We start from the raw sequence: 56,810 nt of genomic DNA, 5'->3' as shown, positions 1-56,810 counted from the left end.
GAGCGCCTTGGTATGCAGCATGCGCGGGCCGTACTCGAAGATCCGCACCCCGGCCTCCAGCAGCTCGTCGAAATACGAGCGTGCGGCCCAGGTCACCAGCCGCGAATCGCTCATGGTGGGCACCAGCAGCCGGGTGTCGAGGCCCCCCAGCGCGGCCGAGGTCAGCGCCATGCGCGCGGCCTCGCCCGGGACGAAGTACGGCGTCACCAGCCACACCCGCTCTCGGGCCTCGTGGATGGCGCCCACGTGCAGGCGGTGGATCGTCTCCCAGGAAGAATCCGGGCCGGAGACCAGCACCTGCGCCTCGATGTGGCCATCGGCCCGCCCGGGCGTATCGCGCGGCCACAGCTCCTGCCCCTCGAATGCCGGCCGTCCCTGCCCCGTCGCGTAGATCCAGTCCTCGATGAAGACCAGCTGCAGGTTGCGCACCACGTGGCCTTCCACCCGCATGTGCAGGTCGCGGTAGGCGTCGGAGCGGATGCGCTCGTCTTCCTCGTCGGTGATGTTGATGCCGCCCGTGAAGGCCAGCCGGCCGTCGACGACGACCAGCTTGCGGTGCGTGCGCATGTTCACCCACGGCCGCTTGAACGGCTTGAGCAGCTGGGTGGGGTGGAACCAGGCGGTCTCGCCCCCCGCGTCGCGCAGGGGCCGCAGGAAGCTTTGGCGCACGTGCGAGGAGCCCACCGCATCGAGCAGCAGGCGCACCTTCACCCCGGCCCGCGCGCGCTCGATCAGGGCGTCGCGCAGCGCGGTGCCGACCTGGTCGGGATTGAAGATGTAGTACTCCAGGTGGATATGGTCGCGCGCGCCGGCCACCGCGGCGAGGATGGCCTCGTAGGTCGCGCCGCCGTCGATCAGCCATTCCACCGCGGTCGCCGAGGAGGGCGGGATGCCGCAGGTCGCCTGCGCCACCTTGGCCAGCTCGGTGCAGTCCGCGTCCGGCGGGCACACGGTGCTGTAGTGCTCCATGCCCGATCGCGAGCGCCCGCGGCGCAACCGCTGCCGCTTCACCTTCTGCGGGCCGAGCAGGTAATAGATCAACAGACCCAGATAGGGCAACGCCGCCAGCGAGAGCACCCAGCTCAGGGTCGCCGCCGGCTCGCGTTTCTGCAGCACGATCCACGCCACGATCCACAGCAGGTAGGCGAAGTAGGCGGCGGTAAGGTAGGCCTTGAGGTGGGGAATGCCATGAATCCATTCCCAGGCCGAGTTCAGGGTGGCGAGCATGCCGCGATCATAAGGGAGCACCTGAACCAGCAGGTATCGTCAACGCGCGGTCGCCGGCGATGAGATCGACGCGGCGTAAGCTCGCGCCCCATGACGCAAGCGATCAAGGGCCGCGGCTCGCGGACCCACCTGGCCGGCCGGTTCGAGATCACCACCGCCGAGGCGGTGGACGACGGCTGGCACCCGGACGAGGCCGAGGAGTTCGCCGTACCCTCGCTGCGTACCACCGTCACCGAGGAGACCGCGCGCAGCATCATCAGCCGCAACCAGTCCCCGGACATCTCGTTCTCGCAATCGGCCAATCCCTACCGTGGGTGCGAACACGGTTGCAGCTACTGCTTCGCCCGCCCGAGCCACGCCTACCTCAACCTCTCGCCCGGGCTGGATTTCGAAACCCGCCTGTTCGCCAAGACCAATGCACCCGAGCTGTTGCGGCGCGAGCTCTCCCGGCCCGGCTACGTGCCCAGCCCGATCGCCCTGGGCATCAACACCGATGCCTACCAGCCCATCGAACGCCGGCTGGAAGTGACCCGGCGGATGATCGAGGTGCTGTGGGAGGCCCGGCATCCGTTCACCCTCATCACCAAGAACGCGCTGGTCACCCGCGATATCGACCTGCTTGCCCCGCTCGCCGCCGAACGGCTGGTCAACGTCTATTTCTCGATCACCACGCTGGATTCCCACCTGTCGGCGAAGCTGGAACCGCGCGCCGCTGCTCCGCACGCCCGGCTGCGCGCGATGGCCAAGCTGCACGAGGCCGGCGTACCGGTCGGGGTGATGGCCGCGCCGGTGATTCCCTGGATCAACGACCACGAGCTGGAAGCCATCCTCGAAGCGGCGGCGGGCGCCGGTGCCCGCGCAGCCGGCTACACCTTGCTGCGCCTGCCACACGAAGTGGCGCCCCTGTTCCGCGATTGGCTGCAGGCCCACTACCCCGACCGCGCCGCGCATGTCATGAGCACGATCCAGCAACTGCGCGGCGGCAAGGATTACGACAGCCGCTTCGGCCAACGCTTCAGCGGCCAGGGCGTGTATGCCGACCTGTTGGCGCGCCGTTTCCAGCTGGCCTTGCGCCGTGCCGGCTTCGACCCACGCGGTGGCGACCCGCCGTTGGACATCACCCGCTTCCGCAGGCCCGCGCCGCCGGCTCCCCCGAAGAAGACCTCGCCACAAGGCGAGCTGTTCTGAGGCCCGGCCTCAGGCGCCGTACAACGCCTGCGCCGACTGGAACAGGATCCAGCTCGTCGCGATGAACTTGTCCCCGCCCTGGGGCCGGTTACCGCGATGCGTATGCGTGAACGCGGTAGGGGCGATCAGCAGGCTGCCCGTGCGTGGCTTCACCTTGCGCTGCTGGAACAGGAATTCGGTTTCGCCTTCCTCGAAGCCCTCGTTGAGGTACAGCGTCCATAGCACGTGGCGATGCAGCGTTTCGGCGCCCGCATCGCGCGGATAAAGCTCGCAGTGCCAGTAGGGATAGCCGCCCTCGCCGGCCGCGTACCACTGCAGGTTGATCGCTCCCGGCCGCAGGCAGGTGCGCGCCAGTTCGGTCAAGGCCGCATCGCCCATGCCCTGCAGGTCTTCGGGTTGCAGCCGCCGCAACGTGCCGTCGGTGTCGGGAATCTGCAGCATCAGCGGCGCCACCAACGCTTGCGGGTAGCGTCGCAGGTAACGCAGCAGGCCGCCCAGCACCGCGTGCTGGATCTTCGCCTCCAGCTCCGCCCAATCGGGCAGGCCGCTGATACGCAGGTCCTGGCTGCGCTTGAGTTCCGGATACAGGCCGCCGCCTATCCGCCCCGCGCTCAGCCGGTCGCTGTCGCGCAGGCGCTGCACGATGGCCGCGCAGGTCGGCGCATCCAGCGCGTCGTCATAGACCTCGATGAAATCCACGGGTGCGTCCATGTGCCACACCATAGCAATCCCGCCTCACGCGCGCAGCCGGACGCGCGACAATGCACCGTGCCCGCCGCCCTTGCCCCACGATGATCCGCACGCTCTACCTTGCCGGCCCCGATGTGTTCCGTCCCGATGCGCGGGCGCGCGGCGCCGCACTCAAGCAGGATTGCGCCGCGTTTGGCTTCGAAGGCCTGTTTCCGCTGGACCAGAACGTGCCGCCGGATATCCGCGAGCCGGCCGCGCAGGCCACGTGGATCTACCACGCCAACATCGCCCTGATCGAACGCGCGGAAGCGCTGCTCGCCAACCTGGATTTCTTCCGCGGCCCCGAGCCGGATAGTGGCACCTGCTTCGAGGTGGGCTATGCCGTGGCCAAGGGCAAGCCGGTATACGGCTATCTTCCCGAACACGGCAGTTTCGCCGAGCGCATCCGCCTGCGGCACCCCGAAGCGATCGGTCCGGAGGGCGTGCTCGATGCGCGCGGATGGAGCTTGGAGGAATTCGGCCTGCCGTTGAACCTGATGTTGTCGGTGCCCGCGCCCCTGGTGGTCGGCGATGCCCTCGCCGCCCTCGCACGCTTGCGGCGCGAGCAGGACGCCGTCGTTGGCTGACGCGCAAAAAACAAAGCCCCGCGGGAGCGGGGCTTTGCCTGTCACGATGCAGCTTCGATCAGAACTTGAAGTTCGCCGAAGCGGCCAGCACGTCGCCCGACACCTCGTAGGTACCGGTGATCACGCTGTTGGTCTGCGAGGTCGAACGGATGTTCGGGTCGCTGGTGAACAGGTGGGTGTAACCGAAGCTGTACTCGGCGTTGGCCGACGGCGCCCAGGTCAGGCCCAGCGAAACCCACTTGCGGGAGGTATCCGGCACGCGGACGTCGCGGTGCGCGTCCGTGGTCGGGGTCTGGTCGTAGGCCAGGCCGCCGCGCAGGGTCAGGGTGTCGCTCACGCGGTAGTCCGCACCGATCGAGGCGAAGGTGGTGTCGCGGTAGTAGAACGGCAGCACGCTGTCGGCCTGGTTCGACGCGTAGTCGACCGTCACCTTGTCGAACTTGCTCCATGCCGTGCGGGTCACGTCCGCCATCACCGACCACTGGTCGTTGAACTTGTGGGTGAAGCTGGCGGTGGCGCTGGCCGGCAGGGTGATCGTGGCGCGGCCCTTGGTGTCGACATACTGGCCCGGCGCGGCGACGCCCAGCACGGCGGCGGCGTTGCCCGGCACGGTGAAGTCGGCGGTGCCGTTGGTGATCTTGTGCTCGACCTCGGAGCGGTAGCTGAAGCCGATATGGGTGTTCTCATCGATCGAGAACAGGCCACCCAGCGTGAAGCCGACCGCGGTGTTGTCGCCCTTGATGCGCAGCGAACCATCGGCGCTGCCCGGCGCGAAGCCCGGCACGCGCTGCGCGTACAGCGCGGTGCCGAAGTCGATGGCATTGCTCAGGTCCACGTCCAGGCGCTCGCCGAACACCGACGCGCCGAAGGACACGTACGGATTGACGTCGTAGGAGAAGGCCAGGTTCAGGTCGATCGCCTGCAGCTCGGTCTTCAGGCCGTTGTAGCGGCCAACCCAGTCGCGGTCGTATTCGGTCTTGAAGCCGAACGGCACGGTGACCGAGGCACCGAAGTGCATGTTGTCGTTCTCGCCGAACGGCAGGTGGTAGTACATCGCCGGAACCGGGGCGATCATGCCGGCGTCGCCGCCGTCACCGCCGTTGACCGGGGTACCGGTGCCCGGGCCGGTCGGGCCCACGTAGCGCGCGCTGCCGTCGAACTCGGCCGAGAAGCTGATCGCGCTGACGTCGGCCTGGAACTGCTGGCCGTCCAGCTGGCGCATGCCGGCCGGGTTGACGGCGATGATGGAAGCATCGCCCTCGGCGCTGCCGGAACCGGCAAACGCGCGGCCCAGGCCCTTGGCGCTGTTTTCCTTCAGCTGGAAGGCGGCACCCTGTGCCTGGCCGAACGCGAGCACGCCGGCGATACCGACGGCGAGCGCGGTGACGCGGCTGATGTTGGAAACGTTGGTCATACTTGTATCTCTCCGGAAAGACTTTGTAATTGTCTGTAAAGCGCCTGCATCCGCGCAGCCTGCATGGGGCTTGCGGATGCGCCGGAGACCCCTCCCGGACATACGACGCCGTATGCAGTATACCCATCAGGGTTAACCTAACAATAACGACTTTCGATGAATGGCGGCCATTTCTTCGGGATGGGTTCATGCCCGTGAAACCGCTATCTTGGCTCCCTGCGCCCCATGTTCATCTCCCTTCCCTCCCGCAAGAAACCCTCGCACCGCTGGGCGGTACCCCTGCTGTTCGCGGTGATATGGGCCGCGTTCCTGTGGTCCATCAGCCGGCCCGAAGAGGCGCGGGCCGGGTTGTGGCTGGACTGGGGCGCGCTGTCCCGGGGCCGGCCGGCCATGTCCGACTGGTGGGCCGCCCTGGAAGACGGCAGCGTGCTGCGGCTGTTCACCGCGCTGTTCCTGCACGCGGACTGGTCGCACCTGCTCGGCAACCTGGTGTTCCTGCTGATCTTCGGGCTCCCCGCCGAGCGCATCCTCGGGCCATGGCGCCTGCTGCTGCTGTTCCTGCTGGGCGGCGCGGCCGCGAACCTGGCCGCGATCTACACCCTCGGCCGGCCCGACCAGGTCATCATCGGCGCCTCCGGCGCGGTGTCGGCCCTGATCGGCAGCTACCTGGCGCTGTTCCCCGGCGCCAAGCTCGGCGTGGTGCTGCCGCTGGGGTTGTTCCTGGAGTTCATCCGCGTGCCCGCGCCGTTGCTGATTGGCGTGTGGGCGCTGCTGCAGGTGGTGTTCGCGCATATCGGCCCGGCATTCGGCATGGTCGCCTGGTCGGCGCATATCGCCGGCTTCCTGTTCGGCATCGGCTACGGGCTGTACGTGCGCGCGGCCATTGCGCGCCGCCTGCGCAAGCGTCACGGTTTCTGAGCGCGGTCCTATAATCGCGGGCATGTCCAAGGCGCTCTACAAAGTCACGTTCCTCAACCACGGCAAGGTCTACGAGCTGTACGCGCGGCACGTGGCCGGCAGCCACCTGTGGGGCTTCAACGAAATCGGCGAGCTGGTGTTCGACGTGCACGACGGCCTGGTGGTGGACCCCACCGAGGAACGCCTGCGCGAGGAGTTCGGCAACACGCGCAAGCTGCACCTGCCGATGCAGAGCATCGTGCGCATCGAGGAAGTGGAGAAGAAGGGCCAGTCGGCGATCCGCGACGCGGCTTCCGGCGAATCGGTGGTCACCCCGTTCCCGCTGCCCGGCAAGCCGCGCTAGCAGGGCAGCGATGCGCATCATCATTCCCGAGGACTACCAGCAGGCGGTACGCGGGCTGGACTGTTTCTCGCGGTTGCAAGGCCACGATGTCGTCGTCCTGGACCAGCCATTGCACGGCCTGGAACAGAACGCCGAGGCGCTGGCCGGGGCCGAGGCGCTGGTGCTGATCCGCGAACGCACGCAGGTGGACGCGGCCCTGCTCGCAGGGCTTCCCCAGTTGCGGCTCATCAGCCAGACCGGGCGCTTGTCTTCCAATATCGATATCGAGGCATGCACGCGCCACGGCGTGGCCGTGGCCGAGGGCAGCGGCTCGCCGGTCGCGCCAGCCGAGCTGGCGTGGGCGCTGGTGATGGCGGCCAGCCGCCGCTTGCGCGCCTATGGCGACGCGCTGCATGCCGGGCGTTGGCAGGCGACCGGCGATGCCCTGCTGGGGCGCGCGCTGCACGGGCGCACGCTGGGCATCTGGAGCTACGGCAAGATCGGGCGCCTGGTGGCCGGCTATGGCCGCGCGTTCGGCATGCGCGTGATGGTGTGGGGCGGCGAGGCCTCGTGCGCGCAGGCGCGCGCGGACGGCTTCGAGGTCGCGCGCAGCCGTGCGCACCTGTTCGCCGAAAGCGATGTGCTCTCGTTGCACCGCCGGCTGAGCGATGCAAGCCGGCACGAAGTGGGCGCCGCCGACCTGGCGTTGATGCGGCCGGATGCATTGCTGGTCAACACGAGCCGCGCCGAACTCATCGCGCCGGGCGCCCTGCTCGCCGCGTTGGACGCGGGAAGGCCGGGCATGGCCGCGCTGGACGTGTTCGAACACGAGCCGTTGCTCGATGCGAACGATCCCCTGCTGCGCCACCCGCGCATGCTGGCCACGCCGCACCTGGGTTACGTGGAGCGCGACAGCTACGAGCAATACTTCAGCGCCGCCTTCGACAACGTGCTCGCCTTCGCCGCGGGCACGCCGCGGCATATCGCCAATCCGCAGGTGCTGGAAGGCTGACGCCGACCGGGCACGCCCGCGCGGCGTGCCCGGGCCCGGACGCGGCGCTTACAGCGGGTCGGTTTTCTTTTCCGCGGGCACATCCGCCGGCAGCGCCGGTTTCGCGTCCAGCGGCTTGGCCGGTGCTTCCGGCTTGGCGGGCGGCGTGGTGCCGGTCTTCGCGGTGGGCTTCGCGGCCGCCTTGGGCTTGGCCCTGGCCTGCTCCGCCTTCGCGACCGAACCCGGATTCTTCAACTCGGCCAAGGCCGAGGCGATCGGCCCATCGCCGGGCAGCACGTCGCCGGCGCTGTAGCCTTCCGCCCCCTCGTCGTCACCATGCAGGTGGCCCGGCAGCGTCGCTTCGCTGTAGTCGGCCAGGCTGGCGGGCACGTCCGCGTCGGGGTCGCGCACCGGGGTGAGCACCACATCCGGCACGATGCCGCTGGCCTGGATCGAACGCCCGCTCGGCGTGTAGTAGCGCGCGGTGGTGAGCTTCACCGAATCGCCATTGTCCAGCGGCAGCACCGTTTGCACCGAGCCCTTGCCGAAGGTGCGGCTGCCGATCACCCGCGCGCGGTGGTTGTCGCGCAGTGCACCGGCCAGCACCTCCGAGGCGCTGGCCGAGCCGGCGTCCACCAGCACCACCACCGGCGCGCCACCCAGCGCGTCGCCCGGCGTGGCCTCGAACTTCGCATCGCTGATGGCGATGCGCCCGCGCGTGGTCACGATCACGCCCTTGTCGAGCAGATCGTCGGCCACCTGCACCGCGGAAGTGAGCAGGCCGCCCGGGTTGCTGCGCAGGTCCAGCACCAGCCCGCGCAGCTTGCCGCCGGACTTGGCCTTCAGCGCCTCCACCTGCTTGTGGAAATCGTTGCCGGTATCGGCCTGGAACGTGGCGATGCGCACGTAGCCATAGCCTGCCTCGAGCATGCGCGAACGCACGCTGGCCACGCGGATGGTCTCGCGCGTCACGGTGATGTCGAACGGCTTGTCGCGGCCGTCGCGCACGAGGGTCAGGGTCACCTTCGTGCCCGGCTTGCCGCGCAGCGGCTCCATCGCCTCGATGGTGGCGATGGGCTTGCCGTCGATGGCGATGATGGTGTCGCCGGCGCGGATGCCGGCGCGGGCGGCCGGCGTCTCGTCGATCGGCGAAATGACCTTCAGCGTGTTGTCCTTCTGCTGCAGCAGCTCCACGCCGATGCCGTCGTAGGCGCCGGTGGCCTGCTCGTCGAAGGCCTCCGCATCTTCCTTGTCGAAGTACGTGCTATGCGGGTCCAGGTCCAGCAGCAGGCCGCGGATGGCCGACTGCATGAGTTGCTTGTCATCGACCGGATCGACATAGGCCTGCTTCACCGCGTTGTACACGGCCACGTAGCGGCGAATTTCATCCAGCGGCACCTTGGAACTGGCCGACTCTTCCGCGTCCGGGTTGTCCGCCTCGGCGGCCGGCGCGTCGGCGGGCGGGGTGGCCTGCTGGGACCAGGCGGTGGCCGGCGCAAGCGCCAGGAGCAGAGCGGCGGACAGGACTACGCGCATGAAGCACTCCGAAACGGGGACAGGCCGCCGAAGGACGGCTGTCCGGATTATGCGCGAAGCGTCGTGGATTTCCCGTGGCCGCCGTGGGGCGGCCGCGCGGGTTCAGCGCCTCTGCAGCCAGGAACCCGGGTCCACCGGCTGCCCATTGCGGCGTAGCTCGAAGTACAGCGCCGGCACGCCCTGCCCGCCGGAATTGCCGACCTTGGCCACCGCCTCGCCACGCTTTACGGTGGCGCCGGCATCGCGCAGCAGGGTGTCGTTGTGGGCGTACAGGCTCATGTAGCCGTTGCCGTGATCGACGATGAGGATCATCCCGTAGCCGGTCATCCAGTCGGAGAACACCACCGTGCCATCGGCCACCGCGGTGATCGGCGTACCGGCCGGCGCGCCGATCAGCACGCCGTTGCTGGTGCGCCCATCCGGCAGGCGGCCGCCGTAGCGGGCCAGCAGGCTGCCCGAGACCGGCCAGCTCAACCCGCCGACCTTCGGCGCCGCGGCGCTGGCCACCACCTTCGGCGGCGTCTTGGAACCACGGCTGCCGCCGGCCTTGGCCTGCGCGGCGGCTTCGGCCGCGGCGCGGCGGGCGGCCTCCTTGCGCTCGGCCTCCGCCTTGGCGGCCGCCGCGCGCAGGTTCTTGAGCAGATCCTCCAGCGCCTTCGCGTCCTGGCCGATCGCCTTCTCGCGTTCGGCGCGATCCTTGTACTGGTCGTCCAGGTCGGCGACCAGCGCCGCGCGCTGGCGGCGTTCGTCGCCCAGGCTGCGCGATTGCGCCTGCTGCTGCTGGCGTGCCTGGTCCAGGGCCAGCCGCCGCTCCTCGATCTGCTTCTCCACCGCTTCCAGGCTGGCCAGGTCGCGGGTCAAGCCCTGGATCTGCTGCGCGCGCTCGCGCTGCACATAGCGGTGGTAGGCGAGCAGGCGGTTGGCATCGGCGACGTTGTCCTGCGACAGCATCAGCTTCAGCGGTGCGTTGTCGCCGATGCGGTAGGCCGCTTGCAGCAACGCGGCCAGCGTCGCGCGTTGCCCGGCCAGGCTGCGCTGCAGGTCGGCGCGGCGTGCCTGCAGGTCGGCCATGGCCTGCTGCTGCTCGCGCAGCGCCGATTCGGTCTGGCTCAGCGCCCGCGCGCTGCGCGCCACCTTCTCGTCGGCCTCACGCAGCTGCCGCGACGCTTCGCCCCGCTTGCCTTCCAGCTTGCGCCGTTCCTGGCCGATGCTGCGCAGTTCCTCGCGCATCTGCTGCAGCTTGCGTTCGGTCTCGCGCTGGCTCTGCGCCCACAGCGGCGTGGCCGTGCAGGCCACGGACACGCCCAGGGCAAGCGCCATCGCCCAGCGCGGGTGGGGGGGCGGACGGCGGGGCGGTCGCGGCGGCACGTTGGCCAAGCAGGAAGGTCCAGTGACTTCAGACAGATGCGCGATTGTAGCCAAGCGTGGTCCTATCGCTACGACACTGGCGCGCCCAAGAACCGGAGGTACGCATGAAGCTCCATCCATTGCCCGCCCTGCTCACCCTGTCCATGGCCCTGTCCGTGGCCAGCGGCGCGGCCTGGGCCCAGGAAGACATCAGCAAGGTCAACGGCCGCATCACCGCCGAGGCCGGGCGCCATTACGGCAGCCTGGAGACCGTCAACGGCGGCATCTCCATCGAGGACAACGCCACCACCGGTGATGCGGAAACCGTCAACGGCGGCATCACCGTCGGCAACGGCGCCCGTACCGGCGACCTGTCCACGGTCAACGGCCAGATCAGCCTGGGCCAGAAGGTCGTGGTCAGCGGCGGCATCGAGACCGTCAACGGCAGCGTGTTCGTCGATCGCGGCGGCCAGGTCAGCGGCGGCGTGGAAACGGTGAACGGCAGCATCGGCCTGGTCGGCGCGAACCTCGGCAAGGGCATCGAGACGGTCAACGGCGACATCACCGTCGGCGTCGGCTCGCACGTGGTCGGCGGCATCGAGGTCAAGAAGCCGAACTTCAACCTCTCGCTCAAGCCCTCGCGCAAGCCGCGCGTGATCATCGGCCCCAACGCGGTGGTCGAAGGCGCGCTGGATTTCGAGCGCGAGGTGAACCTCTACGTGCACCGCAGCGCCAAGATCGGCACCGTCTCCGGCGCCACCGCGCAGATCTTCGACACCGACGTCGCCCCGGCCGACCGCTGAGGCCCCAAACCGGCCGCCGAACCCCGGCGGCCGGCTTTGCGCACTAGAATCGGGCTCCCGCTTTCCCCGAGGGTGTCCGATGTCCCGCAAGATCCTGTTGTGCCTGGCCGCGGCCGCCGCGCTGGCCGCCTGCAAGCGCGCGCCCGAGCCGGCCGCGCCCGCCGAGGCGCCCGCCACCCAGGCACCTGCCACCCCGGCTGCCGCGCCGGCCAGTGACCACGTGTTCGCCAGCGGCATCAACGCCGCCGACTTCGGCGAGCTGGTCAAGCAGCTGTCCTCCGACGCCTTCGAAGGCCGTGGCCCCGGCACCGCCGGCGAGCAGAAGACCGTGGAATACATCCGCGACCAGATGCAGCGTATCGGCCTGCAGCCGGGCAACGGCGACAGCTGGTTCCAGGACGTGCCGATGGTGGAGACCACCGCCGACGAAAGCACCGTGCCCCGGCTGGTCGCCGGTGGGCAGACGCGCGAGCTGAAGTTCGGCAGCGACATCGTGGTGGGCACGCGCACCGGCCAGCCGGAAGTGAAGATCGACGGCAGCGAACTGGTGTTCGTCGGCTATGGCGTGGACGCGCCCGAGCAGAAGTGGAACGACTATGCCGGCCAGGACTGGAAGGGCAAGACGGTGGTGATGTTCGTCAACGACCCGGGCTTCCATACGAACGACGGCAAGCTGTTCGAAGGCAAGCGCATGACCTACTACGGGCGCTGGACCTACAAGTTCGAGGAAGCCGCGCGCAAGGGCGCCGCCGCCGCGCTGATCGTGCACGACGATGCCGGCGCCAGCTACGGCTGGGACGTGGTGCGCAATTCCTGGGCCGGCCCGCAGTACGACCTGCCGGCCAAGGACGATCCGGATCCGCGCCTGCCGGTGCAGGGCTGGATCTCGGCGGCCACCGCCAAGCAGCTGTTCGCCGACGCCGGGCTGGACCTGGCGCAGGCCTACAAGGACGCCAGCAAGCGCGGCTTCAAGCCTGTGCCGCTGAAGGCCACCTGGTCGGTGGACCTGAAGAGCAAGATCGAGGAGAAGCAGTCGCGCAACGTGGTGGGCGTGCTGCCGGGCAGCAGCCGGCCGGACGAGGCGGTGCTGTACATGGCGCACTGGGACCACCTGGGCAAGCACGAGGGCGAGCCGGGCGACAACATCTACAACGGCGCGGTGGACAACGCCACCGGCGTGGCCGGCATCCTCGAAGTGGCGGATGCCTTCGTGCACCAGACCCCGCCGCCGGCGCGCTCGGTGGTGTTCGTCGCGGTGACGTTGGAGGAATCGGGCCTGCTGGGCTCGAAGTACTACGTCGCCCATCCGACCTTCCCGCTGGACAAGATCGCCGGCGTCATCAACATCGATGCCATGTCCGTGGCCGGTCGCGCCAAGGACATGACCGTGGTGGGATATGGCAGCTCGGAACTGGAGGACATCCTCAAGCCGATCGTCGCCAAGCAGGGCCGCGTGCTGCATGCCGAAGCCACGCCGCAGAATGGCTCGTACTTCCGTTCCGATCACTTCAACTTCGCCAAGGCCGGCGTGCCGGCGCTGTACACCGATGGCGGCGAAGACCTGCGCGAGGGCGGTCTGGAAGCTGGCCGCAAGGCGGCCGAGGACTACGGCAAGAACCGCTACCACGGCCCGAAGGACGAGTACGACCCGGCCACCTGGAAGCTCGATGGCACCGTGGAAGATCTCGAAGCGGTGTACGGTGTGGGCCAGGAACTGGCGGCTGGCGACAAGTGGCCGAACTGGTATGAAGGCAATGCCTTCAAGGCCGCGCGCGACCGCATGATGCGGGGCGCGCGGACGCCGGAGGCGTCCAAGCCGGAAACTCCCCAGCCGTGAGGTAACGCGGCGGGTGGCGGAGAAAACGAAAGGCCTCCCCCGCGGGAGGCCTTTCTCGTTCCGGGTCGGGCAACGGCGCGTGGCCGGGCGGGTCAATCGTTCTCGGCCGCGACGACCTTGCCATCCTTCGGATCGACCTGCACCTTGGTGTCCTTGCCGGCGCTGTTCTCCGCGTGGGCCTGCCACAGGCCGTCGTCGAACTCGACATCGCGCACCTTCGAGTAGCCGGCGGCCGACAGCGCCGCGCGCACGTCATCCTCGCTCATCGGCGAGGACACCTCGTCGGGATAGACGCGGCCGGTCGCCGGGTCGATCTTCAGGTCCACATGCTTGCCGTCGCCACTCTTCGCGTCGGCCTGCCACACGCCGTCCTTGAATTCGATGTCGTGTACGTCGCGGTAGCCCTGCGCGGTGAGCATCGCGTTGATCTCGGTCGACGTCAGGGCTTGCTGCGGTTCGCCCTTGGCAGGCGGCTGCTTGGCGTACGCGGCGCCTGCGGCCAGCGCCAGCGCGAGGGCCAGTGCGGTGCGGGTAATCGGCGTGGTGCTCATGGCGTTCTCCCTGGATGAGGTGGGGCCATCCTCGCCACCGCCGGATCGCTGCAAGGTGAAATGCTGCGGCGCGGCGTGGCGACGATTCAGGCACGGCTCGGGCGCGATTCAGCGATGGGCACGGGATGCTGTAGAACCTGCCTACAACATCCAGATTTCCACACGCTCGTTGCGCTCGCGTGCCTTCGCATCGCGCTCGTCCACCAGCGGACGAATCGCCCCGAGCCCACGCGCGCGCTGCACCACGATGCCATGCTGGCCCAGGTAGCCGGCGATGATGTCGGCGCGGTCGTTGCTGGCGATGGTCGGATACAGCTTGTTGGCCGGGTCCGCGTTGGCGAAGCCCACCACCGCCAACGTGCGGCCGCGGTTCTGCGGCAGCTGCATGAAAGCGATCAGGCGCTCCAGGTCCTGCGCCGAGCCGCCTTCGAACATGCCGCTCAGCGAGCGCAGGTTGAAGCGCACCGTCATCGGCAGGCGCTTGGCGCCGGCCACCGCTTCCCGGTACGGCGGCGGCCCGACGCTGGGCGCTTCTTCCGCGGGAGCCTTGGGCAGCGTCATCGCCAACAATCCTTGGCTGGCGACCACGCGCTGGGCCGCTGGCGAGATGAGGTACATCGCCAGGCCGCGGCCCAGCGCGGACATCATCTGCCCGCCGTACACGCTGTAGCGTTGCACCAGCGGATAGTCCTCGCTGCGCAGGTTGGTGGCGGTCGGCGCCACCGGGATGCCGCCATCGGCGATGGCCAGGGCGCGGCCGGCCGGCGGCACGTGCGTGGCCAGCTCAACCACCGCCAGCGCTTGCGGGTTGTTCGCGGCCGCGCGGGCGGCCTCCGCCAGGGTCGGGAAACGGCGCGTGCAGCCTTTGATCGCCGCACCCTGTGTGACCCGGTCTGCGAGGTAATCGTTGAGGCCGCCCGTGGCGGGGCCGCACATCACCTGCACCTCGCCGCCGGGGCCCCCGAGCTGCGTCCAGTCGCGCACCTCGCCGGCCAGCACCGCGCGCAGCTGGGCCAGGCTCAGCATCTTGATCGGGTTGGCCTGGGCCACCACCGCCTGGGCACCGTTGAGCGCCAGCACGAACTGCTGGTCCGGAGACGTGAGCTCGCCAAGCTGCCAGCCGGCGGCCTGTTCGGCGGCGGTCGGCGTGCGGGCGAGCATCGCCAGTTCGCTGTCGCCGCGGATGAGGGCCTGCATGCCGGCGGCAGAACCGCGCTTGCCGATCTCCACGATCAGCGGCATGTCATCGCGTACCGCATGCACTTCGGTCACGCTGCCGCTCACATCCACGCGGCGGATGCGGCCATAGCCCATGGACTTCAACCAGGACTCCACCAGCGCGGGCATCAGGCGCTCGCCCACGGTGTTGGAACCGTATGCGCGCAGCCGTTCGGCCTCCTCCTGCGCATGCAACGACGACGAGTAGCACAGGCACGCGGCCAGCACGAAACAGAACAGCGAGCGCAACATGGATCCCCCGGGGGTACGTCAGAGCGCCGGGAGTGTTGCCGTTGCCGATGACAGGCCGGTGACCGCGGCCCGCGGGAGTTCAGCGCGCCGCTACGTGCGCGCGCGTTGCCTCGCCGCCTCCGCCCAGCGCCGCGCCACCACGGGGGTCGTGGTGCATACCGCCAGGTCGGTGACGGTCGTCACCGCGCGCTCGAGCAGCTGGATGTCCGCCTCATGCTGCCGCGCCACATGCGGGTCCTCGAAGAAGATCGCGCGCTGGCAGCGCCCCTGCAGCACGAGATCGGCGATTTGCGCGTCGCCGCCCATCGGGCCGCTTTCGTAGCGATGCACCCATGGCTGCTCCGCCGGCCAGCCGCGGCTCCAGGCCAGCTCGTTGAGCCGCTGGCCGGTGGTGCCCGTGCCCACGCGGTGCGCGAAGCGCGACAGCAGGTCGAAGTGTTCGGCGGCGAATGCCAGCATCTGCGGCTTCATCGCATCGTGGGCAATCAACGCCAGCGTGTGCGATTCGAACGCGTGCAGGTCGTCGGCGCCCGGGTCCGGCGCCAGCCCGGCATGGATGCGTTCGAGCTCGATCCAATCACGGGCCGAGGCGACGGTGGAGAGGAACGGCTTGCCGTGGATCACGCACTGGCGCTTGAGCGCGATGGCCTCGGGGAAGATCGAGGAAGGGTCGACGGGATCGATCAGATAGATCGCACCCTCCAGCGTGCGCGCGCCCCCCTCCAGGCCCACCACCTCGGCCACCAACTTCATCAGCCCGCCTTCGCGCCCATTGGGATAACGCTTCAATGCGGGGTAGTCGGGCAACAGCGCCGCGCGCTCGATCGCATCGAAGGTCCGGCCCACCGCGTGCAGGCCCAGGCTGAGTTCGCGGATACCGCGTTCGCAGGCACGCAGCCAACGGAACAAGGCCGCATCATCGCCCTCGTGATGCAGCCGATTGGCTGCCAATCCCAACCGCATGCGCCTTCCCCGTGACCGTTCCCGAGCGGAGTCTAAGCTCCCTGGCGCGATGACACGAGGGGGCGTTCAGTGGGTCGCGGCGGTGGCGTGGCGGGACAGGATGGGCATCTGCGGCTTCTCGGTGCCATCCTTGCCGGGCTGCACGTTGAAGGGGTAGTTCGGCTGCCACCAGCTGCCCGCGGCCCAGTAGGTCCAGCCGAGCCACACGTCGGCGTTGTCTTCCATGTAGGCGAGCATGCCGTCGAGCGCCTTCAGGCAGGTGTCGCTGGTGCCGGCGCCGAATTCGCCGAGGAAGCCGCGCTTGCCCTGCTGGCGCAGCCACGCGGTGAAGCCGCGCAGCTTGTCGACCCCGATGGTCGTGCTCACGCATTCGCCGGTGGTCCCGCTGTAGTCCTTGTCCAGGTATTGATGGACTTCCACGGCCAGGTTGTTGCCTGGATCGTTGACCGTGGCCAGTGCCGTGGCGTTCGGCGTGCCGTAGCTGGTGCTGGCCCAGCTGTGCGCGCCGGTGTACGCGGTGCCCGGCACCAGGATGAGGTTGCGTGCGCCGGTGGCGCGGATGGCGTCGATGGCGGACTGCGCGATCGCCGTCCAGGCGTTCGCATCGATCGCGTTGGGCTCGTTCATCAGGCCGAAGATCACGGCATCATCGTCCTTGAATACGATGGCTAGCCGTTTCCACAGGTCGGCCAGCAGCGTGCCCGGCGTCCCCTCGCTCCCCAGGCGCGCGCCCTGGTACTTGGCATAGTTGTGCACGTCCAGCACGAGGTGCATGTTCTGCGCCTTGGCCTGGGCCACCGCTTTCTGGATCAGCGCCAGCTGCGCGGCGTCCAGTTCGCCGTTGGCTTGCGGTTGCAGGCGCTCCCACAGGAACGGCAGCCGCACGATGTTCATGCCCTTGCCGGCGAAGTAGCTGAAATCCGTGGCTGCCGGATACGTGTAGTCCTTGTAGAGCGTGCCGGGCCGCTTGGAGGAATTGAACTCCGCGCCGGCCAGGTTGACGCCGGCATATTGCAACGCGCGCTGTTGCGCGTGGCCGGGTAGGGAAGAGAACAGCAGAGCCGCGCCGAGCAGCCACGGCAGACAACGCGAGATCGGGGACATGGTGGGAAGCTCCGGGGTGGGGACGCCGGTCGCGCGGGGTCCATTCCGCGCGCAGGAGCTCAGGGTAAGCGCGCGCGTGTTAGGGCCGCATCCACGGCGGCCGGGCAAGATGTGGAGGTGTGCACGCCATCGCATTCTTCCTGCGCCTCGCGCGTGTGCGAGGTGATGCCGATGAACGCGGTGCAGTACGCTTCGCCCCCTACCATGCGACGCGACCGAAGGAGACCCCGGCGATGCCCACGCAGGACACCCTCATCTGGCACAACCCGCGCTGCGGCACCTCGCGCAACGTGCTGGCGCTGCTGCGCCATGCCGGCATCGAACCACAGGTAGTGGAATACCTGCGCAACCCACCGGACCGTGCGCAGCTGCGCGAGATGATCGCCGCCGCCGGCCTGAGCGTGCGCGAGGCGATGCGGGCAAAGGAGCCGGCCTACCGCGAGCGCGGGCTGGACGATCCCGCGCTGGATGAAGACGCGCTGCTGGACGCCATGCTCGCCGAGCCGGTGCTGATCAACCGGCCGTTCGTGCGCACACCGCTGGGCACGCGGCTGTGCCGCCCGTCGGAAGTCACGCTGGAGATCCTGCCGCCGTTGGCGACGCCGTTCTTCAAGGAGGACGGCGAGCGGATCGGCTAGCCCGACCCGCGCTGCCTCAAGCCGCGGCCACCTGCCGCGGTGCCGCTTCCACGCCGAGCCACTGCACGATGCTGGCCGCCGCGTCGCGGCCTTCGGCCACCGCGGTCACCACCAGGTCCGCACCCCGCACCGCGTCGCCACCCGCGAAGACCTTGGCGTTCGCGGTCTGGTACGGCAGGCGCGTGCCGCCTACCAAGATGCGGCCGTTGTCGCTGGACTGCACGCCCTGGCTCGACAGCCACGCCGGCAGCTCCGGCGAGAAGCCGAACGCGATGATCACCACGTCCGCTTCCAGCAGCGATTCGCTGCCCTCCACCGGTACCGCATTGCGACGGCCGCGGGCATCGGGCTCGCCGAGCATGGTTTCCACCACGGTCACGCCGATCACCTCGTCGTCCGCCCCCGCTTCGATGGACAGCGGCTGGCGGTTGAACAGGAAGCGCACGCCTTCCTCGCGCGCATTGGCCACCTCGCGCGCCGAGCCGGGCATGTTGGCTTCGTCGCGGCGATAGGCGCAGGTCACCTTGGCCGCGCCCAGGCGCACCGCGCTGCGCACGCAATCCATGCCGGTATCGCCACCGCCCAGCACTACCACGCGCTTGCCGTTGAGGTCAGGCAGCGCCAGCTTGTCTTCCCAACCGGCGATCGGCCGGCCCCAGGGATCGTTGCCGCCCACGATGCGGCTGTTCTGCACCAGGAATGGCAGCGCGGGCAGCACGCCCTTCAGGTCCTGCCCCGGCAAACCGCCATCGGTGTAGCGATACGCGCCGGTGCCGAGGAACACCGCATCGAACTCGCCCAGCAGCTGCGCCGCGTCGACGTCGCGGCCGATCTCCACGCCCAGGCGGAACTCCACGCCCATGCCTTCGAGTACCTCGCGGCGCTTGGCGATCACCGCCTTGTCCAGCTTGAAACTCGGGATGCCGAACTGCAGCAGCCCGCCGATCTGCTCGTAGCGATCGAACACCACCGGATGCACGCCCGCGCGCGCGAGGCGGTCGGCGCAGGCCAGCCCGGCCGGGCCCGCGCCGACGATGGCCACGCGCTTGCCGGTGGGCTGCACGTCATGCAGGTCCGGGCGCCAGCCCGCCGCCAGGGCGCTATCGACGATGTACTTCTCCACCGCGCCGATGGTCACCGCACCGAATTCCTCCAGCGTGCAGCTGCCTTCGCACAGGCGGTCCTGCGGGCACACGCGGCCGCACACTTCTGGCAGCGGGTTGGTCGAATGGCACAGCGCGGCGGCTTCCTCGATGCGGTTCTCCTGCACCAGCTGCAGCCACTGCGGAATGGCGTTGTGCACCGGGCATTTCCAGCTGCAGTACGGGTTGCCGCAGTCCAGGCAACGGCCGGCCTGGTATTGCGCATCGGCCTTGTCGAACTTGCCGTACAGCTCGCCCCAGTCCCCGGACGTGCGCAGTTCCACCGGAATGCGCTGCGGCATGGTGCGGGGCAGGTCGAGGAACTGGAAGACTTGCTTGCGGCTCATGGTGGCTCTCGGGTGTATTCGGTGCGGCGTGTGATGGCGTGAGGATCCTTCCGCTTCGCCTTTCTGCCCTTCTGTAGGAGCGGCTTCAGCCGCGACCGCGGGAGGGTGGGGAAAGCCGTCGCGGCTGAAGCCGCTCCTACCAGGGCGTGAGGCGATTGGCGGTGAATCGCGGCGTCAGGCGGCGCGTCGCAGCGATTCGGTCAACGATTCGATGCTGGCGGCCTTCGGTTTGACCAGCCAGAACTTGCCCACGTAATCGCGGAACTCGTCCAGGATCTGCTGCGCCCAGATGCTGCCGGTCAGCTCGCGGTGGCGGCTGATCAGCTTGTGCAGGTGCTGGCGGTGGTTCTCGAAGCCCTCGGCCGAGATGCGGTGGATATCGATCAGCTCGTGGTTGTAGCGATCCACGAAGTCGCGCTCGATATCCAGCACGTAGGCCAGCCCGCCGGTGAAGCCTGCGCCGAAGTTCAGGCCCACCTTGCCCAGCACCAGCACCACGCCGTCGGTCATGTATTCACAGCAGTGGTCGCCGGCGCCCTCGATCACCGCCAGCGCGCCGGAGTTGCGCACGCCGAAGCGCTCGCCGGCCCGACCGGCGGCGAACAGCTCGCCCCCGGTGGCGCCATACAGGCAGGTGTTGCCCAGGATCGGCGTACTGCGCGCCTCGAAGCGCGCGCCACGCGGCGGGCGGATCACCACGCGGCCGCCGGCCATGCCCTTGCCCACGTAGTCGTTGGCCTCGCCTTCCAGCTCCAGGTGCAGGCCGCCGGCGTTGAACGCGCCGAAGCTCTGCCCGGCGGTGCCGCGGAAGCGCAGGTTCAGCGGCGCGTCTTCCATGCCATGGTTGCCGTGCACGCGGGCGATCGCACCGGACAGGCGCGCGCCGATCGAGCGGTCGGTGTTGTGGATGAGGAAGCGGTGTTCGCCGCCGGTCTTCTCGGCGATGGCCTTGGCCAGCAGGCCGTCCATCTGCGTGGCCAGCGAATCGGGCGATTCGTAGAGCCGCTGCGCCGCGCAATGGCTGCCTTCGAAGTGGGCCGGCTTGAGCAGGCGCGAGAGGTCCACGCGCACGCCTTCGCGTGGGGAGACCTCCAGCTGCTCCAGCAGGTCGGTGCGGCCGACGATCTCGTCCAGCGCGCGCACGCCCAGGTACGACAGCCACTGCCGCACTTCCTCGGCCAGCAGGCGGAAGAAGTTCTCCACACGCTCGGGCAGGCCGGTGAAGTAGTTCGCGCGCAGGCGCTCGTCCTGCGTGGCCACGCCGGTGGCGCAGTTGTTGAGATGGCAGATGCGCAGGTACTTGCAGCCCAGCACGATCATCGGCGCGGTGCCGAAGCCGAAGCTGTCCGCGCCCAGCAGCGCGGCCTTCACCACGTCCAGGCCGGTCTTCAGGCCGCCGTCGGTCTGCAGGATGGTGCGCGCGCGCAGGTCGTTGCCGACCAGCGCCTGGTGCGATTCGGCCACGCCCAGTTCCCACGGCACGCCGGCGTAGCGGATCGAGCTGACCGGCGAAGCGCCGGTGCCGCCATCATGGCCGGAGACGGTGATGAGGTCCGCGCCGGCCTTCACCACACCGGCGGCAATCGTGCCCACGCCCGCGTGCGAGACCAGCTTCACCGACACCAGCGCATCCGGGTTGACCTGCTTGAGGTCGTAGATCAGCTGGGCGAGGTCTTCGATCGAATAGATGTCGTGGTGCGGCGGCGGCGAGATCAGGCCGATACCGGGCTTGGCATAGCGCAGCCGCGCGATCAGCTCGTTGACCTTGTGGCCGGGCAGCTGGCCGCCCTCGCCGGGCTTGGCGCCCTGCGCGACCTTGATCTGCAGCACTTCGGCGTTGACCAGGTATTCCGGCGTGACGCCGAAGCGGCCGGAAGCCACCTGCTTGATCTTCGAGCGCTTCTCGGTGCTGTAGCGCGCCGGGTCTTCGCCGCCTTCGCCGGAATTGCTGCGCCCGCCGAGGCGGTTCATCGCGATCGCCAGCGCTTCATGCGCCTCAGGCGATAGCGCGCCCAGGCTGATGGCCGCGGTATCGAAGCGGCGCAGCACGTCCTCGGCCGGGGCCACTTCGTCCAGCGGCGTCGGCGTGTCGGCGCGCTTGAGCTGCAACAGGTCGCGCAGCGCGGAGGGCGGGCGCGAGTGCACCGCGTCCATGTAGCGCTGCCAGTCGGCGCCATCGCCGGTGCGGGTGGCGCGCTGCAGGGTCAGCACCACGTCCGGGTTGTACATGTGGTATTCGCCGCCGTGCACATACTTCAGCAGGCCGCCCACTTCAGGCTTGAGCAGGTCGTTCCACGCCCGCGCGGTAAGTTCGCGCGCCTCGTGGTCGAGCCGCGCCAGGTCCACGCCGCCGATACGCGACGGGGTTTCGGGGAAGCACAGCGCGACCACGTCCGGGTCGAGGCCGACGATCTCGAACAACTGCGCGCCGCGGTAGCTGGCGATGGTGCAGATGCCCATCTTCGAGATGATCTTCGACAGGCCCTTGTAGACGCCCTTGCGGTAGCTGCGGCCGATCTGCGACTGCTCGCCACCCTTCTTCAGTTCCAGGATGCCGCGGCGGCCCAGGTCGAACAATGTCTGGTAGGCCAGGTACGGGTACACGGCCGTGGCGCCAAAGCCCAGCAGGCAGGCCATGTGGTGCGGGTCGCGCGCGGTGCCGGTCTCGATGATGAGGTTGACGTCGCAGCGCAGGCCCAGCGCGGAGAGATGGTGGTGCACCGCACCGGTGGCCATCAGCGCGTGCACCATCGGGCGGTCGGCCACGGGGTAGCGGTCGCTGAGCAGCAGCATGACCACGCCCTCGCGCGCGGCCTGCTCGGTTTCGCGGCAGATGCGCTCGATGCCGGCCTTCAACCCTTCCTCGACCGAATAGGACAGGTCGATCAGCCGGTTGCGCTCCACGTACTGCGGCATCTTCAGCAGCTGGCGCAGCTTGCGTTGGCTCAGCACCGGCGAGTTGAGGATGACGTGATTCACCGTCTCCGGCCCGGCATGGAAGACGTTGGTCTCCTTGCCGAGCTGCGTGGTCAGCGACATCACGCAACTTTCGCGCAGCGGGTCGATCGGCGGGTTGGTGACCTGCGCGAACGCCTGGCGGAAGTAGTCGTACAGCGGCCGGGTGTACTGGCTCAACACCGCCATGGGCGTGTCGTCGCCCATCGAGCCGGTGGCTTCCTGCTCGGTCTCGGCGAGCGGGCGCAGCACCTGCTCCACTTCCTCGGTGCTGAGCTGGAACAGCTTGTGGTAGCTGCGCAGGGTCTGCTCGGAGAACGGCTCCTCCACCAGCGAGGGGTCGATCAGTTCGGTCTGCAGGTAGGTCACGCCCTGGTGCAGCCACTGCTTGTACGGCGCGCGGGCGCGGTTGATGCGGTCGATGGCGTCCGAATCGAGCAGGTCGCCGCGCTTGAGGTCGATGGCCATCATCTCGCCCGGGCCGAGCTTGCCCTTGCGGGTGATGCGCTCGGCCGGCAGCTCCCACACGCCGGCTTCGGAGGCGACGAGGAAGTGGCGGTCGGAGGTGAGCATCCAGCGCGCCGGGCGCAGGCCGTTGCGGTCGAGCATGGCGGCGGCGTAACGGCCATCGCAGGCGACGATGCCGGCCGGGCCATCCCACGGCTCGGTGTTCAGGCCGTGGAATTCGTAGAAGGCGGCCAGGTCGGCATCCTTGAATTCCAGCGACTGCGTGGCCGGCGGGACCAGGATGCGCAGCGCCTGCAGCAGGTCCATGCCGCCGGCGATCAGCAGCTCCAGCATGTTGTCCAGGCTCTGCGAATCGGAGCCCTTCATCGAGATCACCGGGTCGAACTCGGCGATGTCGAAACGCGGGGTCTTCCACACCTTGCTGCGCGCCTGCGCCCAGCGGCGGTTGCCCTCGATGGTGTTGATCTCGCCATTGTGGGCGAGCATGCGGAACGGGTGCGCCAGCGGCCAGCGCGGCAGCGTGTTGGTCGAGAAGCGCTGGTGGAAGACGATGGCCGAGGACGACAGGTCGCTGCGCTGCAGGTCCGGGTAGAAGGTGGACAGCTTGTCAGGCAGCACCATGCCCTTGTAGCTGATGGCGTTCGGCGTGAGCGTGGTGACGTAGAAGTCGGCCACCTCGCGCAGCGCCTGCTCGGCGCGGCGGCGGGCCAGGAACAGCGCCAGGGTGAAGGCGTCCTCGTCCTGGCCGCCGGCGGCGTCGACGAACACCTGCTCAATGCGCGGCAGGGTGTCGCGGGCCAGCTGGCCGCAGACGCTGTCGTCGGTGGGCACCACGCGCCAGCCACGCGGCTGGGTACCCGCGCGCTGCAGTTCGGCTTCCAGCGCCTGGCGGCAGCGCGCCGCCTCGGCCTCGTCGTGCGGCAGGAACACCACGCCGGCGGCGTAGCGTGCCCCGATGGTGATGCCGGCATCGCGCGCCAGCGCGCGCAGGAACGGATCGGGTTTGCGGATCAGCAGGCCACAGCCATCGCCGGTCAGGCCATCGGCGGCGACGCCGCCGCGGTGGGTCATGCGCGAAAGCGCGGCAATGGCCGTGTCGACGAGGGCGCGCGAGGGCTGGTCGTCCAGCTGCGCGATCATGCCAAAGCCACACGCGTCGCGTTCGTCGCGCGCGTCGTACAGACCAGCTTGTTCGAGCCCTTGGCGAGTGCGGGGGGCCATGTGTGCCTCGTTGCGATCCGGGAAAGCGGCGACGACCGTCCCCGCTCTGTCCCAGCAGCGCATTCGAGGTCACCGGACGATCGACTAGATCACACTTGTTGCGGTGCCGCAACTCACCGTTACAGATGCAACGAGAGGCGTCGAAAAGCCTTGTAGCGCAGGGCTTGCGGCGGCCTGGAGGAAGACCGCCGCCGATGACGCGATCAGCCGCAGCGCACGCCGCTGATGACCTGCTTTTCGTCCACTTCCAGATTCAGCCGATCCCCCTTGAACTCCATGGTCACCATCTCGCCGGGCTTGAGCACGCGCACCTGCGCGGCATGCGCGTCCTCGCGGGCCTGGGCGGAGAGTGCGTCGGTGAGCGGCTGGCCGACCAGCGACTGCAACTGGCTGGCATCGCACTCGCCCACTGGCGGCGCGGTGGATGCGGTGTCCTGCGAGGGCGTAGCGGCATCGGCGGCATCGCGCTGCGCCTGGGCCTCGGCCGACTCCTGCTCGTCGGGCTGCGGCGAACTGCAGCCGCCCAAGGCGAATGCCAGCAGGGAAGCGGTCGCGAACACCTTCAGCGGCGCCTTCGCGCGCCGGGCCACGGCGGAGAGTTGCATGGGAGACCTCCGGGTCTGAATGGGCCTCCAAGGATAAGCACAAGCCGGCCGGGCCGGCAGGGGTCATCACCTGGCCGCGATCCCGCGTTGACGTGGCCTCGGCATATCGCTGGCGAACATATTCGCGTGTCCCGTGCCCTTCCGCCCCCACATGCCATCGCCCGCCAGGCCGGGCTCGTCCATGTCAGCGATGCCGTGCCCGGCATCCAGCGCCGGCGCGCCGGGCGCGGCTTCGCCTACCGCGATGCCGAGGGCAGGCCGGTGCGCGATGCCGAGACGTTGCAGCGCATCCGCTCCCTGGCGATTCCGCCGGCCTATACCGAGGTGTGGATCTGCCCGCTGCCGCACGGGCACCTGCAGGCGACCGGACGCGATGCGCGCCGCCGCAAGCAGTACCGCTACCACCCTAACTGGGCGGAGGTTCGCGGCAATGGCAAGTATGAGCACCTGATCGCCTTCGGCCTCGCCCTGCCCAAGCTGCGCCGGCGCCTGCGTGCCGACCTGCGCCGGCCGGGCTTTCCGCGCGAGAAGGTGCTGGCGATCGTCGTGGCGCTGATGGCCGATACGCTGGTGCGCGTCGGCAACGAGGAATACGCCCGCACCAACCGCTCCTACGGACTGACCACCTTGCGCAACCACCACATCGCTTTCGTCGGCGATGGGCGCGCGCGGCTCAAGTTCCGTGGCAAGAGCGGCCTGGAACACGACATCGTCGTCGATGACCGGCGCCTGGCCAAACTAGTGCGCGCCTGCCGCCAGCTACCCGGGCAGGCGCTGTTCCAGTACCGCGACGACGACGGCCAACTGCAGCCGGTGGACTCGGGCCAGGTCAACAGCTACCTGCGCGAGGCCATGGGCGGCGAGTTCACCGCCAAGGATTTCCGCACCTGGGGCGGCACGCTGACCGCGTTGCAGCAACTGGCCAAGGTGGCCCTGCCCGAGTCGCGCAGCGAACGTGCATTGGCGCAGCTGCAGAACGAAGTGCTGCGCGAGGTCGCGCGGACGCTGGGCAATACACCGGCGGTATGCCGCAAGGCGTATATCGATCCCAGCGTGTTCCTGGCCTGGCGCGAAGACCGGCTGCGGATACCCGAAAGCGTCCGGGGACCCCGGCAGTGGGAGCAGTTCGCCCTGCGCTTTCTGCGCAAGGCGCATGGCAGCCGGGCCAAGCGCGGGAACTGACCCGCGCGGCCCGGCGGCCGCGTCGTCAGCCGCAGTAGATCGCGGTGATGTTGTTGGTGGGGCCGTGTTCGATGGTCAGCTGTTCGCCGCCGGACTGGCCAGCGCCTTGCGCCGGATCGACCTGGCCGCTGCTGGTCGCCCCGCTCTCCTGGCGCTCACCGCGCACCACGCGGACCTTGAGGCTATCGCTGTCCACGCGAGCGCGCTCCACCGTTTGACCGGAGGCCGCCAGGCCCACGGCGCCGCGCACCTTGTCGGTGTGGCACTGGCCGGAGATCACGCCGTCGATCGGCTGCACCGCCATCACCTGGTTGGGCGCGCATGCGGAGAGCGCAAGCACGGCGCACGGCAGCAGGCCAAGGAAGAGACGGTTCATTCGGGCGGCTCCTGGAAGGTCGTTGGCGGCAGCGTGATCGCAGCGGCGTATGCGTGGCATGAAGGCGTTCGCATGGATCGTCACTTTTTCTGAGCCCGGCCGCGGGCAAGGTCGAAAGCTCACGTCCCACGGAGCACACCCCATGCCGACCTGCGACGTCTGCGGCAACCGCTACGACAAGGCGTTCACCCTTGAACAGGGTGGCCGACGCGGCACCTTCGACTCGTTCGAATGCGCCATCCACGCCTTCGCCCCGACCTGTGCGCATTGCAAGTGCCGTGTGATCGGCCATGGCGTGGAGGGGAACGGAGACATCTATTGCTGCGCCCACTGCGCGCGCCACGCCGGTGTGAAAGGCGTGGCCGACCGCGCCTGATCCACCGCAACGAGGAATCCCATGGCTACACGCAAGAAGACCCCCGCGAAGACCCCCGCGGCTCGCAAGGCCGTCAAGAGCCCATCCACCGCGCGTGCCAGCGCAAAGGCCGCGCGGCCCGAAGCGGCCGCAAAAACCGCCCAGCGTCAGCGTGCCCTGCAGGCCGAGGTGGATCAACGCGAGAAGGCCAAGCCGGCCAAGAAGGCCGCCAAGCAGGCCGTGCAGGCGGGCAAACGCCGCCAGCCTGAGAACCCGTTGCCTGCGCAGCACCTGCGCAAGCCCGGCAACGAACACGCCTTGGCCGAGGCACCGCGCTACCTGGCGCCGGACTACATCGGCAGCGAGAAGCTCAAGGGCATGAGCGCGATCATCACCGGTGGCGATTCCGGCATCGGCCGCGCGGTGGCCGTATTGTTCGCGCGCGAAGGCGCGGACGTGGCGGTCCTCTACCTGGACGAGCACGAGGATGCGCAGGAGACTTGCAATGCGGTGGAGGCGGAGGGCCGCCGCTGCCTGCTGATCAGCGGCGACGTGCGCGACAGCAGCTTCTGCGATGCCGCGGTGGCCGAGGTGGTGGAGGCCTTCGGTGGGCTGGACATCCTCGTCAACAACGCGGCGTTCCAGCTGCACACCGAAGCGATCGAGGACCTCACCGACGAGCACCTCAACGAGACGTTGATGACCAACATCGGCGGCTACTTCCACATGGCGCGCGCGGCCGTGCCGCACCTGGGGCGTGGCGCGTGCATCATCAATACCGGCTCGGAAACAGGCCTGTTCGGCAGCAAGGCGCTGCTGGATTATTCCGCCACCAAGGGGGCGATCCATGCGTTCACCATGGCGCTGGCGAGCCAGCTGCAGCCGAGGGGCATCCGCGTCAATGCGGTTGCGCCTGGGCCCGTGTGGACACCGCTCAATCCCGCGGACAAGCAGGCGAAGGACGTGGCCGAGTTCGGCAAGGACAGCGCAATGGGGCGGCCGGCGCAGCCCGAAGAGTTGTCGCCGGCGTATGTGTTCCTGGCTTCGCCGGTGACGGCGAGTTACATCACGGGTGCGATTTTGCCCGTGATGGGTGGGCCGCATGGGTGAGTGAGGCTTGGGAGCGGTGTGTCGATCACCTAGCTAAAAATTCGGGCCGGTTTGCAGTTGCGGTGACGAGGGCTTCCGCCGCTGAAGCGCTTGGAAGCCCGTGGCACTGGCGTGGATCACGATAACCGCCTCCGAGCGATCTTCACGCCAACCTCGGTGCTGCCGCCCACGTTGGTCTCACGGTTCTCGCGGGTGTTCTGGCCGCTGGACAGGATCAGCTTCTGCACCGCGGCCAGCGTCGTATTGATGCCCTCCACCGTGCTGCCGGTGACCGAAAGATCCCCTCGCGCGCCACCACCCCCCGCATCGCCGTTGCCGCTGTAGACCGTGCTGCCGCGGGACGTGCTTTCGCTGCCACGCTGCCGCGCATCGGTGGAACTGGCGCCCACACCGATGCGCAGGCTCAGGCTGCGGTTGTTGGCACCGTCCTTGCTGGCGACAATCCTCTGATTACTGGCTCTCTGCGGAGCTCAGCGCTTCTTCGGACACCGATAGCCGCTCTCCCCCTTCAGGGCCGCCCCGGTTTGAGCGTCTTCAATTACGACACGTGCGCCTGGAAAGTTAATGCACAGCGCATTGCGCGCAGTATAAATCCCGGATCCTTGAGCCGTCAGGTTGACATGGGGCGCCAGGTCGGTTCCGGCTTCGTCAACAGCGCGCAGCTTATACGTCCCGCTAAGAGTTACGCACGATGCCAGGAGTGGCGCAAAACCAAATAACAGAAGCTTCTTCATGAATATCTCCGGAGGAGTTGGTAAGAGCGAACAGGTGGCGCCAGCAGTGCACTCGGCCCGCTAGGACACTGGCACGACACTCAACGCTTGCCATTCTTGCCGCACATCTCTGGGTATTGCTTCGGGTATTCGGCACATGTGAAAGCCCGTTGCCGCTCAAGTTCTTGCTCTGCCCATGTTGGATCCAACGGTTCGAATTTGACGCTCTCTACCATCGTGCGCAGTGTACGAAGGCGGGATTCCATCAAATCCGGATAGTTGCGCATCTGCGCATTGAGATTTGAGCGAATCCAGAAGACCCAGCCGGGCGCGGCTTCGGTTCGATACTCTTCACGAGGTATGCGAGGAGGACTCTCGACGCGGACCAAATTCTCCCAGTGCCACCGGCGGTGACGCCATTTCCGCCCGTTGATTACGAGGGTCTCGTCCGTATCCAGTACATAACGTCGCGTGCCATCTTCCGGTGGTCTACTGTCGGGATTCACGTCTGTTCTATTGCTTTCAGCTTCCTCCTTATCGGCCTGTTCCGAGCTCAGATATGCAATGTATGAATTCGACATTGCGCCGGATCCATCTATATCGTTTGTTATCAGGGTTCTGTAGGCAGTGGGCGATCTTCTCCGAGATATCTCCATTACAGCTCCTTTAGGGGGAACGCACGGGGCTTGGGCGGCGAACCGCGGGCCAATATGTTTCCAGTCAATGATGATGCCCGGCGGGATAAATCCCTCCCGGACGTGGCAAAGTCCCAGATCTACAGGTGTATCGACTGGACCCACAGCGGGATCAAAAGCTGTTTGATAGAAGCGACTGTTATCGAATGCGCAGCCGCTGAGTCCGACAAGGATGAACAAGGATAGCGTCCTGGATTTCATGTTGAGCCTGTTATTTCGCGTCTATACCAAGGAGAGTCTCAGCCTTCTCTACCGTCCAGTTGTTGGGATTGTCGCGCCCGTCTGGCAAGGTAGGTTTAACCAAGTTGTAGTTGCTGTGCGGGGTTGTCTCGCCGAAGCCGAACGTTTGGGGCGCACGCAAGATCGATCCCCAGAAGCTCCCATTGGTGGCGCCGCGGATGTAGTTCTTGTCATCCGGGCCCTTCTGATAAGGCCTGTAGTTCCAAGGCAGGAACATCCCACCGGTGAAGGTCGAGACGAAATCGTTTGGATGATTAAGGAAGACGAGCGCATTTGAGAGCACTACGCCCTCACCAATAATTTCTCGCACCGGCTCGGCGATGCGGCCAGGAGAGATTGCTGGGCCGATAGCGAAGACCGATAGTTCATCGTTCTTGTAGCCGCTCGCTGCGGCAAGACTCAGGGCATTGGCGAGTACGACCGTGCCGCGGCTGTGTCCATACATCGCCGTCTGTCCCCCACCTTGCCGTACGATTGCGTCACCCAGCGCCATGGTTGTCGCTGAGTAGCTCCCGGTAAGTGGCGAGATCATCTTGTCGCGGGAAACACTGACCAGGTCCCCTAGCGCGCTCTTTTGATCGTTGTACTGAAGGTAGACCTTAGGATCCACGAGATTGGCGATGTCATGCCCAAGCGTCAGCTGCCCCGCCCGCGTTAGCGAGTTGCGAATGCCGTTGGTCCCGATGACCTTTGCATCCTCTGGGATCTCGTCGAGCAAGGTCATGGCCATTCCGTTCTGGCCCGCCCAATCACGTAGCTCGCCAAGATTGCCCGTCTGGGGTGGCTCGGCATTGGCGCACTGGGCTGCCGACCCCGTGCACCGGAACTCCACGGCCAGGGTTTCGTGGAAGCCACGTGCCGCCTGCTCGAACGAGTCGGCCACCGAGCCGAGTACACCGGAAGCGCCAGCGTAACGCGCCGTATCCAGAAGGTTGCCGCCCGATATCAGACTCAGCGCCGTCCCAGCCGCCGCCCAGGCGTACCCCTTCGAGAAACTGGGATTGTCGCGCTCGTCGATCAAAGCCTGTGCTTGCCAGCGCAGTTGCTGACCTGTCGCAGCATCACCATTGAGTTCAGCTTGTGCTGCCGCGGCCATTGTGTCGCTAAGGCGCGCATCGTAGCGTTCGATACGTCTGTCATAAGCAGCATTGATGGTCTGTGTGGCCAGGGTATCGGCCTCGATCTCCACGCGCTGGGCATCGCTGCTGGCACCGCGCAGGTTCACCGTGCCGGCGCGAATGCGCAGCGTGCCCGCGCTGGCCAGGCGGCCCGCTTCGCCGGACACCGCATCGGCGGCCAGCATCAGCGTTCCGGTGCCGGTGTGCTCGATCGTGCCGCCGGCATTGACCAGCTCACCGGCCTGCACGGAAAGATCACCGTGGCCGGTGATGCGTCCGCCCTGGCCGTTGTCCAGCAGGCCGTCCACGCGCAGCGCGCTGTCGGCGGTGCCAGCATGCTGGAAGTCGCCACCGCGATTGATGAACTCGCCAGCCCGCAACGACAGCGGGGTGCCGAACCACAGTCGCCCAGCACTGTTGTCCAGTCGCGTCAGGGCCAGTTCGCTGGGGCCGGCGATGCGCAATTCGCCCCCGACGTTGCGCAGCGCGGCGTTGTGCAGCGTCAGCGCGTCCAGGGCCAAGCGTCCGCCGCTGTTGTCCAGATCGCCGGAGAGCGCATCCAAGCCGATCCGGGCGGCCTCGATCACGCCGCCGTCGTTGTCCAGGCGGCCGGCGATGCGGAGCTCGCCCGGTGCGAGCGGCGCTGGCGCGGGCGCGGCCGGCATGGGTGGTGTCGCGTCGTCCGTGCCGGGCGATGCAGCCACCGGTGCCGGCGTACCGGTTCCCGGCGCGGGTGGCGTGCCGTCGGCCGGGATCGAAGCGGCCGGCACCTCCGCCACGCCGATGCGCCCGCCTTCGCGATTGGACAACGCGCCAGCCTGCAGGCGCAAAGCCTGCCCGCCAGTCTGCGCGATGCGCCCACCGCGGTTGCGCAGCGAGGCGGCCTCGATCTCCAGGCGCGGCGCATCCAGGCGCCCGCCCCTGTTGTCCAGCTCCTGCGAAGTACGCAAGGCTAGCGTGTCGCCAGCGCGGATCGCGCCCGAATTGGCGATGCCCCCGGCGGCTGCAAGCTCCATCCCGACCGGCGATTGCAGCGTGCCGCTGTTGACCAGCTGCCCATCGGCGCGCAGTACCAGCCCGCCGTCCCGCGCGCCCAGCGTGCCGGCGTTGCGCACGCCCAGGCCCGCCTCGGTGCCGACCAGATGAATCTTGTTGGCATACATGCCGCCCAGTGCGCCCACGTCCAGCGCATAGGCCGGCGCCTTCGTCTCCGCTTCGTCGGCACCCGTGGTCACCTGCAACTCGTTCGCCCACACGTTGGCGTTGACCTGCACCGCGCGTGCGATCACCTCGGTGTAGTCGGTACGCGAGGCATCCAGGCCACGGCCTTCGATGCTGATCTGCCCGTCCGCCACGCGGAACCGGGAAAGCAGGCCATCGTCGGTGAATGCCACGCGCCCGGTGGTCAGCGTGGCGCGGCTGGCATTGATGAAGCCGGCGCCATCGGCCTGGATGCCGGCCGGATTGGCGATCACCACCTCGGCGCGGTCACCGCCAACCTCGATGTAGCCGCCCAGCCGGCTCGGCGCACCGCCTTCGACCTCGTTGAGGATCACCCGCGCCGTGCCGCGGGCGAGCCGCGGATTGCCCTGCACCCAGCCGCCGAGTTCGGTACGCACGTTCTGCCGCGCGTTGTTGAGGATCGCGCCCTGGCCGCCGACATCGAACTGCCCATAGCGGTTGTGCGACACCCCCGCCGCGCTCGGCGTGGCGATGTTGACCAGCGGCACCTCGTTGACCGCCTCGAGCACCACGGGGCGCTGCGCCCCCGGCCCGTGCGCATCGCCGGTGATGCGCCCGGTATCGGGCGCTTGCGCCTGCGCACTCGCGGCCAGCACCAGCGCGATGGAAACGGTGATCGCACGCTGCCGCGGCGTGCCGCTCGCGCCGGATGCGCCACCGCCGCGTATCCGCCGCGCGATCTCCGCCACGACCTGGAGCACGCCGAGCGCGCGGTTGAAGACGATGCGGTAAAGCCTGCGATTCATCGGGTTGCCTCCATGGCAGCGGTCAGAACGACCAGTTCAGGTTGAAGCCGGTGGTGGTGTAGGCAGTGGGTAGCTGCGCCGGCTTGCCCACGGGTGCGCCAACGAACAGGTCCCATTGCAGGCCGCGCACGCCGCCGCGCAGGCCGATGGCCGCGCCGGTGAGGTTCGCGCCCGCGCGCCAGGGCGAATCGGCCCCGCCGCCAACATGGCCCCGGTCCAGGGCCATGTAGAACGACTGCCCGGCGCCGAGCGCCACGTCGAGTTCGTTGCGCCATAGCCAGCCGTGGTCGCCGGTGGGCGCGATCTCGCCGTCGAAGCCGCGCACGGTGTAGCGACCGCCGATCGCAAAGCGGTCCTGCGCCACCAACGGTGTCCGGTTCCATTGCGCGCGCCAGCCGCCCACGTAGCGCACGCGCTGCTTGCCGAGCTGGAACGGCACGGCCCACTGCGCCTCGGCGTTGAACACGCTCATGCGCGAGGTACCCTCGCCGAACGTTTCCTCCGGCGCGCGCAGCGCGCCGAATGCCCCCGTGCCGCGCCGGTAGGAAAGCCCGGCATCGAAGGTGGCGCGGCCGATGAAGCGGCGCCAGTCTACGCCCAGTGCCCAGCCTGCCGTGGCCCGGCGTTGCACCCCGATCTCGGTGTCGTCGATGTAGTTGCGCGAGGCCTTCCACCAGGCGCGGCCGTGCAGGCCGAGCGTGTTGCGGGCATTGCGGAACAGCACGCGCGACAGGCGCAGCTCGGCATTGCCGCTGCGCCCGGCGTATTCATAGCGCTGGAACGCGCCGGGCACTTGCTGCCGGTAGTCGTAGCCGCTGGCGGTGACGGCGAGTAGCCAGTAGCCCAGCGGCACGTCGTAGTGCGCGGTCCAGCTGCGCGTGCCGCGGTCGTCGCCGTTGAAGACGCCGCGGCCGACATGCGCATACAGCAGGTCGTTCCCGCCGAACGGGTTGTCCAGCGAGACGGTGGCGCCGGCCTGCAGCTGGCCGGTGGCGCGGCTGCCGGCATCGTCGAGGGAAAGCGCGCCGCGCAGCCGGCGCGGTTGCGTCCAGGCGATCACCAGGTCGCTGTCTCCCGGGCCCGCATCCGCAGCGATCGCGGGCGCGATCTGCAAGTCCGCGCTGGCGGTGGGTACGCGTTGCAGGTTCTCCAGTCCCTGCTCGACATCACGCAGGTTGAGCAGGTCGCCCGGTCGCGCCGGTATCGCATTGCGCCACTGAGGGTGCGCGGTGGCCGGTTCGGCGAAACGCACGGCGTGGATCCTGCCAGGCACCAGGCTCAGCACCAGCGTGCCCGACGACAGGTCCTGCTCGCCGACCAGGACGCGGGTGGTGATGTAACCCCGTGTGACCAGCGCATTCTGCACGCGCCGCGCCACGATGTTCACGCCTGCCACGCCGAGGCAGCGACCGGTGGCGCGGTCGTTGCGCGCATCGGCGGCACGCAGTGCCCAGCGGAAGCGCCGCGCCTGTCCGCCGGCCAGGCGGATCGAATGGATCGGAAAGCAGGGCGTTTCGTCCGGCAGGCGCGGCAGGGTGGCCTGTTGCGCCGGCAGGCGGACGTCGCGGTGCGCTTCCTGCTGCTCGCGCAGCGCGCGCTCGCGTTCCTGCTGCCGCAGCAGCGCCTGCGCCGGCGTTTGCGTGGCTTGCGCCAGCGCGACGCTGGGCAACGCGCTGATCAACAGGCTGATCAACACGCAGAGGAGGCGGCTGCGCCCCTTCCCTGGGTTCATGCGGGGTTCCCTGATTCGTGGACAGGCCGCGCAGCGCGCGACCATACGTCAGGGTAGGGAACCGCTCCTACGTCCGAAAATTAGACGATTCCAATGAGTTGTCGATCAGTGCCGCTCGCCGGCTTCATTCCGGCGTGTCGACGCAAACCGACGAACGTTCCGCTTCCTCGGCCTCCACCAGCCGCAGCATCAACTGCGCGAGCGTCACCACGTCCTGGTGGTTGTGCGCCAGCACGCGGCGCAGGTCCACCGCGTCGCCGCCGCGCAGGTAGTGCAGCCAGGCCGCCGGCGCCTGCGAACCCGGCAAATCGTCCTCGCGCACGATGCGCAATAGCTGGCGTTCGATTGTCGCCAGGCGGCAGTTTTCCCACGTGCCGCGATAACGGCGGCGCGTCGGAAACAGCAGGTCCACGTGATCCAGCGCGGAGAGCGGATCCCCGCGCCGGGACAAGCGGTAGCGCGTCTTCAGCAGCGGCGCGTCGTAGCAGCGGCCGTTGTAGCTGGACAGCACCGTGCCCGGCGACAACCAGCCGCGAAACGTATCGAGCATCGCGGCCTCGGCGGCCATCGTCGCCATCAGCAGCTGGCGGATGCGCAGGCCGGGCCCATGCACCGCATGCCGATGCCAGTCGGCCGCGCCGATCATGAAGGCGCGCGTGCCGGTGCCACCGGCCAGGCCGGTGGTTTCAGTGTCGAAGAACAACAGGTCCTGCGGGGCCACGGCGTCCTCGCGGCGCGCGAAGGCCAGCGAAAGCGGCTGCACGGGAATGGCTTGTGGCAGGAAGGCTTCGACCAGGTGCAGGCCCGGCGCGATCTCCTCGCCCGGCAGGTGGCGGTCGCGCGCGCCGGCGCGTCGCACGGGCGCGGGGACCGCAGGCACCGCGCGTTCGCGCAGGCCGATCAGCCGACGCAGCGCCTGCATGTCGGTATCGCGCCGCGCGGATGCCGCCGGACCGCTTGCGGGCGGCGGCATGTCGGTCGCGCTCGGCACCGGCTTGTGGCGAACCTCGCGTTCGATCCAGGCGAATACCGGCTCGTTGGAAGGCGGCGTGGAAGCTGGCGCCGGCGCAGCGGCATGCAGCGCCGGCCGTGATGGCGCCGCATCCGGCGCTTGCCCCGACTGGTGCCGCAACAGGCGCAGGCGTTCGGCGTCGATGCCACGCGTCGGTTGCGACGCCGGCGTTTGCGTTGCCGCGGGTGCGGAAGCGGTCGGTGCCGGCGCGACGCCCGCTTGCCGGCGCAGCAGTTTCAGCTTGTCCGCGCTCATTCCCACGTGGCGGCTTCCAGGGCTTCGGGCGCGTCTTCGATGTCGCCGCGGGCGCCGTCGAGTTGCGCCAGCAACGCCAATACCTTCAGCGCCAGCGTCTTCGGTGACGCGCCCTTGCCTTGTTCCTGCGCGGCCAGCACCGGCCCCACGCACGCCGGGCAGCCGGCGCGGCAGTCGCAGCGCTGCACGAGTTCGCCCGCGCGCATCACCAGTTCGGCCTGGCGCTGCCACAACGGCTCACTCAGGCCGACACCGCCGGGGAAGTTGTCGTACAGGTACACGGTCGGCACGAACGCCTGCTGCAATTCCACGTGTCCTTCGGCCCCATCGGCGCCGCGCAGCTGGCCGCGCCCGCTCTGGTCGGCGAGCGCGAACCACGCGCCGTCGCCGTTGCCCACGGCTTTCTGCAGGTCGCGCGCATCGGCCATCACCGCCACGGTCGCCACCACGTGCAGCGCGTAGGCGGCACCGAGGAAACCATCGAGCGCGTCCTGCCGCGAGGCGAACGCCTTGCCCAGCGTGGCTTGCGGCAATTGCCACCACACGGCAGTGGTGTGCAGTTCCTGGTCGGGCAGGTTCACCGGGCCGTAGCCGATGTTCTCGTGGGTGTAGTAACGGATCTTCTTGTAGCCGGCCACGCGCCGCACCACGTGCACTTCGCCGTGATGGCTGTCGCCGCGCCCGGCCGGGCCGCCTTCGAAGCGATCCAGCACCTTGAGCTTGGTGTAGTCGATGCTGTCGGTGTAGTAGTCCACGTGGGTGCGGGTGACGTAGGCCTTGCGACCTTCCCAGTCCAGCCGCTCCACCTGGTACGGCGTGCTCTGCACCATGTGGATCGCGCCTTCGTACAAGGTCAGCGCGGCGGCCGAGTAGTCCACCTCGGCAATGATCTGCTGCTTGCCGTCGCTGCGGTCCACGACGACGAAATTGCCATCGGCGACCGAGCGCAGGCTCACCGCGTTGGCCGGGTAGCTGTCGGCGATCCACTCCCAGCGCTCGCCTTCCTGGTGGATCACGCCGCTCTCTGCCAGCGCTTCGAGGAACACCACCGGGTCCACCGGGCCGAACGGCTCGCCCGCGTTGAAGGGCAGCTCGAAGGCCGCGCAGCGGATGTGGTCGAACAGGATCAGCGCCTGGTCCGGCGAGATGCGCGCATGTTCCGGCGAGGCATCGGCGAAGAAATCCGGATGGCGCACCACGTATTGGTCCAACGGCTGCGAGCTGGCCACCAGCACCCCCAGCGCCGGCTGCTGGCGGCGGCCCGCGCGCCCGAAGCGCTGCCATGTCGCCGCCACGCTGCCCGGGTAGCCGTTGAGCACCACCACGTCGAGCGCGCCGATATCCACGCCCAGTTCCAGCGCCGAGGTGCTGACGATGCCGTCGATGTCACCCGCGCGCATGGCCTTTTCCACCTCGCGGCGCTCGGTGGGCAGGTAACCGCCGCGGTACGCGCGGATACGGGGCGGCTTGCGCGGGTCGTGGTCGAAGATGTCCTTCAGGTACTTGGTCAACACCTCCACCATCAGCCGGCTCTGCGCGAACACCAGCGTCTTGAGCCCGGACTTGATGGCGATGCGCGCGATGCGGTTGCTTTGCGAACGCGCCGAGGCACGCAGGCCCAGGTCCGGGTTGACGACCGGCGGGTTCCACAGCAGCACGTGCTTGTCGCCGGCCGGCGCGCCGGATTCGGTGATCGCGCACACGCGGTCCTCGATCAGCGCCTCGGCATGCGCCTGCGGGTTGCCGATCGTCGCCGAGCACAGGATGAACTGTGGGTTCGCCCCGTAGAACGCGCAGATGCGCTTGAGCCGGCGCAGCACGTTGGTGACATGGCTGCCGAACACGCCGCGGTAGGTGTGCACCTCGTCGATGACCACGTATTGCAGGTTCTCGAAGAACTGCGCCCACTTGGTGTGGTGCGGCAGGATGCCCTGGTGGAGCATGTCCGGGTTGGAGACGACGATGTCGCCGTGCAGGCGGATCGCCTGCCGCGCATCGCCGGGCGTGTCGCCATCGAAGGTGAAGGCCTTTAAGCCGAGGTCGCCCGCGCGGTTGAGTTCCAGCAGCTCGGCCACCTGGTCCTGTGCCAGGGCCTTGGTCGGGAACAGGTACAGCGCCTTGGCGCGGCGGGTCATCGCCGCGGCCACCACCGGCAGCGTGTAGCACAGCGATTTGCCGCTGGCGGTGGGCGTTACCACCGCGACGTGCTCGCCGCGCCGCGTCGCGGCCCAGGCCTCGGCCTGGTGGCTGTAAAGCTGCTCGATGCCCCGCGCGCGCAGCGCGCCGGCAAGCGCCGGCGGCAGGTCATCGGGCAGCGGCGCGTAGCGGCCTTCGCGGCCGGGAAGGGTGAAGCTGCCGGTGATGCGGTCCTGGTAGCGGCGCGACAACCGCGCCGTCAGCAGCGCGCCGTCGCGCGCGGGGATGCCGTCCACGGTGGACAGCGCGCGCTCGGCATCCTCCGTGCGGCGGGCGAGGGCGTGGGCCATGCAGGTTTCCCCAAAAATCGTATCGAACCCCCTCATTGTCTCAATCCATGAGACCGCCTTGGAAACGCGGGTGATTCATGATCCTGACGCATGCGCGGGGACGCCACGATCACATCGCAGATTGCAGGCTGTCCTTCCCCCAACCAGGAGAACCCAGATGGCCCAGCGCATACCAGAAGGCACCGTGGTGGTGGTCGCCGACGGCGGGTCCGCCCGGGTGTTCGCGAACGTCGACGAGAACGGCGGCCTGCAGCTGCACCAGCTGATGGACCTGCAGAGCACCGAGGGCCAGGGCCCGGCCGGCGCCGCGCCGGCGGACATGAGCCTCTCGCAGCTCGACGAAGCCACCTTCGCCAAGCAGCTGGCCACCCAGCTCAACGAGGGCGCGCTGAACAACCGCTACGCCCACCTGCTGCTGGTCGCCGACCCCACCACGCTGGGTCGCCTGCGCCCGCTGCTGCACAAGGAAACCCAGTCGCGCCTGATCGGCGACCTCGCCAAGGACCTCACCAACGCCCCGCTGGCCGATATCCAGCGCGCGCTGGGCTGAGGCCGCGTCATGGCGCTGGCTGCCGGTTATGCCGCCATCGAGCCGGGTGCCGACGAGGTCGCCGCCACCCCCGGGCGCGTGGCGCTGGAATTCGGCGCACCCTGGTGCAGCCACTGCCAGGCGGCGCAGCCGGCCATCGCGCAGGCGCTGCAAGCGCGCCCTGATGCGGCGCACCTGAAGATCGAGGACGGCAAGGGCCGGCCGCTGGGCCGCGCCTACCGCGTCAAGCTGTGGCCCACGCTGGTGCTGCTGCGCGATGGCGAGGAAGTGGCGCGCGTGGTGCGTCCGCGCTCGCCGGCGGACCTGGCCGACGCACTGGCGCGGTGGGACGCCGCCGCCGGCTAGGTCGAAAACGTGTCCGGGTAAGGCATGCCCTGCCCGGTCTCCAGGTATTGCTTGAGGCTGCGCCCGAGGAAGAACGCCCAGCCGCCCTCGCAGGTGGCCTTGCAGGGCGCGTCGGGGTAGTCGAGATGGCTGAAATCCAGCCGCGTCCCGGTGGCCGTGGGATGCAGCTCGAAGCACATCGACGAGCCCACCCACGCCTCGCTGTCGAGCATGTTCGAGCGCGTGCAATGCCACACCACGCGGCGGCGGTCGACGTCGTGCATCACGTCCAGCTCCACGCGCCAACCGTGGGCGCTCCAGTCCAGCTGCACGTGGCGGCCCTGGCCTTCGGCCTCGCGCGTCCACCACTGCGCCATGTGCGCCGGCGCGGTCAGCGCGGTCGCCACGACTTCCGGCGCGGCGGCGATGTGGAACTGCTGGCGGAGGGTCTGGCCCATGGTGCGGTCCCCGGTCGGCAAGCGGACCGATGATCGCGCACTCCGGCGCCGCCGTGGTGCTGCGGCGCGCAAATGCGTCTCCGGACCGATCTGGCGCGCTGCCCCAAGCGCTCGGCAGCTGAAGCGCGGCGGCGCCCGCGGCTTATGGGCGCCGCGTGCCCGCGCGCTTCTCCAATCCGCGGAAGGCACCGAGCACCAGCAGGCACAGCACGCACACGCCGGTGGCGATCACGTAACGGCCGATGCCGGCGGCAATGCCGATGGCCGCCGACATCACCAGCGAGCTGGCGGTGGTAAGCCCGTTCACGCGGTCGGTGCGCGCGCTGCGCAAGATGGTGCCGGCGGCCACGAAGCCCACGCTGGCCACCACCGCCTCGATCAGGCGCACCGGGTCGACCTGCAGCAGGTCGCGGTAGCGCTCCTGCTGGAAATGCTCGGCGATGCTGTCGCCCAGGCCCACGATCAGCGCCGCCGCGCCGGCGATCATCATGTGCGTGCGCAGCCCGGCGGGGTGGCGGCCGATCTCGCGCTCGATGCCGATCACTCCGCCCAGCACCATGGCGGCCGCCACGCGCAGCACGACGAACAGATCCTGTCCCAGGTGTTCCATGCGAAACCTCCGGCAGAGGGCGCCAACATCGCAAGCCACCGGCGCACGCCGGGTGAAGACGCAAACCGCCTATGCTGCGCGCATGAAGCCGCATTCCCCCGCCGCCGAGCGCAGCCGCGACCCCATCCTGGGCGTGCTGCGCACCTATTTCGGCGACCGCCGCCACGTGCTGGAGATCGGCAGCGGCACCGGCCAGCACGCGGTACATTTCGCCGCGGCCATGCCGTGGCTGCAGTGGCAGCCCAGCGATCACCCCGACGCGCTGCCCGGCATCGACGCGTGGCGCGCCGAGGCCGGGCTACCCAACCTGCGCCCCGCCATCGCGCTGCAATCCGAACCGGGGCGGGGCCTGCAACCTCCGCCCGCGCCGCCGCCCGGTGGCTTCGATGCGGTGTTCACCGCCAACACGCTGCACATCATGGGGTGGTCGCGGGTGCAGGCGCTGTTCGCCAGCCTGCCGGCGATCACCGCGCCCGACGCGCTGCTCGCGGTCTACGGGCCTTTCCACATCGCCGGCAAGCCGACCAGCGAGAGCAACCGCGCCTTCGATGCGTGGTTGAAGGCCGAGTATGCCGAGGGCGGCGTGCGCGACCTTGAAGCCGTGCAGGCCCTGGCCACCTCGGCCGGCCTGCGCCCGATCGCGCGGTTCGCGATGCCGGCCAACAACTTCTGCCTGTTGTGGCGCCGCGGCGGGCCGCGCACGCCCTAGCCGCGGCGCGGGCGCTCCAGCCACCAGCAGGCGGCGGCCAGCAGCAGGAAAGCCCACCACGCCGGCCAGCGCGACCCGGGGTGTTGTGCCGTGGCGAGGGCGCCGGGCGCATCGGCCGGCGTCACGCGCCGCAACGTCTGCATCGACTGCGCCTGCGCGAAGGCGGCCTTCGCCTGTGCCGGATCGCGCACGTAGAACGGCATGGCGGCCTCGCCCGTGCCCAACGTGTGCCAGCCGGCCTGCGCGGGCCAGTAGGCCGCGCAGGCCGCGTTGTCCGGATCGCGGATCAGCCGATGCACGCCGCCCGCGGGGTCGCGTACCTGCGGGTTCTCCGTGAGCCCGCAGATCACCATGCGTTCGCCCGCCCATGCCGGCGCGGGAATATCGAACGTTCCGCCATGCGGGCGCGCGCGTGCCAGCGTCGCCAGCACGCCGCTCCACAGCCGGCCGTGCGCGGCCGCTTCGCCAGCCAGGGGCAGCTGCCAACTGTCGGCCAGCGTGGTCACGCCGATGCGGCCCTGTCCGAGGCTGCGCCACCACGCATAGGGCGTGCCGCCCGCGTCTTGGGCGAGCACCGGCAGGGTGGCGTCAGGGGCGAAGTCGCGCTTGCCTAGCATCACGGGCGCTTCGCCGTCGGCGACGGGCCACGACACGGGCACGGTGGCGCTGCCGCCGTGCAGGGGCAGCCCGAGGGCGGCCAGTGCCTGCCGCGCGCCGGCGTCGAGCGGGCCACCCAGCCGCACCAGCACGCCCAGGCCACCGCGCGCGGCCTCGCGCACCGCGGCGCGCTGCGACGAAGACAGGCCGCTCCATGCACGCTCGTCGAGCCAGAGCAGATCGAAGCCGGACAAGGTGGCCACGTCGAGTGGCTTGGGTGCATCGCCCAGTTGCAGGCCGCCGCCCACGGCGATCTGCGTATGCAACGTCACCCCGGCATCGGCGGCCCAGCGGCGCAGGTACTTCCACTCGGGCTGCGGTGCGCCGGCCAGGATCCATACGCGCAGCGGCGGCGCCGCCACCGCGTGCAGCGGCAGCGGCTGGCGGTCGCGCTCGCGGCCATCGGCATCGAGCACGCGCACCGCGAACAGCACCTGCCCGGCCAGGCGTGCCTGGCCCCGCAGGCGGAAACGACCCTGCGCGTCGAGCGGCGCGGCATCCACGCGGCCGCCCGCCGGATCGAGCAACTCGACGCGACCGCGCGGCCAGCCCACCACCTGCCCTTCCACGTCAAACGTGTTGCCCGGCGCGACGGGCGGCGGCGTGGACACCGCCACCAGCCCGGGCGTCGGCGCCGGCGCCTGGAATTGCAGCGGCAAGGCGCCCACTGCTTCGCGGTCGCGCGCCGGCAAGCCCTCGCCCAGCACATGCAGCCGGGCGACGCCGGGGCGCTGCCTCAGCGCCGTGGCGAGGTCCGGGACCGGCACGGCGCCGGGCGGCGTGCCGGCCTCCGGCAGTGCGACGACATCGCCGCCCTGCACCGGCGCGGCACCGGAGGTGAGCACCACCAGCGTGCCGCCCTCGCGGGTGGACATCGGCGGATACAGCACGAAGTAGAGCGCGAGCGCGCACAGCGGCTGCAGCGCGATCCACCCGATGCGGCGCGCGCTGCGCGGTTGGCGCCACGTACGCCCCATGGCCGCCAGCGCGGCCAGCGCGATCACGCCGGCGGTGGCGAGCTGCCACGCGTTCATGGCGAATCTCCGGCGGAAAGCGCATCGAGATAACGGCGCCCTGCCGCGTCCGGTGCCTGGCGCGGCAACGGACGCGCCGGCGGCGGCGCGAGCGTGGTCCACAGCAACGCGCGCAGGCGCTCGCGGCAGGCAGTACACGCCGGCTCCGCGCGGTACTGCTCCAGCGCGGCAGCCAGATCGAGCGGCGAGGCCAACCGGCTTTCGTGCGTGCCCAGCCAGCGGGCGAAGGCGTCCAGCTGCGCGGCGGGCACCTCGCCCGCCGAGGGCGCCAGCGCGTCCCACAGCGCGAGTGCCTCCTTCTGGTCGTCCTGGCGCCACGGCGCCAGCGCATCGTCGCGACGCGCCAGCCCGGTGCGATCGCCGCTCAGGCGGCGCGCCATGTCGATCGGCGGCAGTTCCGGGCCCAGCCGCGCCAGATAAATCCGCTCGGCCTGCTGAACTTCCTTGATGAAGCCCAGCGCCTTGTAGGCGAAAGGCAGCGCCGCCTCGGGGCGGCCCTGGCGCAGCTCGCCTTCGGCCTGCCACATCTGGTCGAGCGCGGCTTTCAGCGTGGCGCGTGTCTTGGGATCGAGCAGCGTGGCGGCCTCGGCGTGGTCGTGGGTGTGGCCGAACTCGGCAAGCACGTTGCCCTCGTTGCCGAAGCCATTGGCATCGCCGGTGGGCGCGTGGTCGTGATCGTGGTCGTCGAGCGCGGCGGCACCTTGCGCGGCGTCTTCGTGCTTCGCCGGTGCCGGTGCCGGTGCCGGCGCGTCGGCGGTGGGGATGTCGCGGGTGGGTACGTCGGACGTGGGCGGCACGTCGTCGTCGTGCGTCGGCAGCTTGGGCGCGCCTTCGCTCTCCTCGCCCAGGAACTGGCCGTAGCGCAGGCGCAGGATGCGCTGGTCCACGCCGATGGCGTCCGACCGCTTGAGGAAGCTCTCCGCGTCCAGGCTCCGCTTCTGCTTCAACAGCGCCTCGGCGTCGAGGATGATCTGGCGCTGGCTGCGGAAGTAGGCCGGCAGCGTCTTGCGCACGCTCGCCTCCAGCTCGACGCCAGCCTGCTGCTGCGGCGAGGGCCAGCGCAGGATCACGCTGCCGCTGCGCGCGGTCTGCGGCGTCGGTGCGCGGTTGTCGCGCACTTCCAGCTGGGCGACGAGGTCATCGCCCGGCTGCATGCCCAGCGCGGCGGGGTCGAGCGTGTATTCGAAGCGGCGCAGCGTGGGCGTGCCGCTACCGCTCAACGTCACGCCGTGTTCGCTGAAGCGGATGTTCTCGCCGCTGCCCTGGGCGAGCGTGAGGCGCAGCGGCGCGCTCGCGGCCACGCCGTAGTCGTCGCTGGCTTCGAAGCGCAGCGTCCAGCGCTTGCGCGCGGGCTCCCATTCCACCATCGACGCTTCCGGCGCCAGCACCCGCAATTGCGGCGCACGATCGGGCACGGGTTCCAGGCGATGCAGCGCCAGCGGCTGGCCGTCGAGCACGATGCGATAGAGCAGCGGACGCTCCAGCACCAGCGTTGCTGTCGCGCGATCTCCCTGCAGTTGCAGCGCCATCGTGCGGCCATCGGTGAAGCGTAGCTGCGCCGCGCGTGGCGGCTGGTCGAACCGCAGCGTCCACGCGAGCCGCGTACCCTGCGGGACCTTGGCATCCAGCGTGGGCAGCACGGCGGCGGGCTGCCCGGTGTAAGCCGGCGGCGTGGCCTGCAACGTGGCGTGGCGAAGCCTGGCCTGCTCACGGGCACGAGCGGCGCTGTCCGCTGGCGCCTTCGGCGGGCTGGCCTGCGGCGCGCGCGCCGGCCAGCCGACCACCGCCGCCAGCGCGAGCCCGCCGGCAAGGAACATCGGCATGCCCCGTCGCCACGGCCACGGTTCGCGCAGGTCGGTGGCGGTGTCGGCCAGCCGCGCCAGCACGCGTTCGCGTTGTAGCTGTTGCAGCGGCCCGAGCGTGGACGGTTCGGCGAACAGCAGGTCCGCGCTGTCTTCCAGCGCCGGTTCGGCATCCAGGCGGCGGCGCAGCCACGCGCGGTCGAGCCGGCGTGCGAAGAACACCGCCAAGGTGGCCAGTACCGCGCCCCCGGCGAGCAGGGCGGGCCACAACGCCGCGCCCGCGCCAAGCCGCCAGGCGATGGCCGCCGGCAGCAGCGCCCAAGGCAGACCGAACAGCACCACGGCGAATTTCCGCCGGCGTCGTGCGGCCCGCCAGCGGGGCTGAAGGACGGCCACGTTCATGCCGCGGCACTCCGGCGCGGCGCGGTGGCCATCCACCGTTCCAGCGCGAACACCAGCGCGATGAGCAACGCCAGCAAAGGCGCCAGCGGTTGCGCCGCGCGCGGCCAGCTGCGTGGCTGCTGCGCGGGCGCGAAGTCGGCCGCCGACACGCGTGCGGGGGGGACGGGTGGACGCAGCGCGAGGGCCAGGTCGGTGGCGAAACCGGCCTCGCGCACGCGCGGCGAGGTGGCCGGGTCCAGGCCTTCCGGCAGCTGCCACAGCCGGCCGCGTCCCAAGGGCGCGCTGGCGAGCACGACACGCCCCGCATCATCCTGCCACTGCGGCACGGCGCGCGTGCCTGCCGGCCACGGCGTGCCGGATGCGATCAACACTTCGCCGCCACCGCGTACCCATTCCAGCCAGGCGGGCGGCAGCGCGTCGCCGCGCAGGCGCACGGCAAGCGTCCCGGCGGGCAGTAGCGCGGCATCGGGACGGTCGTCGGCGGATCGCGGCAGCGCCGCGGTGCCCCTGTCGGCGCGCCAGGCCGATTGCAGCGCGCGCAGCGTGCGCCACGCAGGGCTGTTTTCGTCGGCCGCAAACACCGCCAGCCGCGGCGGCGCGGCCGCCATGGCCCCGGAGGGCGGCGACGCGCCGGGCAGCACCTGCCATTGCACCGGGCGCGACAGCACGGGGCGCTGCGCATCCACCGCGCCCCAGGACGACGGCACGACGACGGTCAGCGGCGCGCCCGGCGGCAGTTGCGCATCGAACTCGCGCAGCAGGCTGGCGACCGGCTGCACGCCAGCCGGTACGGGTGTATCCAGCGCGGGGAAACCGCGCGCGAGCCAATGTACGCGCGCATCCTGCGGCCAGCGCAACGCGCGCTGCGCGGTCGCCTCGATGCCCGGCGCCACCAGCACGCGCGGGCGGTGGTCGTCATCGTCGCGCCAGGCCAGCGCGGCCAGCAGCAAGGCCAGCAACGCCAGCAGCAGCAGCCGCACCAGCAGCAGCGGCCACTCATCGATGCGGATGCGCTGGCGCGGCCTGGGTTGCGCGCGCAGCCAGCGCAGCGCGGCGAACTCGGTCAAACGCGATTCCTGGCGCCGCGCCAGATGGACCAGCAACGGCACCAGCCAGGCGGCCAGCGCCGCCAGGCCGAGCGGAAACAGCAGGGTCAGGCCCATGCGCCCCCCGTGCCGAACAGGCGCTGCAGGCCGGCATCGAGGGGCTCGTCCAGATACTGCGTGGCGTGGCGGATGCCGGCGGCCTGCCAGCGTGCCTCGCGCTCGCGCATCGCCTGGCCGAAGCGGCGCAGGTAGTCCGCGCGCAGCGCTGCCGCGTCGCCGAGCAATTCCTCGCCGGTTTCCGGGTCACGGAAGCGATGGCCGCCCTGGAACGGGAAATCGCGTTCGTCCGCGCCGAGCACCTGCAACTGCACCACCTCGCGACCGGCCTTGGCCAGGCGCTCGCCCAGCATGAGGCCGGCGTCGTCGAAGCCATCGCCCAGCATCAGCACGAGGTCGTGCGCGCCGCTGCGCTCCCAGGCGACGCGCTGCGCGGCTTCCGGCGGCCAGCCGCCGGCGGCGCGCAGCCCGTGCAACGCAAGCCAGACACGGTCGCGCTGGCGCGTGCCCACGCCGGCCGGCACGAGTTGCACGCGATCGTCGCCGAACACGATCAACCCGAACCGATCGCCCTGCCGCAAGGCCAGTTCCGCCGCGCAAGCCGCCACGCCGCGCAAGGTTTCCAGCCGCGTGTGGCCCGGCCGCGACTGGTCGGCGTGGCCGGCCGAGGCGCTGGCGTCGAGCAACAGCCACAGCGTGAGCGGGCTTTCGCGCTCGGCCTCGCGCACGAAGAAGCGATCCGAGCGCGCGTAGAGTTTCCAGTCGATCTGCCGCAGCTCATCGCCCGGCTCGTAGGCGCGATATTGCGCGAACTCCAAACCGGCGCCGCGGCTGCGGCTGGCGTGCAGGCCCACGCCCTGCTGGCCCGCTGCGCGACGCGCCCGTAGCTGCACGCCGCGCAGGCGGCCGCGCACATCGGCGGGAATCAGGGCCGGGCCGGACACGTCCATCGCCAGGATCAGGCAGGGAACGGGACGGCGGCGAGCAACGCCTCGATGACGTCTTCCGGGCGCTTCTGCTCGGCTTCGGCCGCGAAGGAAAGCAGCAGGCGATGGCGCATCACCGGCGCGGCCAGCGCGGCCACGTCTTCGCGGGTCGCGGCGAAGCGGCCCTGCAGCAGCGCACGCGCCTTGGCGGCCAGCACCAGCGATTGCCCGGCGCGCGGGCCGGCACCCCACTTCACCCACTGGCGCACCGCCTCCGGCGCGTCGGGGCCGGGCCGGCTGGCGCGCACGAGGCGGTTGATCCACGTCAGCACGTCCTCGCCCACATGCACCTCGCGCACGTGCTGCTGCAGCGCGACCACGGTGTCGCCGTCCATCACCTGGGGCACGCTGCCGCTGTGCGTGCCGGTGGTGTGCAGCAGGATGTCGCGCTCTTCGGCTTCGCTGGGGTAATCCACGCGCACGTGCAGCAGGAAGCGGTCCAGCTGCGCTTCGGGCAGCGGATAGGTGCCGGCCTGCTCGATGGGGTTCTGGGTGGCCAGCACGAAGAACGGCGCCGGCAGCGAATAGGTGGTGCCGGCGTAACTGACGGTGCGTTCCTGCATCGCCTCCAGCAGGGCGGCCTGGGTCTTGGGCGGCGTGCGGTTCAGTTCGTCGGCCAGCAGCAGGTTGGTGAAGATCGGGCCGGGCTGGAAGCGGAAGTGGCGGTGGCCGGTGCCGTGGTCTTCTTCCAGCAATTCGGTGCCGAGGATGTCGCTGGGCATCAGGTCCGGCGTGAACTGCACGCGGCGGAACTGCAGCGCCAGCGCCTGGCCGAGCGAGCGCACCAGCAGCGTCTTGCCCAGGCCCGGCGCGCCCTCGAGCAGGCAGTGGCCGCCGGCGAGCAGGCCGATGAGCAGCTGTTCCACCACGGTGGACTGGCCGACCACGGCCTGCGCGAGCGCCTGGCGGAGTTCGCCGAGGCGGGCGATGTGCTGCGGGAGGGCGGAGGCGTCTGGGGAGGTCATGGGGGTGTCTCGATGAAGGCAGGTCAGCTGTTCAACGCATACATCACGATGTTCACCGCGAACTTCGTGTTGTCTTCGGCCAGGAAGCGCTTGTTGCGCCAGTCGTAGTCCCATTCGCAACCGTAGTCCTTGTTGCTGTAGAGCACGCCGAGGCGGCCGTCGATCTCGATGCCTTTCAGGTAATCGTGGACGAGGTCGTCGCCCCAGCCGTTGAGCTCGAAGCCGGTCGCCGGCGGGCCCTCGGGGAACTTGAAGAAACTGCTGTAGATCGGATGCTTGTTGGAGAGCCTCTTCAGCGCGTCCTTGCCGAAGATCGAGGACATCTGCGCCTCGAACGAGCGCGCGAACAGCCCGTCGATGTCGTGGTTGCAGTCATCCACGAACACGAAGCCACCGTTACGCACATAGCGTTCGAAGTTGCGCCGCTCGGCCGCGTTGAACTCCACCAGCTTGTGCCCGGCCAGGTACAGGAACGGCGCCTGCAGCACGCGCGCGTCGGCGAGCGGCAACACGTGCTCGACTGGGTCCACGCGCAGGTGCGTGTAGTCCACCAACGAGGTGATGAGGTTGGACGGCATGCGCGCATCCACGTCCCAATCGCCGGAGTCGTACTTGAGGCGGGTGAACCAGAAGTCGTATTGCGGGGTGGCCGCGCGCACGGCCGGCACGGCCAAGGCTGCCGCGCCGCCCAGCATCAGCCTGAGAAACTCACCACGCGTAAAGGAACGACTGGCCAAGACTGCCTCGGGTGGGGAGCCCCCCTTTGGCAAGGGAGGCGCGCCGAAGGCGCGGGGGTTTGGAAGCATCGAACACGCAGCCCAGGCTTGCGCGTGCGCCAGCCTGGGTGCGCAGCCTGCCCTCACGCTTTACACCGCATCCGAGAGCGAGGTGAAGGTGAAATCGCGCAGGCGCATCGGCGGGATCATCATCACGAAGCTGGACTCGTCCCCGGCCACGCGCACCGGCTTGCCCAGCTCGTCGATGTTGTTGAGCATGATCACCGGCGATTCGTTGAAGCGGAAATTCTTCACTGGATACTTGATCTGCCCGTTCTCGATGTAGAACGTGCCGTCGCGGGTGAGGCCGGTCAGCAGCACCGTCTGCGGGTCCACCATGCGGATGTACCAGGTGCGGGTGACCAGGATGCCCTTCTCGGTGGTGCGCACCAGGTCGGCGATGGACTTGTCGCCACCGGCCATCAGCAGGTTGCCCGGCTCGCCGATCGCGCGCTTGCCGTTCTTCTGCGCCCAGAAGCGCGAGTAGTTGAGGTTGGCGATCTTGCCGTTCTCCACGATCGCCATCTTCTCGCGCGGCAGGCCTTCCTCGTCCCACGGCAGCACCGGCGCACCGGGGTGCCACGGGTCGGCGGTGATGTTCACGCGCGGGTCGTAGACCTGCTCGCCGAGCTTGTTGCCGCCGCCCTTCTTGGACAGGAAGCTGCGGCCTTCGTCGGCCTGGCGGGCATCGAAGAAATTCATCATGAAGGAAATCAGGCCCGCCGCGGCGGCCGGCTCCAGGATCACCGTGTACTTGCCCGGCTCCAGCGCCTTGGCCTCGGAGGACTCGCTGGCCTTGCGCATGGCGATGCGGATGTCCTGCTCGGCCTTGAAATCCGCCGCGTCCTTGAGGTTGCGGCCCACCCAGCCCGAACCGCGGCCATCTTCGGTGCGCACGGTGCAGGTGTAGTCGAAGCGGGTGCCGCGCTGGTAGCCGAAGTTGCCGTTGGAGTTGGCGATGGCGGTGAAGCTCTGGCCATCCTCCAGGAAGCCGGCGGCGATCAACCCATGGCCCTTGCACGGGGCGATGGAGTCGGCGGCGACCTGCGCGCGGAAGGCCGGGTCGATGGCGGCGGTGGATTCGCTGAAGGTCGGGCTCGGCTGGTAATCCTGCTTCTGCACCGCCGGGATGAACTCCGGGTTTTCCGGCGCCAGGCGGGCCAGGTCCTCGGCGCGGCGTACCACGCGCTCCAGCGAGGCGTCGTCGAACTCGTTGATGGTGGCGATGCCCACGCGCTTGCCGAAGGCCACCTGCACGGCCAGCTCGGTGTTCTCCACGATGCCGCTGGTGGAGACGTTGTTGAGCGCGAAACGGATGTTGCCGTCGATGGAGCCGGACAGCTGGGCGGTGCACTCGTCCGCCTTGGACAGCTTGATGACCTTGTCCAGGATGGCCTTGGCCTGTGCTTCGGTGAGGATGCTCATGAGGTAAGGCTCCGGATCAGCCCAGCGAACGGGCGGTGTTGATGACGTTGATGCCGTTGAAGCGGGCCGTGGACGAGCCGTGCGACACCGCCGAGACCTGGCCCGGCTGGCCCTTGCCGTCGAAGAACGAACCGCCCAGGCGGTAGTCGCGCTCGTCGGCCACGGCCACGCAGGCGTTCCAGAACTCCGGCGTGCGGATCTGGTAGGCCACGTCTTCGAGCATGCGGGTGATCTGCCCGTTCTTGATCTCGTAGAACAGCTGGCCGCCGAACTGCGCGTTGTAGCGCTGCTGGTCAATGGAGAACGAGCCGTCGCCGATGATGTAGATGCCGTTCTCGACGTCCTTGATCATGTCGGCCACGCTCAGCGGCGTCTTGCCGGCGGCCATCGAGACGTTGGCCATGCGCTGGAACTGCACGCTGGACCACGAGTCGGCATAGCAGCAGCCGTCCGATTCGGTCTTGCCCAGGATGTGGGCCTGGTCGCGGATGGCCTGGTAATCCACCAGCACGCCGTCCTTGATGAGATCCCAGCGCTTGGTCTTCACGCCTTCGTCGTCGTAGCCCACCGCACCCAGGCTGCCCGGCTGCACCTTGTCGGCGAAGATGTTGACCTTGTCGCTGCCGTACTGGAAGCGCGACTTCTGCTTGTCCAGCGTGGCGAAGCTGGTGCCGGCGTAGTTGGCTTCGTAGCCGAGCACGCGGTCCAGTTCCAGCGGGTGGCCGACGGACTCGTGGATGGTCAGCCAGGTGTGCGAGGGGTCCAGCACCAGGTCGTACTTGCCCGGCTTGACCGACGGCGCCTTCAGCTTCTCCTGCGCCTGCTTGGCGGCGGCGATGGCGTCTTCCTTCATGTCGTAGGACAGGCCGTAGTTCACCACCCCGTTCGGGGTCAGCACCTTGCCGGAGGACGCACCGTCCAGATACTCGTAGCCCATGCCCATCGGCGCGGACAGGCCATCGCGCGTGCGGAACTTGCCGCTGGCCTTGTCGATGGCGGTGACCGTCATCGGTGCCCAGATGCGGTGCACGTCCTGGTCGATGTACGAGCCGTCGGTGCTGGCGAAATACTTCTGCTCGTTGACCACGAACAGCATGGAATTGACGAAGTTGGCGCCGGCGGCCATCGCCGCGGCGTTGACGCCCAGCAGCAGGTCGACCTTGTCCTTGATCGGCACTTCCATCGCGTTCTTCTTGATCGGCGTCTTCCACGCCACCTCGCCGAAGCCCGGCGCCTTGGCCAGCTGCACCGGCGTGCTCTGGATCTTCGCGTTGGCCTTGGCGATGGCCGCGGCCTGCTGCGCGGCGCGGGCCACGCCCTGGTCGGTCAGCTCGTTGGTGGCGGCAAAGCCCCAGGCGCCGTTGGCGATCACGCGGATGCCCACGCCGGTGGACTCGGTGTTCACCACGTTCTGCACCTTGTCCTCGCGGGTGATCACGAACTGCCGCAGGTAGCGGCCGATGCGCACGTCGCAGTAGGTGGCGCCGGCGCCGCGCGCGGCGGTGAGGGCGGTGTCGGCCAGGCGCTTCTTGTGCGCCGGGTCGAGGACGGTCACCAACTGCTCGGCCGCGATGGCCTTGCCGAAGATGGAAGGCACCAGCAGGCCGCCGGCGGTCAATCCGCTCAGGGCCAGGAAATCACGTCGTTGCACGGCGATACTCCCCGGAAATCCCGCGCCGGGCGCGGAAGGATGGATGGGCGCGGTCCCACTGTCCGCGTTCCCGATTCTTGCGGGACGCGGGGGGGTGCGTCATGTGACTTTCGACAGGGTGAAGCGGACCGGAAGCACGGCTTCGGTCCGCCTGCCCGGCCTTCACCCCAGCGAACGCGCCGTGTTGATGACATTGACCCCGTCAAAGCGCGTCGTGGCCGAGCCGTGCGACACCGCCGAGACCTGGCTGGGCTGGCCCTTGCCGTCGAAGAACGAACCGCCCAGGCGGAAATCGCGCGCGTCGCAGATCGCCGACACCGAGTTCCAGAACTCCGGCGTGCGGATTTGGTAGGCGCCGTCCTCCACCAGCCGGGTGACCTGGCCGTGTTCGATCTCGTAGATCAGCTGGCCGCCGAACTGCGCGTTGTAGCGCTGCTGGTCGATCGAGTACGAAGCGCGGCCATGGATGTACAAGCCCTTCTCGACGCCGGCGACCATCTGCGCCACGTCCAGCGGCTGCTGGCCCGCCGCCAGCGAGACGTTGGGCATGCGCTGGAACTGCACGCTGGACCAGGCATCGGCATAGCTGCAGCCGTCCGATTCGGTCTTGCCGAGGATATGCGCCTGGTCGCGGGTGCATTGGTAGTCGACCAGGATGCCGTCGCGCACCAGGTCCCACTGCTTGGTCTTCACGCCTTCGTCGTCGTAGCCCACCGCGCCCAGGCTGCCTGGGCGCGTCTTGTCGGCGACGAAGTTGACCAGCGGGCTGCCCCAGCGGAAGCCGGCATCGCGCTTGTCCAGCGTGGCGAAGCTGGTGCCGGCGTAGTTGGCCTCGTAACCGAGCACGCGGTCCAGCTCCAGCGGGTGGCCGACCGATTCGTGGATGGTGAGGAACAGGTTGCTGGGGTCGATCACCAGGTCGTACTTGCCCGGCTTGACCGACGGCGCGGAGAGCTTGGCGCGCGCCTGCTTCGCCGCCGCCACCGCGTCTTCGCGCGGGTCGTAGGACAGGCCGTAGGCGGTCAGCCCGCCCGGCAGGCGGTGCTTCTGCGCGGCGTCGCCGTCGAGGTATTCGTAGCCCATGCCGACCGGCGCGCCCAGGCCATCGCGGGTGCGGAACTTGCCGCTGGCCTTGTCCACCGCGGTGACGGTGAAGGGCAGCCACAGCCGGTGGATGTCCTGGTCGATCCACGAGCCGTCGCTGCTGGCGAAGTACTTTTGCTCGTTGATGGCGAACAGGCGCGAGGCGGCGAAATCGGCGCCGGCGTTGATCGCCGCGGCGTTGACGTCCAGCAGCAGCGCGACCTTCTCGGCCACCGGCACTTCCATCGCGTTGCGCTTGATCGGCGTGCGCCAGCTGACCTGGCCGGCGGGCGTGACTGGCGCCAACTGCACCGGACGTTCCGCCAGGCGCGCATTGGCGCGGGCGATGGCGATGGCCTGGCGCGCGGCGGCGGCCACGCCATCGCTGGTGAGCGTGTTGGTGGCGGCGAAACCCCAGGCGCCATCGGCGATGACGCGCACGCCCACGCCGGTGGATTCGCCGTTGACCACGTTTTCCACCTTCGCCTCGCGGGTGACCACGAACTGGCGCAGGTAGCGGCCTACGCGCACGTCGCAGTAGCTGGCGCCGCCGGCCTTGGCCGCGGCGAGCGCGGCATCGGCCAGGCGGCGGTTGCGCGCGGCGTCGGCGGGCACCAGCAACTGCTCGGCGGCGATCAGGCGGGTATGCGGCAGCAGCAGGCCGGCCGCGCCGAGCGCGGACCACTGCAGGAAGGTGCGACGATCCACGCGGGGCTTCTCCAGGGGCGGGCGCGCGCGGAATCCTTCGCCTTGCGCAAAGCCCGAGCGTCGCCGCTGGATGGAAAGGCGGTCAAGTGACTGCGGTCATGGTGCGCGCCGCAGGCATCAGCCGAAGAACCGGCTCGGCGCCTGCCCGAAGTGGCGGCGGAACATGCGCGTGAACGCACTGGCGTTCTCGTAGCCCAGTGCGGCGGCCACGTCGATCACCTTCTCGCCGCCGGCCAGCCGCTCCAGCGCGCGCAACAGGCGTGCCTGCGCGCGCCATTGCGCGAAGCTCATGCCCAGCTCGCGCCGGCACAGGCGCTGGATGGTGCGCGCGTCGATGCCCAGCGCCTGGCCCCAATCCGGCAGCGGCGCGTTGTCTTCCGGGTGCACCTCGAAATGGCGGGCAATGCGGCGCAGGCGCGGGTCAGCCGGCTCGGGCAGGTGCAGCGGCAAGACCGGCATCGTGCGCAGCTCGTCGAGCAGCAGGCGCATCAGGTGGCCGTCGCGCGAATCCGGCGCATAGGGCTGGGCGACGCGTACCGCGCTCTCGATGAGCTCGCGCAGCAGCGGGCCGATGTCCACCGCGGCGGCCTTGCGTGCGGGCAGGTGCGCCACCGCCTCCGGCCGGATGTACAGGCTGCGCATGTGGACCTCGCCGATGCAGCGCACGCTGTGCTCCCAGCCGGCGGGCATCCATAGCGCGCGCGTGCTCGGCACCACCCAGCGGCCCTGCTCGGCGGTGACGACCATCAGCCCGCGCACGGCGTGGATCAGCTGGTGCTTGGCGTGGCGGTGCGGCGGGATCAGCCGGCCGGCGGGGTAATCCACCGCGCGGCAGAACACGTCCGACGGGCTGGCGTCGATCTCGCGCAGGTGCGCCGGCGGGTAGGCCCGTGGCGGGATGTCCGTTTCGGCATGGGTCATGACCGGATCGCACGAGTACGACAGAGGGCCGCAGCCTACCATGCGCTGTCCCGCTCTCCCCGTATGGTTGCCATGTCCCACACCGCTACCGCCCTCCCCGCCGCGCAGGCCACGCCGGCGCCCGCCGCCTCGCGCCCGGTCGCCACCGGGGTGCTGGCCGCGATCACCTCTTCGCACTTGATCAACGACATGATGCAGTCGCTGATCCTGGCCATCTATCCGATCCTCAAGGGCGAGTTCTCGCTCAGCTTCGCGCAGGTCGGCCTGATCACCCTGACCTACCAGCTCACCGCTTCGCTGTTCCAGCCGCTGATCGGCCTGCGGACCGACGCCCGCCCGGCGCCCTACTCGCTGCCGATGGGCATGGGCGCCACGCTGATCGGCCTGCTGCTGCTGGCGTATGCGCCGAACTACGCCATGGTGCTGGTGGCCGCCGCGCTGGTGGGTATCGGCTCGGCGGTGTTCCACCCGGAGTCCTCGCGCATCGCGCGGCTGGCCTCCGGCGGGCGGCACGGCCTGGCGCAGTCGGTGTTCCAGGTCGGCGGCAACACCGGCACGGCGGTGGGCCCGCTGATCGCCGCGGCGGTGATCGTGCCTTACGGCCAGCACGCGGTGGCGTGGTTCGCCGGCGCGGCGCTGGTCGGCATCGCGCTGCTGTCGTATGTCGGGCGGTGGTACGCGCTGCACCTGGGCGCGCGCCCGGTGGCGCGCAAGGCCGATGCGCAGGCACCCGCGCTGCCGCGGCGCACCGTGGCCTGGGTGATCGGCATCCTGCTGGTGCTGATCTTCTCCAAGTACTTCTACATCGCCGGGCTGAGCAGCTATTACACCTTCTACCTGATCCACAAGTTCGGCGTGTCGGTGCAGAGCGCGCAGCTGCATCTGTTCGCCTTCCTGCTCGCCTCGGCGGCGGGCACGCTGATCGGCGGGCCGGTGGGCGACCGCATCGGCCGCAAGCCGGTGATCTGGGCCTCGATCCTGGGCGTGGCGCCGTTCGCGCTCGCGCTGCCGCATGTCGGCCTCGGCGCGACCACGGCATTGACCATCATCATCGGCTTCGTGCTGTCTTCGGCGTTCTCGGCCATTCTGGTGTACGCGCAGGAGTTGATGCCGCATCGCATCGGTACCGTGTCCGGGCTGTTCTTCGGGTTCGCCTTCGGCATGGGCGGCCTGGGCGCGGCGGTACTGGGCGTGCTTGCCGACCGCACCAGCATCGAGCATGTGTACTGGCTGATCTCGTTCCTGCCGCTGCTGGGCATCGTCGCCGCGCTGCTGCCTTCGCGGCGCGCGCACTGAGCCTGGTCCGCCCGCGCATCCACCGGCGGTGAGCGGTTTTGGCATAGTGGCCGCTTTCGGACACGAGAGCGGACCGATGCGCGCCTGGAGCCTGGCTGTTCCCCTGCTGTTCGCCTGCGCCGCGGCCGCCGCGGCACCGGCGGCCGACGTGACCGTGCTGGATGCGGCGCGCATCTACACCTCCGACCCGGCGCACCCGCAGGTGCAAGCCATCGCCTGGGCGCGCGACGGCCGCCTGCTCGCCACCGGCGAGGTGGCCGCCCTGGTGAAGCAGTATCCGCATGCCCGCCGCGTCTCGCTGCCGCAATCCACGCTGCTGCCCGGGCTGATCGATGCCCATGGCCACGTCATGGGCCTGGGCTGGGCCCTGCTGCAGGCCAACCTGGTCGGCTCGCGCAGCAAGCAGGACGTGCTGGCGCGATTGCAGGCCTTCGAGAAGACGCTCGCGCCCGGCGCGTGGCTGACCGGCAGCGGCTGGGACCAGAACGACTGGCCCGACAAGGCCTTCCCCACCGCCGCCGATCTGGATGCCGCATTCCCCGACCGCCCGGTGTGGCTGGAGCGCATCGATGGCCACGCCGGCTGGGCCAACAGCGCCGCGCTGAAGCGGGCCGCCGCCCGGCAACCCAGGCTGGCCGACGCACGTTGGCAGCCCGAGGGCGGCCGCGTGGAGCGCCTGCCCGGCGGCCAGCCGGCCGGCGTGCTGGTGGATGGCGCCATGCCGCTGATGCACGCGGTGATGCCGGCGCCGGACCAAGCCGCGCGCGAGCGTGCGCTGTCGCTGGCGGTAGAGACGGCCGTGCGCAACGGCCTGACCGGGGTGCACGACATGGGCACCTCGCGCGAAGACCTTGCGTTGATGCGCCAGTTCGCCGACCAGGGGCGCCTGCCGCTGCGCATCGATACCTATGCCGACGGCGACAGTGGCGCATTGGCCGACCTGTGTGCCAACGGCCTGTACACCCATCCCGGTGGCCGGCTCAAGATGGGCGGCGTGAAGCTCTACATGGACGGCGCGCTCGGCAGCCGCGGCGCGGCGCTGTTGCAGGACTACAGCGACGACCACGGCAACCGCGGCCTGTTGGTCACCGACCCGGTGGCCTATGCGAAGGCGGTGGCGAAGGCCAAGTCCTGTGGCGTGCAGGTGGCCACGCATGCGATCGGCGATCGCGGCAACCGCATCGTGCTCGATACCTACGAGAAGACGCTGGGCGCCGCCCGCACTGGCGACCATCGCTGGCGCATCGAACATGCGCAGGTACTGAGCCCGGAAGACCTGCCGCGCTTCGCGCCGCTGGGCGTGATCGCCTCGATGCAGCCCACGCACGCCACCTCCGACATGCCGTGGGCGCAGGATCGCCTCGGCCCGCAGCGCATCCTGGGGGCCTACGCCTGGCACCAGCTGCTGGACAGCGGCGCGCGGCTGGCGCTGGGTTCGGATTTCCCGGTCGAATCGCCCGACCCGCGATTGGGCCTGTACGCGGCGGTGACCCGCCAGGATCGCGCCGGCGAGCCCCCCGGCGGGTGGTTGCCAGCGCAGAAGCTCAGTCTGTCCGAAGCGGTGCGCGGCTTCACCGCCGATGCGGCGTATGCCGGCTTCGACGAAGACCGCGTGGGGCAACTGAAGGCGGGGCTGCGGGCGGACTTCGTGGTGCTGGATGAAGACCCCTTCGCGGTGGCGGCCTCCGAACTGGACGACCTGCGCATCCACTCGACCTGGGTGGA

The 56,810-nt window shown here is 69.4% G+C and carries 46 protein-coding genes and 2 pseudogenes (2 of these 48 only partly in view); 16 read left to right on the top strand and 32 right to left on the bottom strand.

What is annotated here, in order from left to right:
- Positions 1-1,227, bottom strand: partial view of a cardiolipin synthase gene (gene cls, locus P6166_RS01610; protein WP_277762782.1) — the 5' portion only. It extends 234 nt beyond the left edge of the window; 1,227 of the gene's 1,461 nt are visible here — the first part of the coding sequence; it begins with the start codon at positions 1,225-1,227; its stop codon lies off the left edge, out of view.
- 90 nt (positions 1,228-1,317) lie between these two features.
- On the opposite strand from cls, the gene P6166_RS01605 reads away from it, so the two are divergent.
- Positions 1,318-2,415 (top strand): PA0069 family radical SAM protein, encoded by a 1,098-nt coding sequence (locus P6166_RS01605; protein ID WP_277762781.1) that lies wholly within the window; start codon positions 1,318-1,320, stop codon positions 2,413-2,415.
- Between the two features lie 9 nt (positions 2,416-2,424).
- On the opposite strand, the gene P6166_RS01600 is transcribed toward P6166_RS01605, so the two are convergent.
- A complete protein-coding gene (locus P6166_RS01600) occupies positions 2,425-3,138 on the bottom strand; it encodes a 2OG-Fe(II) oxygenase (protein ID WP_277762780.1) in 714 nt (237 codons plus the stop codon).
- 38 nt (positions 3,139-3,176) lie between these two features.
- Between P6166_RS01600 and P6166_RS01595 the strand changes: the two genes are divergently transcribed.
- Positions 3,177-3,731, top strand: a complete 555-nt coding sequence (locus tag P6166_RS01595; protein ID WP_277762779.1) for a nucleoside 2-deoxyribosyltransferase — start codon at positions 3,177-3,179, stop codon at positions 3,729-3,731.
- Between the two features lie 58 nt (positions 3,732-3,789).
- Here the strand turns inward: P6166_RS01595 and P6166_RS01590 are convergent, their stop codons facing one another.
- Positions 3,790-5,145, bottom strand: a complete 1,356-nt coding sequence (locus P6166_RS01590; protein WP_277762778.1) for an outer membrane protein transport protein — start codon at positions 5,143-5,145, stop codon at positions 3,790-3,792.
- Positions 5,146-5,370: 225 nt separating this feature from the next.
- Here P6166_RS01590 and P6166_RS01585 point away from each other — a divergent pair, with 225 nt between their 5' ends.
- The 3 genes from P6166_RS01585 to P6166_RS01575 are packed head-to-tail and all read left to right on the top strand — an operon-like array spanning position 5,371 to position 7,397.
- On the top strand, positions 5,371-6,063 hold the full coding sequence (locus P6166_RS01585; protein ID WP_277762777.1) for a rhomboid family intramembrane serine protease: 693 nt from the start codon (positions 5,371-5,373) through the stop codon (positions 6,061-6,063).
- A 22-nt stretch (positions 6,064-6,085) separates the two neighbouring features.
- Positions 6,086-6,406 carry a DUF1820 family protein gene (locus P6166_RS01580; protein ID WP_277762776.1) on the top strand — a complete coding sequence of 107 codons (321 nt, stop codon included), beginning with the start codon at positions 6,086-6,088 and terminating at the stop codon, positions 6,404-6,406.
- Between the two features lie 10 nt (positions 6,407-6,416).
- A complete protein-coding gene (locus P6166_RS01575) occupies positions 6,417-7,397 on the top strand; it encodes a D-2-hydroxyacid dehydrogenase family protein (protein ID WP_277762775.1) in 981 nt (326 codons plus the stop codon).
- 48 nt (positions 7,398-7,445) lie between these two features.
- Here the strand turns inward: P6166_RS01575 and P6166_RS01570 are convergent, their stop codons facing one another.
- Entirely contained in the window at positions 7,446-8,912 is a 1,467-nt protein-coding gene (locus tag P6166_RS01570) for a S41 family peptidase (RefSeq protein ID WP_277762774.1), read from the bottom strand.
- A gap of 102 nt (positions 8,913-9,014) precedes the next feature.
- Positions 9,015-10,232, bottom strand: a complete 1,218-nt coding sequence (locus tag P6166_RS01565) for a peptidoglycan DD-metalloendopeptidase family protein (RefSeq protein ID WP_277762773.1) — start codon at positions 10,230-10,232, stop codon at positions 9,015-9,017.
- A gap of 152 nt (positions 10,233-10,384) precedes the next feature.
- On the opposite strand from P6166_RS01565, the gene P6166_RS01560 reads away from it, so the two are divergent.
- Both P6166_RS01560 and P6166_RS01555 read left to right on the top strand, forming a co-directional pair.
- The gene (locus tag P6166_RS01560; RefSeq protein ID WP_277762772.1) at positions 10,385-11,062 is read left to right on the top strand and encodes a hypothetical protein; all 678 of its coding nucleotides are present in this window, start codon (positions 10,385-10,387) and stop codon (positions 11,060-11,062) included.
- A 79-nt stretch (positions 11,063-11,141) separates the two neighbouring features.
- Positions 11,142-12,848, top strand: a pseudogene (locus P6166_RS01555) (M28 family metallopeptidase); the annotation flags it as partial.
- A 143-nt stretch (positions 12,849-12,991) separates the two neighbouring features.
- On the opposite strand, the gene P6166_RS01550 reads toward P6166_RS01555, so the two are convergent.
- The 4 genes from P6166_RS01550 to P6166_RS01535 form a co-directional block, all read right to left on the bottom strand.
- Positions 12,992-13,450, bottom strand: coding sequence for a PepSY domain-containing protein (locus P6166_RS01550; protein WP_277762771.1), 459 nt, complete (start codon positions 13,448-13,450; stop codon positions 12,992-12,994).
- A 141-nt stretch (positions 13,451-13,591) separates the two neighbouring features.
- A complete protein-coding gene (locus tag P6166_RS01545) occupies positions 13,592-14,920 on the bottom strand; it encodes a substrate-binding domain-containing protein (protein ID WP_277762770.1) in 1,329 nt (442 codons plus the stop codon).
- Positions 14,921-15,010: 90 nt separating this feature from the next.
- Positions 15,011-15,883 carry a methylglyoxal synthase gene (locus tag P6166_RS01540; RefSeq protein WP_277762769.1) on the bottom strand — a complete coding sequence of 291 codons (873 nt, stop codon included), beginning with the start codon at positions 15,881-15,883 and terminating at the stop codon, positions 15,011-15,013.
- Positions 15,884-15,949: 66 nt separating this feature from the next.
- On the bottom strand, positions 15,950-16,987 hold the full coding sequence (locus P6166_RS01535) for a glycoside hydrolase family 5 protein (RefSeq protein WP_277762768.1): 1,038 nt from the start codon (positions 16,985-16,987) through the stop codon (positions 15,950-15,952).
- Positions 16,988-17,220: 233 nt separating this feature from the next.
- On the opposite strand from P6166_RS01535, the gene arsC reads away from it, so the two are divergent.
- On the top strand, positions 17,221-17,625 hold the full coding sequence (gene arsC, locus P6166_RS01530) for an arsenate reductase (glutaredoxin) (protein ID WP_277762767.1): 405 nt from the start codon (positions 17,221-17,223) through the stop codon (positions 17,623-17,625).
- 16 nt (positions 17,626-17,641) lie between these two features.
- On the opposite strand, the gene P6166_RS01525 is transcribed toward arsC, so the two are convergent.
- The 3 genes from P6166_RS01525 to P6166_RS01515 form a co-directional block, all read right to left on the bottom strand.
- Positions 17,642-19,114: an FAD-dependent oxidoreductase gene (locus P6166_RS01525; protein WP_277762766.1), complete on the bottom strand. Its 1,473-nt coding sequence runs from the start codon at positions 19,112-19,114 to the stop codon at positions 17,642-17,644.
- Positions 19,115-19,288: 174 nt separating this feature from the next.
- Positions 19,289-23,758, bottom strand: coding sequence for a glutamate synthase large subunit (gltB, locus tag P6166_RS01520; protein WP_277762765.1), 4,470 nt, complete (start codon positions 23,756-23,758; stop codon positions 19,289-19,291).
- A 203-nt stretch (positions 23,759-23,961) separates the two neighbouring features.
- Positions 23,962-24,363, bottom strand: a complete 402-nt coding sequence (locus P6166_RS01515) for an I78 family peptidase inhibitor (protein WP_277762764.1) — start codon at positions 24,361-24,363, stop codon at positions 23,962-23,964.
- Between the two features lie 126 nt (positions 24,364-24,489).
- Here P6166_RS01515 and P6166_RS01510 point away from each other — a divergent pair, with 126 nt between their 5' ends.
- Entirely contained in the window at positions 24,490-25,545 is a 1,056-nt protein-coding gene (locus P6166_RS01510) for a DNA topoisomerase IB (protein WP_277762763.1), read from the top strand.
- Positions 25,546-25,570: 25 nt separating this feature from the next.
- On the opposite strand, the gene P6166_RS01505 is transcribed toward P6166_RS01510, so the two are convergent.
- Complete coding sequence (locus P6166_RS01505) at positions 25,571-25,921, bottom strand: hypothetical protein (RefSeq protein ID WP_277762762.1); 351 nt, start codon at positions 25,919-25,921, stop codon at positions 25,571-25,573.
- Between the two features lie 142 nt (positions 25,922-26,063).
- Between P6166_RS01505 and P6166_RS01500 the strand changes: the two genes are divergently transcribed.
- The gene (locus P6166_RS01500) at positions 26,064-26,297 is read left to right on the top strand and encodes a hypothetical protein (RefSeq protein WP_277762761.1); all 234 of its coding nucleotides are present in this window, start codon (positions 26,064-26,066) and stop codon (positions 26,295-26,297) included.
- Positions 26,298-26,318: 21 nt separating this feature from the next.
- Positions 26,319-27,386, top strand: coding sequence for an SDR family oxidoreductase (locus tag P6166_RS01495; RefSeq protein WP_277762760.1), 1,068 nt, complete (start codon positions 26,319-26,321; stop codon positions 27,384-27,386).
- A 116-nt stretch (positions 27,387-27,502) separates the two neighbouring features.
- Here P6166_RS01495 and P6166_RS01490 read toward each other — a convergent pair whose 3' ends face one another.
- The 7 genes and pseudogenes from P6166_RS01490 to P6166_RS01460 all read right to left on the bottom strand — a co-directional run bounded on the left by P6166_RS01490 (position 27,503) and on the right by P6166_RS01460 (position 37,625).
- The gene (locus P6166_RS01490; RefSeq protein ID WP_277762759.1) at positions 27,503-27,775 is read right to left on the bottom strand and encodes a hemagglutinin repeat-containing protein; all 273 of its coding nucleotides are present in this window, start codon (positions 27,773-27,775) and stop codon (positions 27,503-27,505) included.
- An 81-nt stretch (positions 27,776-27,856) separates the two neighbouring features.
- Entirely contained in the window at positions 27,857-28,120 is a 264-nt protein-coding gene (locus tag P6166_RS01485) for a hypothetical protein (protein WP_130316900.1), read from the bottom strand.
- Positions 28,121-28,200: 80 nt separating this feature from the next.
- Entirely contained in the window at positions 28,201-28,680 is a 480-nt protein-coding gene (locus tag P6166_RS01480) for a hypothetical protein (protein WP_277762758.1), read from the bottom strand.
- A 325-nt stretch (positions 28,681-29,005) separates the two neighbouring features.
- Positions 29,006-32,140 carry a filamentous hemagglutinin N-terminal domain-containing protein gene (locus P6166_RS01475; RefSeq protein WP_277762757.1) on the bottom strand — a complete coding sequence of 1,045 codons (3,135 nt, stop codon included), beginning with the start codon at positions 32,138-32,140 and terminating at the stop codon, positions 29,006-29,008.
- Positions 32,141-32,162: 22 nt separating this feature from the next.
- A complete protein-coding gene (locus tag P6166_RS01470; protein WP_277762756.1) occupies positions 32,163-33,872 on the bottom strand; it encodes a ShlB/FhaC/HecB family hemolysin secretion/activation protein in 1,710 nt (569 codons plus the stop codon).
- A gap of 124 nt (positions 33,873-33,996) precedes the next feature.
- Positions 33,997-35,142: pseudogene (locus P6166_RS01465) on the bottom strand (ribonuclease H-like domain-containing protein); the annotation flags it as partial.
- On the bottom strand, positions 35,136-37,625 hold the full coding sequence (locus P6166_RS01460; protein ID WP_277762755.1) for a DEAD/DEAH box helicase: 2,490 nt from the start codon (positions 37,623-37,625) through the stop codon (positions 35,136-35,138). The pseudogene P6166_RS01465 and the gene P6166_RS01460, both read right to left, overlap by 7 nt.
- Before the next feature lie 157 nt (positions 37,626-37,782).
- On the opposite strand from P6166_RS01460, the gene P6166_RS01455 reads away from it, so the two are divergent.
- Both P6166_RS01455 and P6166_RS01450 read left to right on the top strand, forming a co-directional pair.
- Complete coding sequence (locus P6166_RS01455) at positions 37,783-38,175, top strand: host attachment family protein (protein WP_277762754.1); 393 nt, start codon at positions 37,783-37,785, stop codon at positions 38,173-38,175.
- A gap of 9 nt (positions 38,176-38,184) precedes the next feature.
- Entirely contained in the window at positions 38,185-38,520 is a 336-nt protein-coding gene (locus tag P6166_RS01450) for a thioredoxin family protein (RefSeq protein WP_277762753.1), read from the top strand.
- On the opposite strand, the gene P6166_RS01445 is transcribed toward P6166_RS01450, so the two are convergent.
- Complete coding sequence (locus P6166_RS01445; RefSeq protein WP_277762752.1) at positions 38,517-38,957, bottom strand: SRPBCC domain-containing protein; 441 nt, start codon at positions 38,955-38,957, stop codon at positions 38,517-38,519. The genes P6166_RS01450 and P6166_RS01445 overlap by 4 nt on opposite strands.
- A 142-nt stretch (positions 38,958-39,099) precedes the next feature.
- Positions 39,100-39,567, bottom strand: a complete 468-nt coding sequence (locus P6166_RS01440; protein WP_277762751.1) for an MgtC/SapB family protein — start codon at positions 39,565-39,567, stop codon at positions 39,100-39,102.
- 82 nt (positions 39,568-39,649) lie between these two features.
- Here P6166_RS01440 and P6166_RS01435 point away from each other — a divergent pair, with 82 nt between their 5' ends.
- Positions 39,650-40,276 (top strand): DUF938 domain-containing protein, encoded by a 627-nt coding sequence (locus tag P6166_RS01435; RefSeq protein ID WP_277762750.1) that lies wholly within the window; start codon positions 39,650-39,652, stop codon positions 40,274-40,276.
- Here the strand turns inward: P6166_RS01435 and P6166_RS01430 are convergent.
- The 10 genes from P6166_RS01430 to P6166_RS01385 form a co-directional block, all read right to left on the bottom strand.
- Positions 40,273-41,967, bottom strand: a complete 1,695-nt coding sequence (locus P6166_RS01430) for a carboxypeptidase regulatory-like domain-containing protein (protein ID WP_277762749.1) — start codon at positions 41,965-41,967, stop codon at positions 40,273-40,275. The two genes, P6166_RS01435 and P6166_RS01430, sit on opposite strands and share 4 nt — an antisense overlap.
- Positions 41,964-44,171 (bottom strand): hypothetical protein, encoded by a 2,208-nt coding sequence (locus P6166_RS01425; RefSeq protein WP_277762748.1) that lies wholly within the window; start codon positions 44,169-44,171, stop codon positions 41,964-41,966. The genes P6166_RS01430 and P6166_RS01425 overlap by 4 nt, the downstream gene beginning before the upstream one ends.
- A complete protein-coding gene (locus P6166_RS01420; protein ID WP_277762747.1) occupies positions 44,168-45,334 on the bottom strand; it encodes a BatA domain-containing protein in 1,167 nt (388 codons plus the stop codon). The genes P6166_RS01425 and P6166_RS01420 overlap by 4 nt, the downstream gene beginning before the upstream one ends.
- Positions 45,325-46,224: a DUF58 domain-containing protein gene (locus P6166_RS01415; RefSeq protein ID WP_277762746.1), complete on the bottom strand. Its 900-nt coding sequence runs from the start codon at positions 46,222-46,224 to the stop codon at positions 45,325-45,327. The genes P6166_RS01420 and P6166_RS01415 overlap by 10 nt, the downstream gene beginning before the upstream one ends.
- 8 nt (positions 46,225-46,232) lie before the next feature.
- Positions 46,233-47,225: a MoxR family ATPase gene (locus tag P6166_RS01410; RefSeq protein ID WP_277762745.1), complete on the bottom strand. Its 993-nt coding sequence runs from the start codon at positions 47,223-47,225 to the stop codon at positions 46,233-46,235.
- A gap of 23 nt (positions 47,226-47,248) precedes the next feature.
- Positions 47,249-47,920 carry a DUF4159 domain-containing protein gene (locus P6166_RS01405; protein ID WP_277762844.1) on the bottom strand — a complete coding sequence of 224 codons (672 nt, stop codon included), beginning with the start codon at positions 47,918-47,920 and terminating at the stop codon, positions 47,249-47,251.
- Positions 47,921-48,091: 171 nt separating this feature from the next.
- Positions 48,092-49,426, bottom strand: coding sequence for a TldD/PmbA family protein (locus P6166_RS01400; protein WP_277762744.1), 1,335 nt, complete (start codon positions 49,424-49,426; stop codon positions 48,092-48,094).
- 16 nt (positions 49,427-49,442) lie between these two features.
- Entirely contained in the window at positions 49,443-51,077 is a 1,635-nt protein-coding gene (locus P6166_RS01395) for a TldD/PmbA family protein (RefSeq protein WP_130316917.1), read from the bottom strand.
- 162 nt (positions 51,078-51,239) lie between these two features.
- A complete protein-coding gene (locus P6166_RS01390) occupies positions 51,240-52,868 on the bottom strand; it encodes a TldD/PmbA family protein (protein WP_277762743.1) in 1,629 nt (542 codons plus the stop codon).
- A gap of 117 nt (positions 52,869-52,985) precedes the next feature.
- A complete protein-coding gene (locus tag P6166_RS01385) occupies positions 52,986-53,789 on the bottom strand; it encodes a helix-turn-helix transcriptional regulator (protein WP_277762742.1) in 804 nt (267 codons plus the stop codon).
- A gap of 72 nt (positions 53,790-53,861) precedes the next feature.
- Between P6166_RS01385 and P6166_RS01380 the strand changes: the two genes are divergently transcribed.
- On the top strand, positions 53,862-55,085 hold the full coding sequence (locus P6166_RS01380; RefSeq protein ID WP_277762741.1) for an MFS transporter: 1,224 nt from the start codon (positions 53,862-53,864) through the stop codon (positions 55,083-55,085).
- Positions 55,086-55,161: 76 nt separating this feature from the next.
- On the top strand, positions 55,162-56,810 hold the 5' portion of the coding sequence (locus P6166_RS01375; protein ID WP_277762740.1) for an amidohydrolase. 31 nt of this gene lie beyond the right edge of the window; 1,649 of the gene's 1,680 nt are visible here — the first part of the coding sequence; the start codon lies at positions 55,162-55,164; its stop codon lies beyond the right edge, outside the window.

The organism is Stenotrophomonas sp. HITSZ_GD (genome assembly GCF_029543105.1).
Taxonomy (GTDB): Bacteria; Pseudomonadota; Gammaproteobacteria; order Xanthomonadales; family Xanthomonadaceae; genus Stenotrophomonas_A.
Note: the sequence above shows the minus strand (reverse complement) of the source record. Positions and strands in the feature narration are given on the sequence as shown.

Coding starts and splice junctions, on each gene's coding strand:
- P6166_RS01585 (WP_277762777.1), top strand. CDS start 5,371: ATGTTCATCTCCCTTCCCTCCCGCAAGAAACCCTCGCACCGCTGGGCG.
- P6166_RS01550 (WP_277762771.1), bottom strand. CDS start 13,450: ATGAGCACCACGCCGATTACCCGCACCGCACTGGCCCTCGCGCTGGCG.
- P6166_RS01445 (WP_277762752.1), bottom strand. CDS start 38,957: ATGGGCCAGACCCTCCGCCAGCAGTTCCACATCGCCGCCGCGCCGGAA.
- P6166_RS01450 (WP_277762753.1), top strand. CDS start 38,185: ATGGCGCTGGCTGCCGGTTATGCCGCCATCGAGCCGGGTGCCGACGAG.
- P6166_RS01525 (WP_277762766.1), bottom strand. CDS start 19,114: ATGAGCCGCAAGCAAGTCTTCCAGTTCCTCGACCTGCCCCGCACCATG.
- gltB (WP_277762765.1), bottom strand. CDS start 23,758: ATGGCCCCCCGCACTCGCCAAGGGCTCGAACAAGCTGGTCTGTACGAC.
- P6166_RS01590 (WP_277762778.1), bottom strand. CDS start 5,145: ATGACCAACGTTTCCAACATCAGCCGCGTCACCGCGCTCGCCGTCGGT.
- P6166_RS01535 (WP_277762768.1), bottom strand. CDS start 16,987: ATGTCCCCGATCTCGCGTTGTCTGCCGTGGCTGCTCGGCGCGGCTCTG.
- P6166_RS01380 (WP_277762741.1), top strand. CDS start 53,862: ATGTCCCACACCGCTACCGCCCTCCCCGCCGCGCAGGCCACGCCGGCG.
- P6166_RS01430 (WP_277762749.1), bottom strand. CDS start 41,967: ATGAACGCGTGGCAGCTCGCCACCGCCGGCGTGATCGCGCTGGCCGCG.
- P6166_RS01410 (WP_277762745.1), bottom strand. CDS start 47,225: ATGACCTCCCCAGACGCCTCCGCCCTCCCGCAGCACATCGCCCGCCTC.
- P6166_RS01455 (WP_277762754.1), top strand. CDS start 37,783: ATGGCCCAGCGCATACCAGAAGGCACCGTGGTGGTGGTCGCCGACGGC.
- P6166_RS01400 (WP_277762744.1), bottom strand. CDS start 49,426: ATGAGCATCCTCACCGAAGCACAGGCCAAGGCCATCCTGGACAAGGTC.
- P6166_RS01540 (WP_277762769.1), bottom strand. CDS start 15,883: ATGCGGTTGGGATTGGCAGCCAATCGGCTGCATCACGAGGGCGATGAT.
- P6166_RS01570 (WP_277762774.1), bottom strand. CDS start 8,912: ATGCGCGTAGTCCTGTCCGCCGCTCTGCTCCTGGCGCTTGCGCCGGCC.
- P6166_RS01600 (WP_277762780.1), bottom strand. CDS start 3,138: ATGGTGTGGCACATGGACGCACCCGTGGATTTCATCGAGGTCTATGAC.
- P6166_RS01560 (WP_277762772.1), top strand. CDS start 10,385: ATGAAGCTCCATCCATTGCCCGCCCTGCTCACCCTGTCCATGGCCCTG.
- P6166_RS01415 (WP_277762746.1), bottom strand. CDS start 46,224: ATGGACGTGTCCGGCCCGGCCCTGATTCCCGCCGATGTGCGCGGCCGC.
- P6166_RS01480 (WP_277762758.1), bottom strand. CDS start 28,680: ATGTCGAATTCATACATTGCATATCTGAGCTCGGAACAGGCCGATAAG.
- P6166_RS01545 (WP_277762770.1), bottom strand. CDS start 14,920: ATGTTGCGCTCGCTGTTCTGTTTCGTGCTGGCCGCGTGCCTGTGCTAC.
- P6166_RS01595 (WP_277762779.1), top strand. CDS start 3,177: ATGCACCGTGCCCGCCGCCCTTGCCCCACGATGATCCGCACGCTCTAC.
- P6166_RS01470 (WP_277762756.1), bottom strand. CDS start 33,872: ATGAACCCAGGGAAGGGGCGCAGCCGCCTCCTCTGCGTGTTGATCAGC.
- P6166_RS01405 (WP_277762844.1), bottom strand. CDS start 47,920: ATGCTGGGCGGCGCGGCAGCCTTGGCCGTGCCGGCCGTGCGCGCGGCC.
- P6166_RS01580 (WP_277762776.1), top strand. CDS start 6,086: ATGTCCAAGGCGCTCTACAAAGTCACGTTCCTCAACCACGGCAAGGTC.
- P6166_RS01515 (WP_277762764.1), bottom strand. CDS start 24,363: ATGCAACTCTCCGCCGTGGCCCGGCGCGCGAAGGCGCCGCTGAAGGTG.
- P6166_RS01495 (WP_277762760.1), top strand. CDS start 26,319: ATGGCTACACGCAAGAAGACCCCCGCGAAGACCCCCGCGGCTCGCAAG.
- P6166_RS01500 (WP_277762761.1), top strand. CDS start 26,064: ATGCCGACCTGCGACGTCTGCGGCAACCGCTACGACAAGGCGTTCACC.
- P6166_RS01485 (WP_130316900.1), bottom strand. CDS start 28,120: ATGAAGAAGCTTCTGTTATTTGGTTTTGCGCCACTCCTGGCATCGTGC.
- P6166_RS01425 (WP_277762748.1), bottom strand. CDS start 44,171: ATGAACGTGGCCGTCCTTCAGCCCCGCTGGCGGGCCGCACGACGCCGG.
- P6166_RS01440 (WP_277762751.1), bottom strand. CDS start 39,567: ATGGAACACCTGGGACAGGATCTGTTCGTCGTGCTGCGCGTGGCGGCC.
- P6166_RS01575 (WP_277762775.1), top strand. CDS start 6,417: ATGCGCATCATCATTCCCGAGGACTACCAGCAGGCGGTACGCGGGCTG.
- P6166_RS01435 (WP_277762750.1), top strand. CDS start 39,650: ATGAAGCCGCATTCCCCCGCCGCCGAGCGCAGCCGCGACCCCATCCTG.
- P6166_RS01605 (WP_277762781.1), top strand. CDS start 1,318: ATGACGCAAGCGATCAAGGGCCGCGGCTCGCGGACCCACCTGGCCGGC.
- P6166_RS01460 (WP_277762755.1), bottom strand. CDS start 37,625: ATGGCCCACGCCCTCGCCCGCCGCACGGAGGATGCCGAGCGCGCGCTG.
- P6166_RS01385 (WP_277762742.1), bottom strand. CDS start 53,789: ATGACCCATGCCGAAACGGACATCCCGCCACGGGCCTACCCGCCGGCG.
- P6166_RS01565 (WP_277762773.1), bottom strand. CDS start 10,232: ATGGCGCTTGCCCTGGGCGTGTCCGTGGCCTGCACGGCCACGCCGCTG.
- P6166_RS01475 (WP_277762757.1), bottom strand. CDS start 32,140: ATGAATCGCAGGCTTTACCGCATCGTCTTCAACCGCGCGCTCGGCGTG.
- P6166_RS01505 (WP_277762762.1), bottom strand. CDS start 25,921: ATGAACCGTCTCTTCCTTGGCCTGCTGCCGTGCGCCGTGCTTGCGCTC.
- arsC (WP_277762767.1), top strand. CDS start 17,221: ATGCCCACGCAGGACACCCTCATCTGGCACAACCCGCGCTGCGGCACC.
- P6166_RS01420 (WP_277762747.1), bottom strand. CDS start 45,334: ATGGGCCTGACCCTGCTGTTTCCGCTCGGCCTGGCGGCGCTGGCCGCC.